This is a genomic window from Ruegeria sp. N11, from assembly GCF_056531525.1.
The window spans coordinates 113,662-171,332 of the sequence record NZ_JBQFLX010000011.1 but is presented as its reverse complement, the minus strand read 5'-3'; the positions used below and the strand labels follow the sequence as shown (position 1 = coordinate 171,332).

The following is a 57,671-nucleotide window of genomic DNA, read 5'->3' as shown; positions in this document are numbered from 1 at the left end:
GCAAAGCGGCCAGTCTGACGATCTCCAGCCCATCCAGTGACCAGCCCCTGTCGTATGTCAGAGCCAGATCAATCTCTCCGTTTCGCAGCGCATCACCAAGTTCAGCCAGACCATACTCTTGTTGAAACACCCGGACATCCGGATAGGTGCGTTGAAATTTTCGAATGAGCGTCGGAAGGAAAAAGGGTGAAAGGGTCCGAAATGCGCCCAGCCGAAGTTCGCCCGCCGTTTCCGAAAGCAGTGCCTTTGCCTGAGTGCCGACACGTTCAGCCTGCGCTTCAAGTTCCTTGACATGTTCCAGAAACAGGCGCCCCTGAAGCGTGAGCGACAAGCCCCGGGCATGGTGGCGATTGAACAGGACCAAGCCAGTGACATCTTCAAGCTTTTTTATCGCCTGCGCGACCGAAGGCTGCGAAATGTTCAACACACGCGCGGCCTGTGCAATGCCGCCGTATTCGGCGACGGTTCGAAAATAGGTGCATTGGCGCAAAGTGAAGCGAACCATATTTTACCTTCTTAAAGGCCATCTTTTTTAAGTTTTTATATTTTTCAGTTCGAGTGCAACATGAAATCGTCCGAGGATGACAGGTTGTCTTAGCCTGCAAATCGGGGTCACCGCATGATTGAGGAGCCACCTATGTCGTTAGACCAGGCAGTTACTGAATTGTTGAATGCCGCTCATCGGCCGATGGAAGACGCGGTTGCCATGCCTCCTTCTGTCTACACAAGTCAGGATTTCCTGCGCAGTGAGTTGGACAATGTTTTTGGCAAGGACTGGGTCTGCGTTGGACGTTCCAGCCGATTGGCAAATCCGGGTGACTACATCGCCCTTGAAGTCGCGGAACAACCCATCGTCGTGCTTCGGGACAAGTCCGAAGAGCTGAAAGCGTTTTCGAATGTTTGTTTGCACCGCATGTCGACGATCGTGGAAGGCGAAGGAAACGCCCGCGTGCTCGTCTGCCCGTATCATGCCTGGACCTACGATCTGGAAGGCAACCTGCGCGGCGCACCGTTCATGAAAGAGACGACGGGTTTTTGCAAGGAAAGCTACAAGCTCCCCAAAATCCGCTGCGAGGAATGGCTGGGCTGGATTTACGTGACCCTGAACCCGGATTCAGCCTCGGTGGCCCAGCAACTGTCTGAACTGGAAGAGATGGTGTCCCAGTACGGCATGGAGAACTATGTAGAATGCTTCCGCGAGACCCATGTCTGGGACACGAACTGGAAGGTTCTGGCAGAAAACTTCATGGAGAGCTACCACCTGCCTGTGTGTCACGCCCAGACAGTTGGGGGCCATTCAAAACTGGAGGAGATGGATTGTCCGCCGGGGCTGAAGCACTTCAATTATCACTGGATCACCAAAGAGGCGTCGCTGCCAATGGGCAACGCCCATCCGAACAACACGCGCCTTGAGGGCGATTGGCGCAAGACCACCGCTCTGCTGACGCTTTATCCAAGTCACCTGATCACTCTGACGCCGGGCTACTTCTGGTATCTTTCGCTGCACCCAAAAGGTACGGGTCAGGTCTCGATTGTCTATGGCGGCGGTTTGTCACCCGAATTCATGGCGGACCCGAAGGCGGATGAATACATCGCGACACTGAAGAAGCTGCTGGATGACGTGAATGACGAAGACCGCGGCTGTACGGAAAAAGTGTTCAAAGGTCTGAATTCCGGCGCGGCGCGGGCCGGACATCTCTCTTACCTCGAACGACCGATTTACGACTTCACGCAGTATCTGGCCGAGAAGACGGCCGGGTTCAACCGCGTCTTCGGACAGGAGGCCGCGCAGTAAAATGCAAATGGTTCGAAAGCAGCGGGTCGCCGAGATGGTGGGAATGCTCCATCAGGTCGCGGCCATGCCAGAGTCGCAAGCGCAGTGCTTGCCCGGATGGTTTTACACGGATCCCGAGTTCTTTGATTTCGAGGTGAGAACATTCCTGAGCAAGGAGTGGCATTGCCTTGGCCGTGCCGACGAAATCCCAAGTGCCGGGGACTACTTTACAGCGCAGCTTTTCGACGAACCCCTACTGGTCGTTCGCGGGGATGACGAGCAAGTCAGAATCTTGTCGAACCTGTGCCGCCATCGGGGCATGCCGATTGCCGAAGGGTCTGGTTCAACCCGTAAGTTTGTCTGCAGCTACCATGCCTGGAGCTATGCGCGAGACGGTGAGCTTTTGAACGCGCCGCGCATGCGAGACAAAGGCGTCAAAAAGGGCAGTTGCGCCTTACCGGAATTTCGCTGTGAGCAGTGGAACGGCTTTATCTATGTCAATCTGGACGATGATGCAGAGCCGCTGGCGCCGCGACTTGAGCAACTGGAAGTTTTGCTTGGCAACTACCAGACCGACAGGATGCGCCATGTTGCAACGTTTGAAGAAGACTGGCACACGAACTGGAAGTGCCTTGTCGAGAATTTCATGGAAGCGTACCACCTGTCGGTCGTGCATCCGGAAACGTTGCATCCCTACACGCCGACGGGTTTAAGCCGAAAGGCCTTATCCGACGACACGTTCACGGCTTATTGTGCCAACTACCCATCAAGCGCCGAATCCCGTGGCATGGGCGCGCTAGGGCTGAGCGATGACGAACGCCGCCGCTCAACCTTGTTCAATGTATTCCCCGCTCAGGTGGCCAGCCAGGCCGCGACGTTGCTAGTTTCTTTATCCATCAAACCTTTGTCCGTGGATTGCATCCGGGTGCGATGGACGATGTCGACCTATGGCGACGAGCTGACCCAGGACGAGTTGGACGAACGCATCAAGCTGTGGCACGAGGTAAACCGCGAGGACCGCGAGAAGCTGGAGAAAATGCAATCGGCGCTCAGTTCGCGCCACGCGCCGTCCGGCCACCTCGCGCCAAGCGACTATGAAGGAACGATATGGGACTTTTATCGTTACCTTTCGCGACAATTCCCTGCATGAACAGGATGATGGCAAACAAATAACGGGATCGACCAATTTGGACCGGTCCCGTTCCGGCCAGAGCCCCTGTCTATTAATCGGAGCCGAGCTGCCTCAACGCCGGTCCCAAGATCGTTCGGCTTCGCGTCATATCAAACGGCCCTCTGAGTACTCGGTGCGAAGGAAAAGCAAAAAGACGGATCCTTTCGACCAAAACCTGAAGCAGGGTCTGATCAGCGCATGACAAATGGGTTCGACATTGGCTGGTCTGACGTATTCAGCCAGACAGTTTTGGTCCGGGTATAGTCGTGAATAGCCTCGACGCCCGCCTCCCTGCCATAACCGGATTGATTATAGCCACCGAAGGGCGCGATTGGGGACACGGCGCGGTAGGTGTTGATCCAGCAGATTCCCGATTTCAATCGCGATGACACACGATGGGCACGGGCGACATTTTCGGTGAAAACGCCGGACCCAAGCCCATACTGCGAGTCGTTGGCCAGTGCGATGGCTTCATCTTCCGTTTCGAAAGGCAACAGAGACATCACGGGTCCGAACATTTCGACCTTCAGGGTCTCTGTCTCAGCACTTGTGCATTCAACCAGTGTCGGGGCCATGTAGTTTCCTGGCCGGTCCAGTGGTGTACCACCAAAACGGATGCGCGCGCCTTGTTCTGTGGCCTTTGCCAAAGTCGCCTGAATTCTGGCAATCTGGGCGTCGGTACAAAGCGGGCCGATATGGGTGGCTTGTTCCAAAGGATCCCCGATAACGACCCCCTTTATCTTCTCTTCGATCTTTTTGACCAGGGCATCCAGCACCGGACGATGTATCAGCCCGCGTGACCCAGCCACGCAGCTTTGGCCTGAGGCACCAAAGTTACCTGCAATCAGGCCGTTTGCAGCGCCATCCAGGTTGGCATCATCAAAAACTATGATCGGAGATTTACCGCCCAACTCTAATGTGGTTACCGCAAAGTTTTCAGCCGAGTTGCGCACCACGTGACGTGCTGTCTGCGGTCCGCCAGTGAACGCGATCCGGTCGACCTCGGGATGCCGGGTGAGGGGGATCGAACAATTCTCGGCATCGCCTGTAATGACGGACACAACACCGGACGGAAAGCCCGCTTCATCGATCAGCCGCGCAAACTCCAGCATCGGAGCGGGTGCAATTTCTGATGCTTTCAGCACGACAGAACAACCCGCCGCAAGAGCCGGTCCAAGCTTGGTTGCGGTCAGGAACATCTGTGCATTCCAGGGCACGATCGCGACCACCACGCCAATAGGTTCGCGCCTGGTAAAGACATGCATATCCGGTTTGTCGATCGGCAGGACCGCACCTTCGATCTTGTCTGCGAGCCCTGCATAGTATCGATAATAATCACCGACATAGGCTGTCTGGCTTGCGGTTTCGGCCAGTAGTTTTCCGCTGTCCTTTGTCTCGAGCTCGCCCAGGAGCTTGGCGTTCTGTTCGATCAGGTCCGCAAGCCTGAACAGGAGTTTGCCGCGTGCGGTTTGCGTCATGTCGCGCCACGCTGGGTCATCAAGGGACCGGCGCGCCGCAGAAATGGCGCGGTCCACGTCATCTTTAGAAGCGCAGGCGAAACTGGACCATTCTTCGCCCGTTGCGGGGTTTTGCGAACTCATCACCTGTCCGCGCGAACCTTCGGTCCATTCGCCGTCAATATAGAGCTGAAAGTGTGGTTTCTGGTTCATGATCGAGCCTCATTGAAACTTGGGCATTACGTCGTCAATGAAACGCGCCAGCGATGCGCGCTTGCGCTCGAAGCTCATGCCGCTGTCGATCCAGTACGAATACTCATCATAGCCAAGGTCTTCATAGCGTTTCAGACGATCCGTGACCCCATCCGCGGTACCGACGGTCAGATCACGAGCCAGGTTTTCCGGGGCCATCATAGCATTGGCCGCCATCTCTTCGTCCGTCAATTCCTGGATCAAGCCCTGTTGGACTGGCCGCTTGTTTTGGAACCAGGCCCCGAAGTAATTGTAGAAGCGGGATAAATCCTTTGCGGCCTGACCCAAGTCAGCATCATCGCGGCCAACATAGGTGTGGTGCAACAGCATGATTTTGGGGCGCGGGCCTTCGTAATTTGCGCAGGCGTCTTCAAAGCGACCCATCAGCGTTTCTATTTCCTCCATGCCCTGCCACAGCGGCGTAACCTGGATATTAAAGCCATTCTGTACGCCGAATTCATGGCTGTTTGGATCCCGCGCCGCGATCCAGATGGGCGGTCCGCCCGGTTGTAGGGGCTTGGGGGCCGAGGTGGTGGCCGGGAATTGAAAGAACACTCCGTCATGCGCGCAGTCACCGTCCCAAAGCTTGGGCAGCAGTGGGGCGATTTCGCGCATACGCTGACCGGCTTCCCACGCATCCATGCCGGGCATCATCCGTTCATACTCGTAGGAATAGGCGCCGCGCGCGATGCCCAGCTCGATACGGCCGCCCGTCATAAGGTCGGCCGCTGCCGCTTCGCCTGCCAGCTTGATCGGATGCCAGAATGGCGCAATCACTGTGCCGGTGCCAAGCCGCACGTTTTTGGTGTGGTGTGCAATATCCACCAGTGACATCAGCGGGTTGGGCGCGATGGTGAAGTCCATGCCATGGTGCTCGCCAGTCCAGACAGCGCGCATTCCGGCCTCATCGGCCATCTTGCACAGATCAATGAACTCTTCATACAGCTTCTCATGGGGCTGATCGGGGCTCAGCCGCTCCATGTGTGCAAATAGAGAAAACTCCATCATTCAGGTCCTTTCCGAGAGGCTGTGCGTGTCGCCCTGTTGCGCGCTGCCCAGATAAAGCGAGAAGTCGCGGGTTCGGCTTTCCAGTGCATAACGAGACATCATGGTGGCGATTGGAGGCGTCGCGAAAGAAAGGGTCGCCAAATCCTTGATTGCGACCGCCTCGAGATTGCCGTGCCGCGGAAGTTCCGCCGCATTGGCAAGTATGTAGACATGGTGCGTCGTGGCATCGTCATAGACCGAGTAGGCAACGCCCAGACGCGCGTCTATTCCACGATTGTGCAGGTCTTGCCGAAGGCCGTCTCGCAATTGGCTCCGGTCTGAAAGCGTGACCTGGGGCGGTCTGAAACCAGCATCGGTTTTCTCCAGCAACACATGCCCTTGATGTTCGATGATTGCGCCGCAGACGACCTTTTGCCCTGTGGGTTCAAGCGCACCGCGTTCCAGGCCGAGACTGAAATACCGTCCGTTCGCAAAGCCAAGCGCTGGGGTTTCGTTGTTGGAATACGCCTCGACCTGCCCGATCAAAACGCAATGGTCGCCTGCCTCGACCACCTGATGGGTCCGGCAGGAGAACGTCGCGACCGCGCCGTCAATCAGTGGAATGCCGCGCGTGTCGAGGGTGTGGCCAGCTTTGGCAAATCGATCACCTTTGAAGCCGGCGAATGTGTTGGACACTTCTTCTTGCCCCTCGGCCAGAATGTTCACTGCAAAATGGTCGCAGGCTGAGAACTCGTTGTATGAAGACAGGCTTTTGCCGGGGCAGACCAAGATTAGCGGCGGGTCAAGCGAAACCGATGTGAAGGAATTTGCCGTGAAGCCCACGGCAGCGCCAGAGGCATTTCGTGTGGTAACGACTGTCACGCCGGTCATGAAGCTGCCAAAAGCGCGCCGGAGGTCACGGGGGTCGAGTTTGGTCATGGTTGCACCTCGCTCAGAAAGCTGAAAATGGCGGCGTTGACCTGAATTGCATGTGTCATCGGCATCATATGTGCCGCCCCGTCAATGACCTGCGCCCGCCCGTTCGGAGTGGCATCTGCCATGTTGCGGGACATTTCGGGGGTGGAGTTCGGCTCCAGACTGCCGGTCAGAAAAAGCGCGGGGCAAGCGAGATTCTCCAACTCGTCGCGCCGCGGACTTTGGCTTTGGGCAAAAACCGTATAGGCCAACTTGTAGGCTGCTGGATCCATGGCCATCAGCCACTCACGACAGGCATCGCGTTCAGGTGAGGCGGCATCGCCGAACCACCGGCGCAACGTGCCCGTCGGATCGGCACGTGATTCGCCGTCCAGTTCCGAGGCCCGATCCTGTACCGCCTGCGCTGCTTTTGCACTGCGTTCAAAAATGGCGTTCAAAGCCACGACACCACGGACCTGATCCGGTGCTTTGGCGGCAAGTTCCAGCGCGATCATGGCGCCCATCGAGTGGCCCACTAAAACGACCGGCCCTTTCAGACAACCCAGAACATTCAATGCCGCATTGATGTAGTCCGACAGCTCGCCGCCTGAATCACCAAGCGGGCTTTCTCCGTGACCGGGCATATCCGGAGCGGTCAGGCGGTTCGCTGAGGCCAATGCGTCCAACTGAGCGCCCCAGGCTTCAGCCCGCAGGCCAACGCCATGCAGCAACAGAACGTCCGGTCCTGAGCCAGCTTGAATTGCGGCCAGCCCGCCGACCTCAGACCGCGGCCGGGTTGTCCACGTCATGGCCCAAGTCCTTAAGGTCCTGATAGCGGTCGCCGATGCGGTGATGCGGTCTGCCCGAGGTTGCCGCGCCCAGTACAACGACAATCTCGTCGTCGCGCGGCGCGTCCGGGATCGAGAATTGAATGGTCAGGTAGTGAGAACGCCGACCGGCATCGTTCTTGTCCATCAATGGCACCATGATCGGCGCATTCGCCGGGCCACGTGTGTTTGTAAACGCCAGATAGGATTTAGCGGCAACCGCCTGCCGGTAATGATTGCCGAACCGCAGAGTATGAATAAGGCCCGAAGCATGCTCGACCTCGCCATTCAGCCCGACGACGGCTGCCTTGCCATAAGCTTCGATTGCGTCACCACTCCCGGCCAATGCAATCATGCGGTCTGTCATCATCTTGCCAAGAACGGGGCCATAGGCCTGAATTTCAGGTTTAAGGTCTTCGACGTACCGACCGGCCCATGGATTGGTGACTATTGCGGCCACGGCAAACATGCGCCACGGGGCTTCCACGGGGCGAAACCCTTCGACAAGAACCTCCTCGTCGTAGGTTACAATCTTGCGTATCTCTGGCTGCATCTTAACCCTCCTGTCGCGCTGGCAGAAGTTAGAAATGGCCGTGGATTTTGACAAATGATTGAATTATGTGCTTTCACATTAAAAAGACTAATGGCCAGCTTGACCAATGGGAAAATCACTTCCGCCTCTGACCTGGTTCCGATCCTTTGAGGCTGCGGCTCGCACCCTGAGCTTTACGGCGGCGGCGGAAGAAATCGGGCTGACGCAATCGGCAGTTAGTCAGCAGGTAAAATCTCTTGAGATGCGATTGGGGACCGCACTTTTTGTCCGGCATCCGCGCAGTCTGGCCCTGACAGATGCCGGGCGAAAACTGTTGCCCGAAGTTGGCAGCGCGCTTGAAGTCCTGGCCGCTGCCGCCGGAAGGGCCGATGCCAGCGCACCAGGCGATGTTTTGACGGTGGCGACATCTGTCAGCATTGCACAATGGGTCATCGCCCCGCATCTTTCGGACTTCGCCAAGCGCCATCCCGAAATTAGCGTGCGGCTGTTAAGTGCAATCTGGCCTGACGATTTTCACGCGTCCCAGGCTGACGTTCAGGTCCGGTTTGGGTCAGAAAAACAAGTGGGGCAGGGGTCCGAGCGCTTAAGGCCGGACGGCCTGGTCGCGTTCAAGGCGCCGACACTTGCCGGAGACCCGTTTGACCTTCCCCTGATTGAGGCAGTCGGTACGTCAAGCGGTTGGAATACATGGTTCGAAAAGCAGGACGTGCGGCGTCAGCCATCCGTTTTTGTCGATACATTCGGCATGGCGCTTCAACTGGCCGTTCATGGCAGCGGGGTCGCTCTGGTCAGCGAATTGCTGGCGAAACACGCGATTGCGTCCGGTCTGGTCGAACGTGCGCATAGCTGCTCTGTCGAATGCAACGAAGGGTATTACCTTTCCGCCGATACCTCCAATCCCGCAGCCGTGTTGTTTCATGACTGGTTGCTTGAACAGATTTGCGATTGATCAGGCATCGACACTTAATAGCCCGTGCCGTTTTCAGGGTTTCACGAACATTTTTCGTGGTCGTTGGCACAAACACTCTGCAGGCCCGCTTTCCCTGATCAGGATCGACTCGGTAATCGCAAGACCCCAATCATCCATCCAAAGTCCCGGCATAAAATGAAACGTCATGCCAGCTTCGAGGATCGTATTGTCTTCGTCCCGCAGCGAAATCGTGCGTTCACCCCAATCCGGAGGATAGCTGAGGCCGATGGGATAGCCGCAGCGAGCACCGCGTTCGATCCCGGCGCGTTCGAGCGGTGCGGCCAGCGCCTTGGCGATATCACTTGCACGATTGCCGGGCCTTGCGGCCTCCAGACCCGCTTCCAGCCCTTCAACCAAAGCTTCCTCGGCTCTTTTGAGGTGATCAGGTGGCTGACCCAGAAATACCGATCGACAGAAAGGCGCGTGATAGCGGCGATAGCACCCTGAAAGCTCAAAGAACGTGCATTCACCCGACTTGAAAACATCACCATTCCAAGTCAGATGCGGCGCGGCGGCGTCGGACCCTGACGGCAGAAGTGGCACGATGGCGGCGTAGTCCCCCCAATCATCACCTACGCCCGTTATCGCATCATGGTATATCTGCGCGACCAGTTCATTCTTTCGCAACCCGGGTTCAACGCGTTCAAGGACGCCGTCAGTAACAAACTCCGATATTCGGGCCGCCTTGCGCATCAGGGTGATTTCTTCGTCGGATTTCACGGCTCGTTGCCAGTTTACCAAAGCCGTTGCATCAATCACTGTTGCCTCAGGCAATTCAGACGTCAGCGCAATATGGGCTTTGGCCGAGTAGTAGTAGTTGTCCAGTTCCACCCCAATTCGGCTAGCGCCATGCCCGCATCTGACAATCAGTTGCGCCAAATCCTGCATCGGATGCCGTGTGGTCGACTGCACGAAATGATCCGCGTATCCGAAAACCCGATCGTCCGCCATCCACACTGTGCGTAGCGCGCCGTTTGTGTCCTGACGGCGTCCCCACCAGATCGGGTCCGCGTCAAGAAAGATCAGGGCGCCCTGGTGAACGTAAAAAGACCAACCCTCGTACCCGGTGAGCCACCCGATGTTCGATGGGTCTTCGACAAACAGGCAGTCTATTCCCTTTGCAACCATCGCCTCTCGGGTCTTGGCAAGACGGCGATCATACTCGGCCTGACTGAAGGCTGGATCGGAATGGGTCATAGGCGTCTCCAGTTAGCAACAGACTTTGGTTGACAGAACCCTACTGATCGGCTCACGTCAACGAACCAAAATTGGGGGGGGCATGAAGACCGATATCAATCCACACCGATTAGACCGAAGAACTGCGCCAACTGTGCCGTATCGTTCCAACGTTTCGGCCTGCATGTGGGGCGCCAGCACTGAGGTCGCCGAATGAGGGGGTTCGAGCCAACAGAATTCGCGAATCGTACCAAACGCGCGCAGGCGTTGATGGATGACGCAGGATTGTCCGCGCTGTTGCTTACCACGGAAACTGACGTGCGGTACTTTACCGGATACCTGACCAGGTTCTGGGAAAGCCCGACCCGCCCCTGGTTCCTGATCTTGCCTGCAGCCGGTAAACCTGTCGCCGTTATCCCCTCAATCGGTGCTTCGCTGATGGGGCAGACCTGGATTGATGATATCCGAACGTGGAGTTCACCCGACCTGCAGGACGACGGCATTTCGCTTCTGGCCGATACCCTGATGGAGTTGACGCCAGCCGACGGTCGTATCGGAATGCCCGATGGTCACGAGACCCACGCGCGTATGCCCATGTCGGATATTGAACGTCTGCGTATCAGTCTTGGCTCGCGCCGTGTCACAGGAGACCACGGTATTTTACGCCAACTGCGCACGGTCAAATCCGAGGCAGAGATCACCAAAATCGAAACCGCATGCGGCATAGCCGGTCGGGCATTCGCTCGAGTTCCCGAGATTGCCCGGGTCGGCGTGCCTTTGGATGAGGTTTTTCGTCGTTTCCAGATACTCTGTCTGGAGGAAGGTGCCGACTGGGTGCCGTATCTCGCTGGTGGGGCAGAGCAGGGCGGTTACTCCGACGTGATTTCGCCTGCCTCTTCGTCGCCTTTGGCGATTGGCGATGTACTGATGCTTGACACCGGCCTGGTCTGGGACGGGTATTTCAGCGACTTCGACCGCAACTGGTCTGTGGGCCCTGCAAGTCCGGACGTGAAATCTGCCTACGCCAGGTTGATTGAAGCGTCGGACGCCGCGTTCGAAATCGCGCGACCCGGTGCGACCGCGGCGGACTTGTTTCATGCCATGAATACGGTGCTGACCAAGGACTCTGAAGGCACGGATGCAGGGCGACTGGGGCACGGGTTGGGGATGTCGCTGACCGAATGGCCGTCTCTTATCCCGATGGACCAAACCGTTCTTGAACCTGGTATGGTGCTGACGTTGGAGCCGGGTATTGCGGTTGGTGACAAAATTTTGGTTCACGAAGAAAACATCGTTGTAACAGCCGACGCCCCGCAGTTTATCAGCCCGCGCATCGGGCCGGAGATGATCGAACTATGACCCACGTTCCCTACACACTTGACGAAGACGACCCGCAGGCTTCGCCGCTTGGGTTGATTGTTCTGCAAGTCGACGAAACGATTGAGCCGGAATTCAGTGCGTATTTCTCAGACCGGAAGAACCCGCTTTACATAACGCGAATACCCAGTGGAATCGAGGTAACAACCGAAAGCCTCGCGGAAATGGAGAAAGCCCTGCCGGCGGCGGCGAGGTTGTTGCCAGGCGCGCGACCTTTTCGGGTGGTTGGATATGGCTGCACGTCGGCCAGTTCGGTCATTGGATCAGAGCGTGTGGCAGAGCTTGTAAAGCAGGCGTGCAATACAGACGAAGTGACAAATCCATTGCGTGCCGCCACGGCCTGCGCTGCGGACCTGGGTGTTTCGAAATTCGCGCTGCTTTCTCCTTACATCGAGGAGGTCAACGCACCGCTGCGAAACGCTTTCTCGGAAAACGGAATAACCATGGATGTATTTGGAACCTTCGGGCAGGCCGAAGAGGCAAAGGTTGCGCGGATTTCGGTCCAATCCGTGGTTGAAGCCGCAACTGAACTGGGATCTGATCCGTCGGTTGAAGCCGTCTTCCTTAGCTGCACGAACCTTCGCACCCTTGAAGCTATCCCCGAGATTCGTGAGCGGATCGGCAAGCCGGTTCTTTCGAGTAATCAAAGCCTTGCATGGCATATGCGTCGCCTCAACGGTGTTCGCTGAGCGGTAAAGTTAAATTCAAAATGCGGAAATGCGCTATATATTGTTGCCAAGTGCCTACTGCATGGTCTTAACTGCTGCTTACAGATCAATGAAATCCGAAACTCTCGGATAATCATTTGACGAAACAGGGGGTCTTGTGACCGGTACAATGAACGACGCCGCGTTTGTCGAATTCCAACGCGTTCAGAAGTCTTATGATGGCGAGAACCTCGTCGTTAAAGATCTAAATCTTGCGATGCCCAAGGGTGAGTTTCTGACAATGCTCGGGCCGTCAGGTTCGGGTAAGACGACATGTCTTATGATGCTCGCAGGGTTTGAAACCGCCACCCACGGTGAAATCCTGCTTGATGGCAAGCCCATCAACAATATTCCACCGCACAAGCGCGGAATCGGTATGGTTTTCCAGAACTATGCTCTGTTTCCGCACATGACAGTGGCCGAAAATCTTTCGTTCCCGTTGGAGGTCCGCAAACTGGGCAAGTCCGAGCGTGAGGAAAAGGTTCAGCGCGCTTTGGACATGGTCCAGATGGGCCATTTTGGAGGTCGACGTCCGGCTCAGTTGTCCGGTGGCCAACAACAGCGGATCGCGTTGGCGCGCGCCCTGGTTTTCGAACCCGAACTGGTTTTGATGGACGAACCCCTGGGCGCATTGGACAAACAGCTGCGTGAGCATATGCAGTTCGAAATCACGCGCCTTGCGCATGAACTGGGAATCACCACGGTCTACGTTACCCACGACCAGACCGAGGCCCTGACCATGTCCGATCGTGTTGCCGTGTTTGACGATGGCCGCATTCAGCAGCTTGCGCCGCCTGATCAGCTATACGAAGAACCGGAAAACAGCTTTGTTGCGCAATTCATCGGGGAAAACAACACCTTGGAAGGTGTCGTTAAATCGATTGGTGGTGGCACATGTGTTGTCCAACTGGATGATGGCTCTGAAATCGACGCGGTTCCGATCAATGTTCACAAACCGGGTGAACGGACCAAGGTGTCGATCCGGCCTGAGCGGGTAGAATTCAACAAGAATCGCCTGCACGCGGATGCGCATACGCTGAAGGCAACCGTCGAAGAGTTCATTTATATGGGCGACGTTTTCCGGTTCCGGATGTCCGTCGCAGGGAACGATGACTTCATCGTCAAAACCCGGAACGCACCAGACGCAATCCGCCTGTCCCCGGGGCAGGAGATCGAGATTGGTTGGCTGGCTCAGGATTGTCGTGCGCTCGACGCATAGACCAAGTCGCGCGGAACAAGCGCGACCTCACTGAGGGACTGGCTGGTGAATACCCGTGCATCAGCCGACCACACACATAAACGGGAAGAACTGGGAGTTATACATGAAAACAACCAAAACATTGTTGACAGCAGCGGCACTCGGGGTGGTTGCTGGCGGTGCCTTCGCACAGGAAATGACCATCGTTTCCTGGGGCGGGGCCTATTCCAAGTCGCAGCTGAAGGCCTATCACGAGCCCTATTCCGAGAAGACCGGGGTGACCATCCTGAACGATGACAGCTCGAACGAAGCTGTGGCCAAGCTGCGTGCGATGAACGAAGCGGGCAACATCACCTGGGATGTGGTTGACGTGGTCGCTGCGGATGCAATTCGTCTGTGCGATGAAGGGCTTGCGCTTGAAATCGACTTTGACACCCAACTCGCTCCGGCCCCCGATGGCACACCGGCCTCCGAGGATTTCGGCGACCTGCTGGTCAGCGACTGCTTTATCCCGCAGATCGTCTACTCCACCACCTTCGGTTACCGCACCGATCTGGTAGGCGATACGCCACCGACCGACATCTGCGCCGTGTTCGATCTGGAAACCTATCCCGGCAAGCGTTCGCTGGAAAAACGCCCGATCAACAATATGGAATGGGCGCTGCTTTGTGATGGCGTGGCCAAGGATGACGTCTATGACGTTTTGGCCACTGCCGAGGGTCAGGATCAAGCGTTGGCCAAGCTGGACACTATCAAAGACAGCGTTGTCTGGTGGTCCGCCGGTGCGGACACTCCGCAGCTGCTGGCCGATGGCGAAGTTGTCATGGGTTCGACCTATAACGGCCGTTTGTTCAGCGTGATCGAAGAGCAGAAGCAGCCCGTCGCCATGCTTTGGGACGCGCAGGTGTTCGATCTTGACGGATGGATCATCCCGGCCGGCCTGAGCGAAGAGCGTCAGCAGCGCGCGCTGGACTACATCATGTTCGCGACCGATACGCAGCGTCTGGCGGATCAGGCCAAGTACATCTCGTACGGCCCGGCACGCGCTTCGTCGGCTCCGCTGGTTGGTCAGCACGCCGATCTGGGTATCGACATGGCACCGCACATGCCGACTGATCCGGAGAACGCCAAGAACACGTTCCTTTACAACTACGAGTTCTGGGCTGACTACCGCGACGATATCGACGCCAAATTCCAGGCGTGGCTGGCGCAATAAGCAGCCGTTGAATTGGTGACACTGTCAGGGGCGGGTTTCACCGCCCCTGACCCAGAAAAAGCCAAGGGACAACAATGACTGACGCAACCCAAAACGCGGGCCCCATGCTGGCCGCTGATGGAACACCGCTTAAGCAGTCGCTGGCGCGTTCGCTACGACGGCAAAAGCTCAGGGCGTTGATGTTGGTTGCGCCTCTTCTTCTGTTTGTCCTGTTTTCATTCCTTGTTCCCATTGCGTCGATGCTGTTCCGGTCAGTGGAAAACAGCATCGTGTCCGACACTCTTCCATTGACCGTTGAGGCCCTGAACAACTGGGACGAACAATCAGGAGAGTTGCCGGGCGAGGATGTGTATGACGCATTCGTGCGCGACATGATTGTTGCGATTGACAACAAAGAGCACACAAAGCTCGGCACGCGTTTGAACTATGAAGAGACAGGTATGTCCTCGATGTTCCGCAAATCCGGGCGTCAGATCAAAAAGCTGGATCCTGAAACGGACGGGCCGTTCAAGGAGAAGTTGATCGAGATCCACGATGGCTGGGGGGATCCGCAAACCTGGCGGGTGATGAAAACCCATTCACCGACGATCACCAACGGGTACTTCCTGAATGCCGTCGATATGCGCAGAACGCCGGAAGGGGCGCAGGCCCAACCCGAAGACAAGCAGATCCTCATCAAGCTTTTCGGACGCACGTTGTTCATGTCGCTCGTCATAACAGGTGCCTGTATCTTGCTTGCGTACCCTGTCAGCTATCTGTTGGCGACGCTTCCGATGCGGGTGTCGAACCTGTTGATGATCCTGGTGCTGCTGCCATTCTGGACATCCCTTCTGGTTCGGACATCTGCCTGGAAAGTCATGTTGCAACAACAGGGGGTCATAAACGATACGCTTGTTTGGTTGGGGCTGGTAGCGGACGACTCTCGACTGATCATCATCAACAACCAGATTGGTACGATCGTCGCGATGACGCATATCCTGCTGCCGTTCATGATCCTGCCAATGTATTCAGTGATGCAAACCATTCCGGCCACTTACACACGCGCGGCCAAATCCATGGGTGCGACGAACTGGACCACTTTCTGGCGTATCTACTTCCCGCAATCCATTCCGGGGATCGGCGCCGGGTCGATCCTCGTGTTCATTCTGGCGATCGGTTACTACATCACGCCCGAGATCGTGGGCGGAACCAAAGGCGTCTTTATTTCGAACCGGATCGCCTATCACATCTCATCCTCATTGAACTGGGGGCTTGCCGCGGCCTTGGGTACGATCCTTCTGGGGGTCGTGCTGCTGCTCTACTGGGTCTACGACAAGATCGTGGGCATCGATAACGTGAAGTTGGGATAATCAAGATGGCTGCACTGACACCGATATCCCGCAAACCCATGTCCATGGTTCTGCCCAGTGTCGCACTGGCAGGGGCTTTTGCCGGCATCTTTGTCGGCGCAGGAAATGGCTCGGTTTTTCTTGGAATTCTGGGCGGAGCTGTCCTGATTACGGGGCTGGCCTGGGTCTACATAAATCTTGTTAAGAATGAAAAACTCGCACGGTGGATCAACATCGTCGGATTCGGCGTCATAGGGTTTTTGGTGGCCGGCCTGATGGGCGGCGTGTTGGGTTTACTCGGCGGCTGGTTTTTCGTCTGGTTTATCTACTGGCTGTATGAGGGGCGCTATCGGCGCAAGCTGTTGCCGTACCTGACAGCGCAACAGGTGTTTTATCACTATTTGTTTCGCGTGATCTGTGGTGCGATCTTCGTCTTCCTGATCACGCCGATTCTTGTGGTGCTGCCGCTGTCGTTCAACGCGCAGGACTTCTTCACCTTTACGCCCGAGATGCTGCGGCTGGACCCGGAAGGCTATTCGCTCAAGCACTATCGGGACTTCTTCACCAACAACGAATGGCAGCGCAGCTTCAAGAACTCGCTCATTATTGCGCCGATTGCGACAGTTATTTCGGTGTCGCTGGGAACTCTGGCCGCCATTGGTCTTAGCCAGTCCCACGTTCCCGGGCGCCGCGCGATCATGGGAATTCTGATTTCGCCGATGATTGTCCCGCTGATCATCTCGGCGACGGGCATGTTCTTTTTCTACAGCGATATCGGACGGTTCCTTGAAGGCACGCTGGGCATGAACAAGAACTTCGTGGGCTATCTGAAAGTGATTTTGGCCCACGCCGTGCTGGGTATTCCCTTTGTGATCATCACCGTGACGGCGACTCTGGTCGGTTTTGACCGGTCTCTGACACGGGCTGCGGCCAATATGGGCGCGGGGCCGGTGCGGACCTTCTTCAAGATCCAGATGCCGCTGATCCTGCCCGGCGTCATCTCGGGTGGTCTGTTTGCCTTCATCACGTCATTCGACGAAGTGGTCGTGGTGCTGTTTGTCGGTTCCGCCAGCCAGAAGACCTTGCCGTGGCAGATGTTCACCGGCCTGCGTGAGCAGATCAGCCCGACCATTCTGGCGGTTGCGACAATCCTGGTGGTCTTGTCGATTGCCCTGTTGACCACGGTCGAACTGTTGCGGCGCCGTTCCGAACGGTTGCGGGGTCTTTCGCCCGCTTGACGTAGCAAACAGTCTGATCTATCGATTCACCTGTTCATCTCCGCCGCGATGGCGTCGCGGCGTCTAAGGAGGTGATCGGCTCTCGGACCCCGAGACCGCCTGTCCTGAACGCCGGGACATGTGGCCGGGGATTGCACACCCGGCAAGGATGAGAGACCAAAGATGACTGACATTTCAAACCGCCCCGAGTTCTTCACTTGCCACAATGGTGACAAGGCCCCGTTGCCGTTCAGCAAGGCCGAGTATGACCGCCGTCTTGGCAAGCTGCGCGCGATCATGGCCAAGCGGGATATCCCCGTCGTGCTGCTGACGTCGATGCAGAACATCGCCTACTACTCGGGCTTTCTGTATTGTTCCTTCGGTCGCCCGTATGGCTGCGTTGTGACCCAAGACAACTGCACCACCGTGTCCGCCAATATCGATGCGGGGCAACCGTGGCGCCGGTCGGTTGAAGACAACGTGATCTACACCGACTGGAAGCGCGACAACTACTGGCGTGCCGTTGCAAGTCTGATCGGAAACGCCAAGCGGGTCGGGATCGAAAGCGACCACATGACCATTGCGGCGCGTGAAACTGCCCTGCGCATACTGGGTGCCCCCGAGTTGGTCGATGTCGCGCCCGATACGATGGCGGCACGTATGGTCAAATCCGCAGAGGAAATTGAGCTGATCAAGGGCGGCGCGCGCACTGCGGATGTTGGCGGTGCAGCCATTCACGCGGCCATCCGCGAAGGCGTAACCGAGATCGAAGTGGCAATGGCGGGTCGAGACGCGATGGAAGAGGAAATCGCGCGTGCCTATCCGGATGCCGAATACCGCGACACCTGGGTTTGGTTCCAGTCCGGTCTGAACACCGATGGCGCACATAACCCGGTGACAAAACGCGCGCTGCAAAAGGGCGATATCCTGTCCCTGAACACCTTCCCGATGATCTCGGGCTATTATACCGCACTGGAACGGACCCTGTTTCTGGGCGAGCCGGATGCCGACAGCCTGCGCCTTTGGAAGGCAAACGTGGCAGCGCACGAACTTGGCCTCAGCCTGATCAAGCCGGGTGCCACCTGTTCTGGCATCACTGCCGAGATCAACCGGTTCTTTGCCGACGAAGGCCTGCTTCAGTATCGCTCCTTCGGCTATGGCCACTCATTCGGCGTTCTGAGCCATTACTATGGTCGTGAGGCCGGTCTCGAATTGCGTGAGGACATCGACACTGTGCTGGAACCCGGCATGGTCGTATCGATCGAGCCGATGCTGTGGATTCCCGAAGGCCAGCCCGGTGCGGGCGGTTACCGGGAACACGATATTCTGGTGGTGGGTGAAGACGGGGCCGAAAACATCACCGGTTTCCCATACGGACCGGGTCACAACATTATCGGTGCCTGATGATCAAGGGGGTGGAGCTTTTGCTCCACCCTTTTTGGGATGCGCGCCGAGCAGGCAAACATCGGCAACAATAGTGTTCCGGTTTTCGACGTATGGAGATTTCCCGAAAGTCGAAATTCCAACGAAAGGTGGAGTTAGTCGGCCAGACGCGAGCGGGTCGGCCGTCCTTCGGGGAATGCCAAGCCTTCGGAAATCAGTTTCCACCCGCTCTCCAGTCTTCAACCCTTCGCGTGCCAGCCGTTGTCGACATAGGTGGCTGTTCCATTGACGAAACTCGCATCATCCGAGGCGAGGAAAACCACGGTTCTGGCCACTTCTTCAGGGTAGCAAATGCGCCCTTGCGTCGCGGCCATGCCGCTGTCCTCCCATTCCTGGCCTGCGGCGTCCAGTTCAGAAATTTCCTTTAGCCCATGCGCTGTTTCAACAAATCCGGGACAGATCGCGTTGCAGCGTATTCCGGCGTCCCGATACTCGGTCGAGATCGTGCGGGACAGCTGCAGGACGGCGGCTTTGGACATGCAGTAGACGGACTCCAACGCGTACCCCAACTCGGCAGCGATCGACGAGGTGATAACGATCGAACCACCGCCGTTCTCGGCCATCTCCTTCACCGCGCGTCTGCAAACAAGAAAAGCAGATTTCACGTTCAGGTCCATCAGCCAATCATATTCTTCTTCCGATGTCTCATGCAGGGATTTCACGATGATCGAGCCTGCATGATTGAACAGCACATCGTATGCCCCGAACTCTGCGACGCAGGCATCAAATGCGTTGTCGATATCACGGGCGCTGGTGACGTCGCAGTGAAAGAACTTAGCTTTGCCGCCCTGATCACGGATCATCTGAACTGTTTTCCGACCCTCGTCATCGTTGATATCGAAGATCGAAACAGTTGCGCCTTCTTGCGCGAACAACAGGGCCGTTGCACGCCCCATCCCTGTTGCTCCGCCGGTGATGACAGCCGTCTTTCCTTCCAGTCTTGACCGGTGAACCATCAATCCCTCCCTTTTGTCAGATACACTCACCCCCGTCGATCACCAACGCGTGGCCCGTCATGAAGGTGGACATGTCAGAGGCCAAAAACACGACGGCATCGGCGATTTCATCGGCCTGCGCCCAACGCCCCATGGGAATGCTGTTCGCGATATAGCTTTCCAGAGCCGCCCGCCCGCCCATCTGGGTTTCAAAGCCAGCGTTAAATGGTGTGTCGACCCAACCGGGGCACAGCGCATTGAACCTGATATTGTCCTTGGCATAGTCCGCAGCCATCTGGCGCACCATCGCCACAACTGCGTGCTTCGTGGTCGCATAGGCAATCATTTCGCGGTCGTACTGAACCCCAGAATTGGAAGAAGTGATGATGACGCTGCCGCCGCCCTGAGTACGCATCTGCCCGACCACCGCCCGTGCCGCAATGAAATGCGCCCTTACGTTTAACCTCCAGCTTTCATCCATGCCTTCGGGGCTGACCTGTTCCAACGTGCCCTCGACCTGAATACCTGCGTGCGAATGCAGTATGTCCAGTCGGCCTAGTTTTTCGATTGTCGTCCGGAGTGCGCCAACAACAGCGCTGTCATCCGTCATGTCCAGCGCAATGCTGTCGGCACTGCCGCCATTTTCCATGATTTTTTGGGCGGTCGCTTCGGCCAGTTCACCGACAAGATCGGTTACGACAACGTGCGCTCCACACTCAGCCATCGAAATGGCACTGGCCCTTCCGATGCCTGATCCTGCCCCGCTCACAAAGGCAATGCGACCGTCGAGAGAGATTTTTTCAGAACGTGTCTTCATGAGCTTAGCGGCTGTCATTTCTTCTTGTCTCCCCTCCGCAGAAGGACCTGGGCTGTGATCAATAGGACCAATGACGCGGCCAGAACCATTGTGCCTATGGCGTTGATCTCTGGCGTGACACCGCGGCGGATTGACGAAAAAACGTAAATTGGAAGCGTTGTCTCGGACCCTGCGACAAAGAATGCGATGATGAAGTCGTCAAAGCTGAAGGTAAAACTCAGAAGGAATCCGGCCAGTATCGCAGGAAAGATCAATGGCAAAGTGACCTGTCTAAACGTGCCAAATGGCGTCGCATAGAGGTCCGACGACGCCTCGGTCAGGGTGGCGTCCATGCCGGAAAGTCTTGCGCGAACAATGATCACGACCAGTGCCATCGTGAACATGGTGTGCGCTGCAATGAGAGAGCCCATACCCATGTTGAGCTTTGGGGGTTCAGCCCCTTCCGGCCAGAGCGCTGCAATACCCGGGTTCACGAAGTTGAACACAGTGACAAGTGCGATCAGGGTCGCAATTCCGATGACGATGCCGGGGATCATGATGGCCACGTAGATCAAACCGTCGAAGGCCGTGCGCATCGGCCCGCGGATACCCTGCAGACCCACAGCCGCCATTGTTCCGAACAAAGAGGCCAGAGTGGCCGATACAAGTGCCACGATAAGGCTGGTTTCCAACGCATCCATAACGAACGGGTTGTTCAGCGCCTTGCCGTACCATTGTGTGGACAAACCCTGCAGCTGGCTGGCATGGCGTCCGGCATTAAAACTGAACAGCGCTATGACCCCGATCGGGATATAGAGAAACAAATAAACGCACAGAGCATACAGTCGCATCTTATCCCCCTACATCAACGATACGTCTTCGCGCTGGGTTCCCAGTCGCGAGATCAGGCGCATGTAGATCGTGACCGAGATCAACATGATGAACACCAGCGTTGCCGCCACCGCCGACCCATAAGCCCAGTTGCGCGATTGCAAGAACAGATCGACCAGCGCGTTGCCAACAAAGAACACTTTGCCTCCGCCCAGCAGCGCCGGGATCAGGAATTCCCCCATCAGGAGGATAAACACGAGCAGACAGCCCGTGGCCACGCCGGGCACCGACAAGGGCAAAGTCACTTGCAGGAAGGTTCGCACAGGTGTGGCACCAAGGTCTGAAGAGGCTTCGAGCAGACGTTTGTCCAACCGATCAAGGCTGACGAAGATCGGAAACACCATCAGCGGAAGGTAGCCATAGATGATGCCAATCAGGACCGCGAAAGGTGTATTGATAAGACGTGGCTTTGCGAACCCGATAAAGTCGATCAGTTCTGGAATTCCGCGACCGCCCAGCAGGAATATCCACGCATAGCTGCGGATCAGGATCGAGGTCCAGAACGGAACGATCACCAGAACCAGCAGGATGGTTTTCCATTTAGGATCAGCCCTGACGGCCAGAAAATACGCCAGCGGATAGGCTATGAACAAGGCGGCAATGGTGCCGACCGGGGCCAGCACCATCGTGTTTTTGAACGCCGTCCAACGTGCCGGAAGGTTGGCGTATTGTTCCAGCGTGAAAGCCGGCACATAGCCGCCAGCCGGGCCGCGTTCCCCAAAGCTGAAGATAAGAACGACCGTCAACGGCAGCACAAGCATCACCAGGAACCAGGTCCCGGCCGGGGCCAGCAAGAGCCAATTGCGCGTTCTCGCATTCATGTCGTTCTTATCTCCGGTTTGCGGACTTTAGGCAGATTTGAACCGCGCCATAAGTTCAGCGCGGTTCGGGTCGGTCAGCGTTACCGCCGCACCGAATTCAAGCGCGTCCAGAAGTTCCTGCGCCGGATACAGGATCGGGTCGTTCTGCAACTCCTCCGGCAACATCGCGATCGATTTCGCATCTGCTGTCGGGTAGCCGTGCGCCAGCACCTCTTTGACGTTCACGGCGGGATCCAGCAGGTAGTTGATCAGCGCATAGGCTGCATCCATGTGGGGTGCCCCTTTCGGAATGGCGTAGTAATCGCTCCACAACTCGCCGCCTTCCTTGCCGAGGATGTACATGATCTCGGGCATGTCGGTGTTCAGCTGTTTGCCGTCACCAGACCAGGCCATCGCCAGTGTTGCGTCTCCGCTGCGCATGGACGGCTGAATGTCTGATGAAATTGCAAACAGGTGCGGCTTTGCGTCAATGAGCAGTTTCTCGGCGTCGGCCAGTTCCTTCTTGTCGACCGAGTTGAAGGAATAGCCAAAGTACTTCAGCGCGTTCCCGATCGTTGTTAGCTGATAGTCATGTACGATTGTACCGCCAGACAGATCTCCCATCGTCAAATCAAAGAATTCTTTCCAGCTCGACGGCGTGGGCGCACCGTTGAGTTGGCTGGTATTGGCGACAAAACCGGTAGAGCCCCAGTTTTTGGGCACGGCGTAGAGCTTGCCATCGACCGAGCCGGCCTCGGCATAACGCGGGTCATAGGCGGACGCGTCGTAGTTCGGCAGCCGCGATGTATCAAGCGGTTCGATCAGGTCTTCACTGACATAGGTGGTGATGGTGTAGTTGGTCGGGACGTACACGTCCCAGCCGGTTGCCCCGGCCTGAAGCTTGGCCAACATCTCTTCGTTCGACCCAAAGACGTTGACCTGAACATTGGCACCGGTCGCTTCGGCAAAGGCGTCGAAATTGGCGGTGTCGTGGTAGTTCGGCCAGGTGGCGAGAACCACGCGATCCCCAATATCGCCGGATGCCCATGCGGGACCTGGCCGAAGACCCGGCATGGCCGAGCCAAGCACAGCCGTCGCCGCCCCCAGACCCGTCACACCGAGAAAGTGCCGGCGTGTGACCGAACCGCGCTTGTAGCGGTACAGCTCTTCCATGAATTTCTGCTTAGAGATGTGATCCGGTGTTTTTGTCATGAGTTTTCCCCTGTTGGCTGGATCCGTTAGGTTAGTCTCCGGAAAGGATGAGCGCTCCGCTGGCGTTCCAGGACGCAAAGAGCGGCTCATCCACTTTGAACGATCCCTCGTTCAATTCTGACTGGCGTGGCGACAACACCAGGAACTCTCCCAGTGTGTCATGCCTGACCAGGTATTCTGTATGTTCCCCCAGAAAGATGCGATTGAGGATTGTGACCGCAAGGTCGGTTTCCGCCTTTGATGTCCTGCTGAGATGGATTTGTTCGGGCCGAACGCTCAGGCCGACGGCTTCTCCCACATTCAGATTGAACGGGTTCTGTCCCGTGACGGTTTGCCCGGTAACTAGCTGCACATCGGCATTTTGGTTACTTGTTTCAGTGATCGAACCGTTGAAAATGTTGGTCGTGCCAACAAAACCAGCCACATATCGGTTTGCTGGCCGGTCATACAGGTCCTGTGGGCTGCCAACCTGTTCGATCCGGCCGTCGCGCATGATGCAGATCCTGTCACTCATCGACAGCGCTTCTTCCTGATCGTGGGTTACTAGGACAAAGGTAATGCCCAGACGGCGCTGGATGTTTTGCAGTTCGATCTGCATTTCTTTGCGCAATTTCCTGTCCAGCGCGGCCAGCGGTTCATCAAGCAGCAGCAGCTTGGGTTCGTTCACGATTGCCCGGGCAAGTGCTACGCGTTGTTGCTGTCCACCGGACATCTCCCAAATTCGGCGCGCTTCGTACCCTTCGAGCCGAACAATTTCCAATGCCTTGCTGACCTTTTGCGCGATCGTCGCTTTGGGCAGCTTCGGGCGCCGCTGTTTCAGACCGTATCCAATATTCTGTGCAACGGTCAGGTGCGGGAACAGTGCGTAATGCTGAAACACCATGTTGACCGGACGCAGATGGGCATCAAGCGAGTTCACCACCTCTCCGTCCAGCAAAACATCGCCTTCCGACGGGCTCTCAAAACCTGCCAGCATTCTAAGCGCCGTTGTCTTGCCGCACCCGGACGGACCTAGAAACGACAGAAACTCTCCTTCTGCGATTTTCAGGTTTAGATCATTGGCCGCCAACACGTCCCCAAACCTTTTGGACACGCCGCGAAGCTCGGCGATTGTGCTTCCTGTCGATCTGTCCGATTGTTGGGTATATTCACCGTTTGGCATTTTTTCGGGACATATCCTCATTTTTGAAATACCACTTGTTTCAGGTAAACGGTAAAAAGTTTGTCGATTCTTGTATATATCACGAATGTGGTATTCAAATTTGAGTAGGAGGCGGTCGTGACAGATTGGTTGACCGAAGCAGGCGCAGTCATAGCTGCTGTCGGAACAGACGATTTCTCCCAGACGCTTTCGAAATCTCTGCAGGAAATCAGTGGGTTCGACTATACTGTCATATTTGGGTATCTCGGATCAGCGCGCCCGATCGACCTGTTTGACGATTTCCCAAAATCGAAGCGGAAGATCATGGTTGAGGATTATCAGGAGGGTCCATATCTTCTGGATCCGTTTTACCTGGCCAGCGCAAACTCCATTGATCCAGGTCTGTACCGGTTACGTGATCTGGCACCAGATCGGTTTTATCAGGGTGAGTACTTTCGAAATTACTATGTTCAGACCGGTTTGGCCGAAGAGATTTGCTATGTTGTTGACCTGCCTGACGAGGCAACCGTTTGTGTTTCGTTGATGCGGGCAGAAAAGGCATTTAGCGCCAAGGACTTCCGGGAACTGGGAAAGGCCTGGCCTGTGGTCAGTGAAACCTGCAGGCATCACTGGAACGGATTGGCCGGAGAGTTTGGGCAGAAACCGGCAAATACGCGGCGTCGGGGGCGGGTGCTGAACGTGGACGAGGCATTTGAAAAGTTTGACGAAGGCCTGCTTACGCCTCGCGAAAAGGAGGTTGTCGAGTTTACTCTCAAAGGCCATTCCGCTGACGCCGTTGGCCGAATACTGGGTATTTCTCCGGGAACGGTTCGTATTCACCGCCGGAACATATACTCCAAGCTTAGAATCCGGTCTCAGGGAGAGTTGTTTTCGCGGTTCATCGACGCGCTGTTGGGGCCGGAGGAAAAGTGAAGCCCTCAGCGACGTGCCGTTTGGCGCTTTCCAGAAACTGTTCCCAGCGGTGGGATGTTTGGCAGGCATAACTATTGCGCTTGCTGGGCCGGAATGGTTCCCGGTTTGTCAAAGCAACTGAGCCACCACATCTTCCGCCGCTCGCAAACCTTCCAGGTGGGCGCCACTGACAGAGCATTGTTGGTTGGGATGTGTCGCTTCGCCAGCAAAGTGAACCCATTCCGCATGGGGTTGTCGCAAAACGGCACGTTGGCCATAGCCCCCCGGCTGGGATCCTGCGTAAGACCCAAGCACGTATGGTTCATGTCGCCAGGCGGTTGCGTGTCCCTTTATGAATTTTTCTCTGATGGCCGAGCCGAAGAAGCCAACCAGCGTTTCAAGTGCATGTTCGATGGCGCTTTCAGGTCCTGCGTTCTGCAAATCTATGGAAAGGCTTCCGGAACTTTCAAAGCTGGTGAGGCCGGTGCTTGAGATGTTGCAAAGAAAGCCGCCACCGCGGGCCACTCCGGACGCGTCGGGTTCTAAGTGGTAGGTCAGCCATGTGTCGGGTTGCACGGGTAATGCACCGGGGTGAAAAAGAAGGCCTGCGTGATTGTAGTCTCCCATTGTAATGAGTTCGAGCGCCGCGCGCCGGTCGGATTCAAGGGGGGGATCAAAACGGATGACGTCTTCGGCCAGCACCCCGACGGATACTGTTACGACGACGGTGCGCGCTTTGGTTTTGCCAGTCGCCATGGTTACCTGCACACCGTCACTAAGGGCTTCGATTTCTGTGACCGGACTGGACAGTTTGATCGGAAGACCCTGCGCCGTGCACGCGATGAGGTGCCCGAAACCTTCCCGGCAAAACCAGTCGTCGCCCCCCTCCCAGGCAATGATGTCTCGCAGGGAAGTGTCCGGCAAATCCCTGGCAAGCGACAGCGCAAATGTCATGGCTGCCGTAAATGACCAAGGTCCCTTGTCTTCCCAGATGTCAGCCAAAGACCGGTCGGTTGGAACTCCGGTACTTGTTTCAATTTCTGCATCGAGGCGCGCCGCTTCAGCTATGTCTTTGTGGATGTCTTCTACTTCGTTCCAAAGAACGGCATCATTTTTCAGGCCGTATGTCATTGCGTTATCCGGGGCCTCGTAAAGGTCAAGGCCAAGCGCAAGACCCGGCGCCTTCAGAGCGTTGGCATGTTCGGCGTGCATCCAATGCGCCCCTACGTCGAAAGGGACGCCAAAGATTTCCGTATCCGTGTGGGTGCGCCCTCCGACGCGGTTCGATGCCTCGACACAGATAACTGACAGACCTGCCGACATAAGGGCCCGGGTCGCCGCGATTCCCGCTGCGCCAGCGCCCACAACGACGACGTCATAGTCAAACGCGTTCACTCTGTTTCCTCCGGTGCATTGAGTGGCTTGAATGGTGATTTCAAAGATTGCACTTCGAGTGCTCGCCGTTGCGACGCCCACCAATCATCAGAATCTTTCTGAGGTGAGATCTTAATCGCAGGCGTTATCATGCCTCAGTGCATCCATCTAAAACGCCAAGCATTTCTGGTACTGAAACCCCCTCGTAACGGGCCAGATCAAGCGGGTCTTCGGCGTCAAACTTGCTGCACCTCCGGTAAATTTCCAGCATCTCGGTAGACATTCTGCCGTTCTGATAAAAATACATTGCGGCCGCATACCTTGTGGCGCCGGAGCCTTGGATTCCGACTTCCGTCACAAGAAGTTGCTTTTGAAGTTCTGCTTCCGACATAGAACGCGCCCTTGTTCACGTCTTGGGCGCAGCCGACATGGCGGTATTGAGCGACACAACTTCATCTTCACGTGGCGCGGTTTCTGAATTGTAGACGGGCAGTATTTTGCGGAGGTGGTCGTGATGTGACCGGACACCATATTCGAGGTCCGAAAGGTAGAAACCCTCGAACGATTCCGAAGCCATGGATTCGTTCGACCAGATCGTCAGTTGAATATCTTCCTCCACGGTTTCGCGATCAATCCGGGCGGCGAGATACCGGGCTGCCCTTTGTTGGCGATCTTCGTGCGGGTTTCGATATGTTGCGCTCCGCAGTACGGACTTTTTCGTCGTGACTGGAAACTCCTGATAAAACAACATTGTTTCGGGAGTGACAGCAATCACCGCGTTAGGGAAAATGCCATAGTAGAGCCAGGTTTTGTGCAAGTGTTCGGGCAGGTGGGGTTGGGGCTTTGTGAACTTCTTGTAGTTGCGAACAGCCCATCTACGCCCTTTCGTCGGTGTGAAACTTGCATCAGAACGTGAGACACCATCGACATAAGGTTCGTCGGAATAGGTTGAACCGTACAAATCCTGCAGGGCAGGGTGCGCAAGCGGAACGTGGTATCCTTCGTTGTCCACGTCTCTGATTGATTTCCAGTTGACCGGCGTCTCCTCCGTCCAAATCCCGTCTGTCGGAACATGTTCGGCCATTTTGTAGGCTGAGATTTCCTGTTCAATCGGGGCCAGAAGTTCCGCCACTGATGGCTGGGGGCCCGGTTTGAAGCGGATAAACACAAGACCGTGCCAGATTTCCATTTCAAGTTCTTTCAGGCCAAACTTATGCTTGTCCAGGTTCGGAAAGGACTCTGGCCGGGCGGCACCACGCAGCGTTCCATCAAGATTGTAAACCCAGCCATGAAACGGGCAAACCAAGGCGTTTTCACACTTTCCTTGATCTTTGGGCACGAGCCGTGATCCGCGATGACGGCAAACATTGAGAAACGCTCGAATGTCCGAGTTGTTGTCTCGTACGATCAGCGCACGCTCGCCGCACATGTCGAAACAAAGAAAGCTGCCGGATTCCGGAACGTCCGAAACATGACATGCTATTTGCCAATGGGTTTTGAACAGATTGCTCTTTTCAAGGTCCAGAAGAGCGGTGCTGTGATAGCACCAGCCCGGCAGTCCACGTCTGTCCCAATTGGCTGGAACTTCGATGTTCCGGGGTTCGTCATGCATCTGTTCAATCCGCGCAGTTTTGACTTGATCAGTCAGTGTTTTGGTCGGTTCGGCCAATCCCAGCCTACGATCTTGGATTTCAGTTGGATCAGCCATCGTTCGATTGATTGTAGATTTTGCCCAATTTGGGCTGCTCGTCAATCATTTCTGACTGAATAGTCATTCAAAAGTAGATCCCAAATGGTTCCCTGCGACCCAATTGAGGTTGATGCGCGCGCGGAAAGTTAGAAAGTTTTCTGTCAATTAAGCGACTTGTCGGCTTTTGATCAAAATTGGATCAGCTTTGCTTGACAGCGGCGATTTCATCAGACTACCGTTTTGAATGGCCAGTCAGATAAATTCATGATGATTGGAGGGGAATGGGGTGCAAGATGAGCAAACCTGTCAAAAGGGGGGCTCATAAAAACAGTGTTCAGCAGACAAAGTAAGCAAAATTGCTGCAGCCACCGCTCAGGGAGAGGAAGCGAAATTATGAACTCAATCAGGAAAGTCGCCGGGGTTACCGTTCTCGCAGTAACGGCCACTGCAATTTCGGGGTCGGTACTTGCGCAAGAGCGCGTTTTGAAAGTCACAAACTGGGGGGAATACATCGCTGAAGACACGATCGAGAACTTCGAGAAAGAGTACGGCATCAAGGTAATTTACGATCCGTACGACTCGGCTGAAGCAATCGATGCCAAGCTGCTGGCAGGAAACAGCGGCTATGATGTGGTCAGCCATGCAGGCAGTGATACGGCGCGGCTGATTAAGGCCGGTATTGTCGCAGAGCTTGATTTATCGAAGCTGGACAACGTTCAGCACATTGATCCGGCTATTATGGAGCAACTGGCCAGTGAGTGGGACCCGGGCAACAAGCATTTCATTCCGTATATGTGGGGAACGCACGGGGTCACTTATAACGAAGAATTGGTGAAAGAGACGTATCCGGACGCGCCCATCGGTTCGATGGACATGGTGTTCGATCCCGTGCACATGAAAGAGCTGTCAAAGTGCGGTGTTTCTTTCCTGGATTCTCCGGGCGACATCATACCGATGGCTTTGGCGCACATGGGGTTGGATCCGAATTCCACGAACGCGGAAGACTACGAAAAGGTCGGAGAAATGCTGGCCGCAGTCCGCCCGTACATCAAAACCTTCGACAACTACGCGTACCAAAGAATGCCTCAAAAAGAGTTCTGCGTCTCAACCACTTGGGGACCGGATGGCCTTCTTGCGATGTCCGGGGCAGCCGAAGCCGACACTGGGGTTGTGCTGGACTTCTTCCTGCCTGAAGGCGAACGCACCGCGCAGTTGTGGATTGATGGTTGGCTGATCCCGGAAGACGCAGCCAACAAGGAAGACGCGCATCTTTTCTTGAACTACATGATGCGCCCTGAAGTTGCGGCCAATGACAGTAACTTCACCTGGTATGCGACTGCCAACCTGTCAGCCAAGCCAATGGTTGACGAAGCCGTCACATCCAGCCCGGCCGCATTCCCGACGTCTGATCAGGTTGCCAAGATGTACACAACTGCGGTTCTTCCTCCCAAGGTCGAGCGTTTGCAGACCCGTACCTGGACTGACTTCAAAGCCGGTAACTAATCCACTCACACCGGCAAGTGCAGTAGCGAACCTATTTGGATCGCTACTGCACTTCGGATCCATTCAGGCAGACCGCGAGGCCCAAATTGACCGTTTCCAAAGCTGTCAGCGCAGTACCTTGGTTAGACCAAACAGAACAACAACCATTGGTTCAGATCAGAGGTGTGACAAAGAATTACGGTGAAGTAACGGCCGTCGATAACGTCGATCTGGATATCTACAAGGGTGAGTTGTTCTGTCTGCTGGGCGGATCAGGGTGCGGAAAGTCCACTCTGCTGCGAATGCTCGCGGGATTTGAGGAGTTGAACGCCGGCTCGATCATCATTGATGGCGTCGATATGGCTGACGTTCCTGCCTACGAACGCCCAACCAATATGATGTTCCAAAGCTATGCGCTGTTTCCGCATATGACTGTCGAAAAGAACGTATCTTTCGGGTTGGAACAAGACCATGTCCCAAAATTTGACATAGCCGACAGGGTGCACGACATCCTCAAGCTTGTCGAACTGGAAGACTTCAAAAAGAGAAAACCCAAGCAATTGTCAGGCGGGCAACGCCAGCGCGTTGCGCTGGCTCGTGCGTTGGTCAAACGCCCAAAGCTGCTGCTTTTGGATGAGCCTCTGGCTGCGCTTGACAAGAAGCTGCGCAAGCAAACGCAGTTTGAGCTTGCCAATATTCAGGACAAGGTCGGTGTCACGTTTATTGTGGTGACCCACGATCAGGAAGAAGCGATGACGTTGTCGTCGCGCATGGCGGTTATGGATGCTGGGCGGTTCAAGCAGATTGGAACGCCAACAGAAATATACGAGTTTCCCGCGTCTCGCTTTGTCGCCGACTTCATCGGGTCAGCGAATATTTTTGAGGGCAGGGTAACCGAGGAAGGTGCAGATCATGTTCGGGTCGAGACTGAATTCTGCGAGGTTTTCATAGATCACGGTCACTCCGTGAAAGTTGGCAGCAAGATCTGGGTGGCTTTGAGGCCCGAAAAAATCCGTCTTTCGAAATCCGATGAAGTTGCTCCAGGCCCCAACCAGACATCAGCCATCATCGACGACGTGGGTTATTTAGGAGAGACGTCGATCTACAAGGTGAGGCTTCCCAATGGAGAGATATTTGATGTCACCAGGCCCAACCAGTCACGCCCAACGCATGCCACCCAGCGCATTACGTGGGAGGACAAGGTGAATATCAGCTGGGATCCGTCCAGTGCCATGTTGCTCCACTCATGACGGAGTTCACGGGAGATAGGCCCGAACCGTTACAGGTTGAACGACAGCCGATGCTTGGCCTATTTATGCGGCGCTTGCAAAGCAAGTGGCGACAGATCGTTACCGTCATACCGTTCTTCTGGCTTCTGGTTTTCTTCCTGGCACCGTTCTTTATTGTCGCCAAAATCAGCTTGGCTGAACTTGCCATTGCAAGCCCTCCATTCACCAGTTTGATCGAGTGGTCGGACAGCGGGATCATGACGATCCGTCTGGTGTTCGACAATTTTATCTACATCTGGGAAGACAGCCTTTATTTTGACACCTACGTCAACTCGCTCAAGATTTCGGTAACTTCGACCTTCTTGTGCCTGTTTTTTGGCTACCCCATTGCCTATGCAATCGTGCGATCAGGCCCAGTCGCCAAGCCGCTATTGCTTTTCGCAATAATCCTGCCGTTCTGGACGTCCTTCCTGCTGCGCGTCTACGCGTGGATGGGATTGCTTGCAGATCAAGGTACAATCAATAACCTGTTGATCGCAATTGGTATAATCGACGAACCGATCCGGATGCTGTACACGGAATTCGCTGTCTATATTGGCATCGTCTACACCTACATGCCCTTCATGATCCTGCCGCTCTACGCGAACATGGAAAAGCTGGATGACAGCCTGAATGAAGCTGCAGCGGACCTTGGATCCCGGCCAACGAACACGTTCTTCAAAATCACGTTGCCTTTGACGATGCCCGGCATCATCGCGGGCTCATTGCTGGTCTTCATTCCTGCGACCGGGGAGTACGTTATTCCCGATCTTTTAGGGGGTGGAAACGTACAAATGATTGGCCGGGTTCTCTATAACGAGTTCTCCAGAAACAGTGATTGGCCGGTTGCTGCCGCGGTTGCAATTGTTCTGCTGGTTATTCTGGTGCTGCCCATCATGGTGTTCCAGCACTACCAGGGCAAAGCGTCGGAGGAGCAATAGATGTACAGCAAACGCTCCCGCTTCCTGACAATCATGCTGACACTGGGTTTGGCATTTTTCTATATCCCGATGATTTTGCTGATCATTTATTCGTTCAACTACTCCAAGCTGGTTCCGGTCTGGGGGGGATGGTCCTTACGATGGTACAAGGAGCTATTTCAATCTGCAGAAGTCTGGAGCGCGGTTTCCCTTAGCCTTCAGATCGCCGTTGTAAATGCAACCTTTGCAACAGCGCTTGGTACGCTTGCAGGTCTTGCGATGGTGCGATTTGGCCGGTTCAAAGGCCGGACTTTGTTTGGTGGCATGTTGGTCGCGCCCTTGGTGATGCCCGAGGTGATAACCGGATTGTCCTTGCTGGTTTTCTTTATTTCACTGAACCAGCTAATCGGATGGCCCGCCGAGCGCGGGTTCGCGACGATTACGATCGCGCATATTACTTTTTCGATGGCCTATGTCGCTGTGACAATTCAGGCACGATTGACCGGCGTGGGGCAAACTCTGGAAGAAGCTGCCGCCGATCTCGGTGCCAAGCCTTTTAAAGTCTTGACTGCAATCACCATTCCTCAGCTGACACCGGCCCTTATTTCAGGTTGGCTGCTGGCGTTTACTTTGTCTCTCGATGACCTGGTCATAGCCAGTTTTGTTACAGGTCCGGGGGCAAATACCTTGCCAATCCTGATCTTTTCGCGCATTCGACTGGGCCTCAGGCCGGATATCAATGCGCTTGCGACTATTATGATCCTCGTGATCGCTATTTGCGTCGCTATCGCAGCTATCGTTATGTTCCGGCAACAAAGGGCGGATCTGCTGGACAGACAAATGGCTGAACGAGAGGAAGGATAAATTGGAGTCGCACGAGCTTCAGAAAAAACGACGCACCGAACCTCCGGAAGTTCGCCGCCTGCAGTTGATAATGGCGGCCATAGACTCGATTTCGAGGCGCGGGTTTTCTGACACAACGCTGAAACACGTGACCGAAGCTGCCAATCTGTCCCATGGGGTTGTGAATTACCATTTCGACAGCAAGGAAGCATTGTATGACGCCGCGCTGGGTTTTCTGGCACAAGAGCACTACGAAAACTGGCTAAGGTATTATGACGACGCGGAACCTACGGCCGCGCATCGGCTCGCGGCTATTATCCGCGCGGATTTTGACAAAAGCATCTGCACGCACAAGCGCCTAGCGGTTTGGTTTGCGTTCTGGGGGCAAGCAAAGTACCGTCCTAATTACCTGAAGATTCACAATAAATTTGACAACGAGAGATACGATCGAATTCTGCATCTATGTGGAGAGTTGATCGCCGACGGCGATTACGACGATCTTGAGGCCGAAAAAACAGCCCGAGCTGTTGAGGCAATGTCTGACGGCGCCTGGCTCAGCCTGATGTTGTATCCCAAGGTGGCTGACCGGCGAGAGTTCAGGGATGTTTGCCTGCTTTCGCTGTCACGGTTCTTTCCAAAACACTTTCCGGTTTAAGCCGCAATACCGTGTAATTGTGCTTCAGCACTTTATCTTCTTCATCCCGGGGTCGTAGAGCGGCTTTAGCGAAGCAGTGGCGTCGAATTTCTCGCCGGCAATTTCGATCTGCCAGTGTCCCTTTGCGACGATGTCTGCCGTCAGCGGTTCTTCAGTCTCGGCGAAACCAATCCCGACAGCCGCGCCAAGCGTGTGCCCATACCCGCCAACCTGAATGTACCCGACTTCCTTGCCGTTCAGATAAATCATCTCGTTACCATACATCAGGGGCTCAGCGTCCTTCAGCAGAAACTGCAGCATTCGGTTTTTGGGTGTGCCTTTTGCTTTTATCGCAGCCAGCGCTTCCCTGCCGATGAAGCCTTCGGGTTTGTCCAGTTTGATGGCAAAACCAAGCCCGGCCTCAATGGGGTTGTCCGTGTTGTCCACATCGATTCCGAAATCACGATAGGCCTTTTCGAGTCGCAGGGAGTTTAGGGTTTGCATGCCCGCGTTTCGAACCCCCAAGTCACGACCCGTTTCCATTATCAGATCGTATGTCTGAACGGCCTGAGTGGCAGGTACATGAAGCTCCCAGCCCAGTTCCCCGATAAAGGTCACGCGATAGGCCAGAACAACGGCATACCCGACGTCAATCTCTCGGGCCATCATGAATGGGAAACCTTCGTCCGACAAATCAGCGCCGGATATTCTGCTCAGAAGATCGCGTGACTTTGGGCCGTGAACGTTGATTTGGCAGCGCGCAGCAGTGATGTCTGTGATGACCACATTCTCTTCGTCCAGAATGTGCCGCCGCATGCGCATTTCGGTGTGACCCGCGGAGTTTTCGCCGACAATAACCCAGTACTTCCGCTCGGACAGTCGAGTAACCGTAAGGTCTGCCTCGAACCCACCTTGTTCATTCACCCAGGCAGTGTAGACCACGCGGCCGGGTTCAACATCAACCTCATTGCAGGAAAGGCGCGAGAGAAGGGCGCATGCATCTAGACCTTCGACGCTGAAACACGCCATTGATGTCATGTCCATGACGATGACATCCTCGCGCGCTGCCTTGTGTTCTTCGGCGTGCCATTCAAACCAGTTTTGGCGATACCAACTGTATTCTTCGACCTTGGCCTGTTCCGGTGTCGGGGCAAACCAATCAGGTTGTTCCCAACCATTTCCTTCGCCGAAAAACGCCCCAGCATCCTTCAGGCGGTCATACAGCACAGAACGCTTTACGTTTCTGGCCGTCTTGTAATTCTCATTGTGGTAATGCTGGCCAAAGAGCTTGCCCAGCAGCTCCGGCGTTCTGTCGCGCCGGAACGCCGGTGTGGCCATTTCACGCGAAAAGCGATTGACGTTGATGCCCGTGACATCGATTGGGGGCAAGCCATCCACAATCCAATGGGCCAGAACCATACCCGTACCGGCGCCATTGAGGATGCCCAAAGAGTTCATCCCGCATGCAGCCCAGAGGTTGCGAAGTTCCGGTGTCGGGCCAACAAGCGGTGCAAGATCGGGTGTAAAGCTCTCCGGTCCGCAGAACAGTTTCTTGACGCCATAATTCATCGTGTCAGGCACGCGCGAATAGGCTTTTTCAAGGTCGGGGCCAACACGTTCCCAGTCTGGCTCGATCTCTCCGAATTGCCATTCGTCGGGGATACCACCCAGCTTCCACGCCGCAGCGCCTGGTTCAAAAAGACCCAACATCATCCCCCCAACTTCTTCGCGGTAATAAGTGTACGTGGAAGGGTCTTCGAGAACGGGCAGATCGCGGGGCAAGCCCGGGATGCGCTCGGTAATCAGGTAGTAGTGCTCAGCCGCTTGAAGGGGCAGGTTGACGCCGTGCTTGGCCCCTAACTGGCGGGACCACATGCCACCGCATATCGCAATGTTTTCAGCCGTGATGGCGTGACCGTTCGCGGCGCGGACTCCAGTCGCGGTGCCGTTCTTGACCAAAATCTCGTCGACCCGAACACCTTCGAAGAAACGGGCGCCTCTGCTTCTGGCCCCCTTTGCCAGCGACATTGTCACGTCCACCGGGTTGGCGCGCCCGTCCTCGGGTATCAGGAACGCCCCAACGACGTCTGATAGGTCGCCAATAGGGAACAAATCCTGCGCTTCCTTTACTGAGACTTCGTGATTGTTTATCCCAAAACGGCGCATGAAGGCTGCGACACGGCGCATTTCATGCAGGCGTTCTTTGTTGGTCGCAATCTGCAGATATCCAACGTCCCGAAAACCAGTGGAAATACCGGTTTCTTTCTCAAGGTTGGCGTATAGATCGCGTCCATGCGTGTAAATTGCACATTCCGCTTCCGACTTGAGCAGGCCGGCCACGATAAGGCCCGCGGCGTGCCAAGTCGTTCCGGATGTCAGTTGCCCCTGCTCAAGAACCACAACATCGGTATGGCCAAGCTTGGTCAGGTGATAGGCCGTATTCGCGCCAATGGAACCTCCCCCGATGATGACGGTCCGGGCGTGCGTCGGCAGGGTGTCAGCCATGGCGAGAATGTCCTTTCTGGGCGTTCAGTTTCTCGCATATCAGTCATGGCGTTCAATGTCTACTGACTGAATGATCATTCAATAGTTGATTTTGAGCATCGCCTTCCTATCTGGAAAAAGGCTTGTCAGGGCAGCGCGATCAGGCTTCACTGTGGCGGTGAACTGTCAATCAGATGCGGGGAAGCTTATGTCAGAGGATATCCTTTACGACCGTCAGGTGATCAACTTCCTGGAAGAGCTTTGGGGGGAGGGGTTCCTATCGCCAGGAGGCCCCGAGGAAGTCACTCGGGTTGTTGAGGGGATCGATCTCAAAGGCAAGCATATCCTTGATATTGGATGTGGTTCAGGGGCAATTGCAGTGCTGATGGCGCAGAATTTCGGTGCGGGGAAAGTGACAGGCATTGATGTGGAGGCTCCCGTCTGCGCGGCGGCGAGAGAGCGAGTGAAGCGGGCCGGGTTGGAAGAAAGAGTAGAAATCCTTCAGGTCACTCCCGGCCCAATGCCTTTCGAAGATGGTACTTTTGATGTCGTTTTCTCAAAAGACTCGATCATCCACATTCCCGACAAAGCCGCGATGGCTGGCGAGGCCTTTCGGGTGCTGAAACCGGGTGGGCGGTTTGCCGCTTCTGACTGGCTGACCAATCATGACGGGGGCATGTCACCTGAGATGGCGCATTATGTGAAGATGGAGGCCTTGGAGTTTCAAATGGCGTCACCTTCCAAGTATCGCGCCGCGATGGAGGCGGCCGGCTTCGAAGGCGTGGAATTAGTCAACCGCAATCCCTGGTATGCGGAAGTTTCTGCTGGGGAACTTGCGGATTTGACCGGGCCGAACCGCGCTGGCTGGGAAGCCCGGCATGGTGCCGAGTTTATCGAACACCAAATCGAGATCTGGGACGCGATGCAGCCTGTGCTGAAATCCGGAGAGCACTGCCCGCATCACATCCGAGGCCGAAAGCCAACATGATCTGGCTGGAGCCAAGTCGTGGCTACGTCGCCGCTATTCTCCGTAGTCCTTGCTGACCCGCGCCATTCCGGCCTCCATGATGTCGAACATTTCGTCTATCTGGGAAGGGGTGATGATCAGAGGAGGAGAGAACACGGCCATGTTTCCAAATGGTCGCAATAGCAAACCCAACTCTTCGCAGGCGTCGTCCAGTTTCTGCCCAAACTTGACGTGTGCTTCATAGCTTTCGACCTTCAGCCCGGGGCGGCATTCGATACATCCCAGAAGGCCCTCGCCGCGCACGTCTCCGACGATCGGGAACTTTTCCTTGATCTGGCGCAGGCGTTCTTGAAATTGCGGTGTTACGCGTTGAACGTGCCCAAGAATATCCTCCCGCTCCATGATCTCGATGTTTTTGATTGCTGCAACACAGCTCACCGGGTGCCCTGAATAGGTATAGCCATTGTAGAAGACATCGCCGCCCGGAGCGTCAGAGATGCGTTGCATTACTGCGTCCGAGATGATGCAAGCGCCAAGTGGCAGATACCCGGAGGTCAGGCCTTTTGCGCAGGTTATTATGTCTGGAACGATGCCAAAAACGTCTTCTGATGCGAACCAATGTCCCAGCCTGCCAAAGCCGGTTACGACCTCATCCGAGATGTACAGAATGTCGTTTGCACGGCATATTTCGAGTGTGCGCTTGTGGTAGCCCGGAGGCGGGACAATCACGCCGCCAGAACAGAGGATCGGTTCGGCGATAAAGGCGGCAATACGGTCAGCACCGACCTCGGCAATCAGGTTTTCAAGGTCCGCGACCTTGGCGTCGCACCAGGCATCGATACTCATTCCCTCGGGCCGGTGGTAAGGGTTCACGTCGGGTAGGAAACGCACCAAATCCTGCGCCTTTTCAAAGCTTGTTTCGAAGCGTTCTTTCCCGGTGACCGTTGCAGCCAGAAAAGTCGATCCGTGATAGCCTTTCTCCCGGCCGATCACGATTTTCTTTTCTGGTCGGCCAAGCCGTTTGTTCATGAAAAGTGCGGTTCTAAGCGCGGTATCGACAGCCGTGGAGCCGCCGGTTGTGAAGTGCACGGTATTCAGATCGCCCGGAGTGCGCTCGGCAATCATACGGGCCAAAACGGCCGCGGGTTCGGTCGTAAATGACCAGGGCGACGCGTAGGGCATCGTCATGACCTGCTGCGAAATGGCGTCGGCCATCTCCCGGCGGCCGTAACCGATCTGTGTGCACCACATACCGCCCGGGCCATCGATATAGCGCTTTCCGGCAGCATCCCAAAGGTAGATACCATCCGCTGTGTTGACCCGCATGTACTCATCGGACCCAAAGCCTTCGGTCCCTGCCCAGGGGTGTAGGTGATGGTCGCGATCCCAGGTGACAAGATCGCCATCGGTTGGAGTGTTGCCAAGTGTGTTCACGTCTTCTTCTCCTTCAGGTGCGGGCGGGCGGCGTCACACGTGCGCGCGGCGGTGCGAAAAAGGCTTTGGTGACGGGCGTGAGACGCGCCATTCTGGTATCCCATTTGCCTTCCTGCAGTGTGTAGATTTCCGCCATCAAACTGGATGAGCGGCTTGCATCCGGCATACGAACATGTGCCAGTGCGATGTTACGTTTGGCGGTGGGGGACCAAATTCCGGAGGTCACGTGCCCAACTTCTTTTTTGCGTCGGTTGTAGATCAATGACCCTTCCGAGGGTTTGAAGCCTTCGACATCGAAACGTATGAGGAGGCTTCTGGGAGCATCGCGTTTCGACAGCAACGCACGGCGACCATTGAAGTGGTCTTTCTCGAAGTCGACCAGCCGTCCTAGGCCGAGTTCGAATGGCGTTTGGCCCCGGTGCAACCGCTCGGTCGCATGAACGGGCTGAAAGTCCACCCCTGCGGTCAGAAATCCCGCCTCGATGCGTGCGATATTGACAGCTTCGTACCCAATGGCGCGCAGTCCCTGATGCAAGCCACCTTTCCAAATTCTGTCCCAAAGATCTTCGGCCTTGTTCCAGTCGCACCAAAGCTCATAGCCGAGGTCACCGGTAAAGCCCGTCCGTGAAATCATGAGGTCAGGTTCGATCTGGACCAGATCGAATGGTTTAAGCGCGCCAACATCTAATCCCGCAGCCTCCAACACCGCATAGGATGTCGGACCTTGCAACGAAAGGCCGGCAACGCTGCGAGTTTCATCCCGAACCGCAACATCGAAACCCCATCCCGCGTCCAGCAACCACGTCAGCATCGGTTCCTGACAGCATAAGCGCCAATCGTTGTCGCCGAGATGGAAAAGAGTCCCGTCATCGATGACCATGCCCTCTTCATCGCACCAGATTGCGTATCCAACGCGGCCCGCTGCGATCTTGCTGACGTCACGCGTGACCAGGCGATTGAGCATTGCGGTCGTGTCAGGACCTGTCAGCCTGTATTTGTGCATCGGTGAGATATCGAACACAGAGGCCTGATTGCGCAGCGCGAAATACTCGAACTCGACACTGTCCAGAACTCCGGGGGCAGCGTAACCCACCCAATCATACCAGTTTTGTGCGCGATTCTGCTCTTCGAGCTTCTTGTGAAAGGCAGCGGGGATTAAGCCAAGTTTCGGGTCGGTGAAGATGCTCATGGCTGTTCCTCCAGCGCCGCCAGGGCCGCATTGCGACCGGCGAGGCCCATGACATCGCCTCCGGGGTGGGTTCCAGCGCCGCACAGGTACAGCCCCTTGGGACCCATGGAATAGCGGCACATTCCGTTTGCGGGGCGAAGTGTCAGAAGCTGGTCCAGGGACATTTCCGCGTGGTGCCAGTGGCCCCCGGGCGCTCCGGTTGCGCTTTCGATTTGATCCGGTGTTATGACTTGTCTGCCTGCGATGTGATCCTTCAGGCCGGGCAGGGCGCGGCCCAGTGTATCTACGGTGATTTGCGCAAGTTGATCTTTCGCGGCTTCAGTCCAGCCGCCTTCTAGGTCGGATGGCGCGTATTGCACTATGGTCGACAACCAGATTGACCCATCGGCTGTCTGCATCTTGAAGGCTTCGATCACCGGGGCCTTGGACATTTGTCGATATTTTGCTGGATTGAACGCAGCTTCCACGTACTCTGCAGAGCGGGCATAGATCAGACGGCTATTTTCCAACCCATCAGGCAAGCCGGGCAGCGGCATCTTGTCCTTTAATTTTAGGTTGACCTTGGCTGCTGTTCCTCGTGCCCGGATATTCCGAATGCGCCGCATCGTTTCGATGTCAAAAACAGATGGCCCGGTCATACGGCTTGTTGGTTTAGGTGCGAGGTTGCTCAGCACGAGAGTTGCGGTCAAAGTTTGCCCATCAGTGGTTATGACGCCAGAGACGGCATCCTTGTCCACGAGAACGCGGGAAACCTCGGTTCCCGGCATCAGGACGCACCCCGCCTTTTGCGCTGCTTCAACGATTAAATCTGTCAGCGCAGACACTCCGCCCGCAGGTTGGGTGATGGTGCCCCCGTGACCCATCCGGTAGATCAGGTTGAACACGGTTCCCGGAGATCTTGGACCGGCGGCTGCCCCCCAGATTGCATCAGCTGCAAGCATCCCAGCCACCGGTCCGTCCGGCAAGTCATCAAGGACAATGTCATAGACATTGGACAGAACGACCTGCAGGAAGCGTCGCATTTCCGATTTACCCAGCCTTTTCAGTCCGATGCCCAGTTTTGCCAGGCGCAGAACCTCAGCCATTCCGCCCCGCGAAAGCACAGCTTTGTGACCGCCGGGTGGTGGGGCTTCGGCGAGTTGGCGTAGCAAGCCCCCATACGTAATCAACTGTTGCGTCAGATCAGACCAGGCTTTGGAGTCCGGGTGCGCCGTCCCGTCACTCCAGCAGACGCCTTCGTCACTGAAGACGATGTGCCGACCATCTTCAGCCAATGAGACCGTGGAGGTCGGTTTCCCGGCCAAAACAGGGTGTTGCAGGTCCAAACCGACGTCACTCAGGGCGCGTGGGCTGAGGTTGTAAAGCGAGTGGGCCAGTGTTGGCCCCCCGTCCACGGAATAGGACGCCATTCCACCAAAACTGTCAGATTTTTCAACGATGCAGACATTCTTGCCGCGCCGACCGAGAAGCGTTCCGGCAATCAACCCGTTGACACCGCCACCCACGACTATTGCATCAAAATGGTTCATGCGGCATACCCCTTCATTCGGCCATGCCGTGTTTCGTTCCTCAGGATTGCGCGGGCCGCGTTGGCGCCGGGCGCGCCCATAACTCCACCGCCCGGATGTGCGGACGAGCCGCACAGATACAGCCCCTTGATTGGCAGGCTGTACTGAGACCACCCCGGGACCGGACGATTGAAGAAAAGCTGGTCAAAGGTCAGTTCGCCTTGGAAAATGTTGCCTTCGGTCAGACCGACCTCGCGTTCGATTTCCAGCGGTGAACGGACTTCCATGTGCACAACGCGCTCGCGAATGTCAGGGCAAGCCACAGCCATCTGGTCCAGTACAGTTTCAGACATTGCCTTGCGCTGTTGGTCGTCCCAGTTTTCAGCCGACCGGACGCCGCCGACGTCCAGATCATACGGGGCATATTGAACAAACACCGTCATCATATGCGCACCTGTCGGAGCCATCGTTGGGTCGATCTGGCTGGGGATCAGCATGTCAATGTACGGCTTTTCCGACCAGCGCCCCAGCTTCCAGTCGTCATAAGCCTTTTCCAGTTCAAAGAGGCTCTGCGACACATGCAGATCGCCCCTCAGGAAACTGGTGTGCAGTGGTGCAGCAGGGAAGTTTGGAAATCGGTCAAGGGCGATGTTGAGTTTCGCCGAAGACCCGCGGATTTTGAAATTTCGCACCGCTTTGGTGAAGTCATCCGGCAGATCGGCGGCATCAACGTGGTGTAAAATGGTGCGCTTGATATCCATGTTGGATGCGACGACGGGGGCATGGAAAATCTTGCCGTCTTCCAGCGCCACGCCTTCCACGCGTCCATCTTTGCTCAGGATTCTCTCAACCCCTGCACCCGTATGGATCGTACCGCCGTGATCTTTGAAAGAGGCCGCAATGGCATTCGAAATCGCGCCCATGCCGCCGCGGGCGAAACCCCAGGCTCCGATGCCGCCATCGATATCGCCCATGTAGTGGTGCAGCAGAACATAGGCGGTTCCGGGCGAATATACCCCAAGACCAGTGCCGATAATACCGGAACCAGCCAAATGCGCCTTGATCAGGTCGTTCTCGAAATGCTCATCCAGAAAGTCGCCAATGGACATCGTCCAGAATTTCAGCGTTTCTCCAAGTTCGCGACTTCCCAGTCCGTGGGCCTTTTTGACCAGGTACGCCATTTCGCCCATGTCACGTGGGCGGAGCGAAGCAGGGTCCGGTGCGTCTCGAAGCAGAAACGGGCGGATAAAACGGCATTGCCGCATGATGGCTTGTGAATAGCCGCGATAGGCGTCTGCATCACGTGCAGAATGGCGCGCCATCTCGCGCTTCAGGGCGTTGTGATCGGAGTAATAGGCGAAGTAATCTCCGTCGCGTGTGAAGCTCGCACCACCTTCGTAGGGGATAACCTGAAGCCCGTATTTCGGGAGTTCGAGGTCTCTGGCGATTTCGCGCCGCAAAAGAGAGCAGACATAAGAGCAGTTCGAGTAAGTCCAGCCTTCGTGCAGCGAACGGCTGACTGCTGCGCCACCAATCCAGTCATTCTTTTCGACGACCAAAACACGCATGCCCGCACGGGACAAATAAGCGGCGGCTGTCAATCCGTTATGACCGGCACCGGCCACAATCACGTCGTATCTGTTCTCAGTCGTCAAATTTTTCATCCCTTTCCTCTCCGTTTACAGACCGGACATGATTCCGTAAAGTTTATTTGAGCGCTCAAATAAATTTTAGACCATTGACGCGTGTTTTTCGCGCACTGTAGATGGCGGTAATTGTAGGAGGAGCGGCAATTGGTCGACGCAGAGCGGAAACGCCCCCGCAAAGAGCGGAAGGAAAACGCAGATCGCCGCCGCCGGCAGCTGCTGGACGCGGCGTGCCGTTCCATACTGGCGCATGGATTGGCGAAAACGACACTTGCGACGGTCGCGTCCGAAGCCGAGCTGTCTCAGGGCGTTGCAGCCTTTTATTTCAAATCAAAGGGAGGCCTTCTGACCGAAGCGCTTCGCGACTTGTACCGACGCTATGAGGAGCACTGGACGACCTCTCTGGAACAGGCAGGGGATAAGCCAGCGGAAAAGATAAGGGCACTCATCAAAGCGGACTTCCACCCTGATGCATGTGGTCCGAACGTCCTGCCTTTGTGGTATGCGTTTTGGGGGGAACTCAGATTCCAGCAGCACTATGATGAGGTTGCGGAACACTTTGAAGCGCGGCGGCGCGAAACTTTGTATGCGATCTGGCAAGAATTGCTGGCCGAGGATGATGTTGCTTCCCCGGATCAAATGACGGAATGGATGGAGACGTTGACGGATGGTTATTGGCAGCGCCTGCATCTTGCGCCGGAAAACCTGAGCCGAGAACAGGCGGAACAAGCTGCGTGGGGATGCCTCGTGCGCTTGGTTCCGGGCCTGCTGACTGAAACGCCATAGCCACTTTCGGCTGAGAGGCCCCAATGTCATGACGCGAGTGCGGATCTCACAACAGCCGCTGCCGCCCAGGGCTGCGATAGTGCAGGAAGCGCGTGATGTTGCGCGACTTGCCCTGCCAATTGTCATTTCCCTTGCCGCCGCTGCTTTGATCGGCGTTGTGGATACCGTGATGGTGGCCCCATTGGGAACGCTTCCTCTGGCAGCAGTGTCGATCACGGCCTCGGTGCTGATCATCTTTTATTCTGCGCTTTATGGCTTTGTGTCCGCAATTGGCGTGCGAATGGCGGAAGCCTTCGGCAAGTCCAGCGAGGAAGGGCTTGCTTCGGCCACAACTGCCGGGCTTTTGGTTTCTCTTCTCGTCGGGGTTGTCGGTGCGAGCGTAATGATCTGCCTGAAACCGGCTCTTTCCTGGATCGGACAGCCCCCAGAAGTAGTAGGCCTGCTTGGCGGCTACTGGAACGCGATGAGCCTTCTTCTAGTCCCATTCACTGTTTTTTATGCGTTGAAAGCCCTGTTTGACGCCATGAACCAACCTTGGATTGGCGTTGGGCTTGCGTTTCTTGCGGTCGGTTTCAATATTCCTTCGAATTATGTGTTGATCCACGGTGTTGCTGGCTGGCCTGGCCTGGGTCTTGTTGGGGCAGGGATCGCAAGTCTGTTGTCTCAGACGGTGCCGTTGATTGCGGCATTTGTGATTTTGGGCGCAAGGAAACGGAAATGGGACCTTCTGAGGACCGCAGGTTTTGACTGGTCTGAGTTCAAGGCGCAGATCAAAGAAGGGATCGTCATCTCCGTCGGTTACCTGGGAGAGGGGGCCGCTTACGCCGTTGCAGGCCTGATGCTTGGGTGGTTCAGCGCCGCCGCGCTTGCCGCACATCAAATCGTTTCTGCGGTCAGCGACGTTATTTACATGGTGCCGTTGGGCGTCTCGATTGCAATCTCAATACGCGTGGCTCAGGCAATCGGTGCCGATGATAAGGACAGGCTGAAGCCAATTGTATTAGCGTCGCTTCTGGTCGTTGTGAGTTGGATGACAGTCGTTATCCTGGGTATTTTGGTTGGCCGTATTCCTTTGGCGAACAGCTTGTCAGATGATCCGAATGTCGTTTCCCTCGCGATTTCGATGTTCCTTGTGATCGCCGCGATGCAGATCGCAGATGGCGTTCAAGGGACAATGCTGGGCGCTTTTCGGGGCATGATGGACAATCATGTTCCGGTTGCCATTACCTTGTTTGCCTATTGGATCGTTGCTTTGCCGCTTGGTTACGTATTGGGCTTTTGGCTCGGGTTCGGACCCAACGGTGTTTGGGTTGGCTACGGCACAGGCCTCTCACTGGCCGCGATCGCATTGACCTATCGCTTCTTCTCCAAAAATCGTTAGTCGACGTGACTTTCTGTCTCAAAGACCCAACTTGTCCAGGAGTTTCAGGCGCAGGATTTCTGCTTCGACAAGGGTCTCTCGGGCAAACGAAAAAGGTAAAGGTTTGAGGGGGGTAACCGGAAACTCAAGCTCATCGACTTTGGTCCCGGCCGCCCACCGGGCCAGGACCCGCCCCATTGCGGTGGCGATGGCAACGCCGCGACCGTTGTAACCCAGACCTGTCATTACGCCTGGGGTGAGTTCATGCAGGTGGGGATAGTGATCCCTTGTCAGCGCCACATACCCGCCCCACTCATATTCCCACTGAACTCCGGACAATTGAGGGAAAAGTTCAACAGAAATGCGTTTTAGTCGCTCAATTTGTTTGAGGGTGGAATTGTCGTGGTAGGTGCCGCGACCGCCCATCAGGAACCGGCCGCCTGCATCTTGCCTGAAGTACAAAAGAAGGCGTCTTGCGTCGGACAAGGCGTTGCCTTCTGGCAGAATTGTTTGGCGGATATTGTCGGACAATGGCGCCGTCGCCACCTGAACTGACCGAACGGGCAGGACGGATTGCGCCAGGCGCGGATGCAGATCACCAGAATAGGCGTTTGTGCAAATCAGAACCTTGTCTGAAAAGACAGCTCCGTTAGGTGTCTCAACCCGAAAGCGGCGGCCCTCTGTCGCGAGCCGGTTGGCGGGCGTTTCTCCGAAGATTTCCACGCCATTGCGACGGGCCGCTTCGGCCAGTCCAAGTGCATAGTTCAGTGGGTGCAAAACTCCGCTGCGTCGGTCCAGAACTCCACCCAGATAGGCTTCTGTCCCGGTCAGACGCTGCATTCCGCCTTGATCAAGCTGAACCATACCGCCGCCGTGATTGTCCCAATCCTCAGCAAGTTTGTGCAATTCGTTGAGTGTTTTGGTCGTATGCGCCGCGCGCAGCCATCCCGGGCGGTTTGCATCGCACATAATACCGTGCCGAGCGATCAAATCGAAAACAAGATCGGCCGCGTCACCGGCCATTCGGATCATTCTGTTTCCCCAGAAATCTCCAAACCTTGCCTTGATGCCGGTTGGCCCGTCCTTGAGGCCTACATTGATCTGCCCACCGTTGCGGCCAGATGCTCCCCAGCCCGGGTGTTGAGCGTCGATCAGAACAATTTTGATGCCTTCCTCGGCCAGGTGAAGCGCTGCCGAAAGGCCAGTGAATCCGGCACCAATCACTGTCACGTCTGATTGTCGCTCGCCAGTGAGTGGCGGGTATTCGGTTGAATAGGCTGCCGTTGCTGACCACAGGCTGTTTGCAATGACGGGGTTTTCGTTGCGGATCATCTATTGGCCTCGCGCGCTTGCCTTGCGGGGGTAATTGCATAGGTTTGGCTGGTGACGCCTTTCCGGACAGTATGTGAAGAATGCCTAGACTTTTGAACCAATTCGAACTGAAACCGACCGCCGACTTCGACGCGTTCGAACAGGCCTGGAACGCGTTTGTCGGACATTTGGTCGCGACGGGTCTGGCAACGAACGGGACCCCATTGTGTAAACGCATTCCTACAAGTGGTTACGATACAGACGAACAGCGTGACCATTCGCTTATGGCTGTGATCGAGTTCAGGGATCAAATGCAGGCCGACGCGGCTTGGTCCGCCATCGAGGATCGCATTGAGCCACTGGGAGAATTGCATCGCAGTGTCATTTCTATGGTGCACGACCCGGTTTTCACCTTTTGGTCGGACCTGTAGATCCATGATTGCGAACATTCGTATTGTTTTCACATCATTTATCTTCGTCATTGAATGATTATTCAATCAATGGCATAAACTTTGCGAATGTCAATCAGCCTCTCGCCGGCACGGCTTGGCAGTGAGTGCGGGCAAGATTGAAGTACTTGAGAAGATGGGAGGTGTGCGAGTGAGTCAGACGCCAAGCGATAACACAAATCCGACAGGGCGCCGGCGTACCGAGTCCAAGGAGGTGCGGCGCCAACAGCTGATCAACGCCACAATCGACTCGATCGCACAAAACGGAATTGGTGGAACGACCATGTCCACCGTGACCGAGATAGCCGGTTTGTCGCTGGGCATCGTCAACTTCCACTTCAAGAGCAAACAGAACTTGCTGGAAGAAACGCTGTTGTTTCTTGCGAAGGAACACCATGAACAGTGGTTGGACGCTTTTGACAATGCAGGTTTGTCGGCGCCTGAAAAGCTGTTGGCCATCGTCGATGCGCATTTTCACCCGCGGATTTGCTCGCCGAAGAAACTGGCCGTCTGGTTTGCGTTTTTCGGAGAGGCGGGGCGGCGCAAAGTTTACCGCAAACTGATCAATGACATTGATCTGGAGCGTTACAGCATCGCGCTGCGCCTGTGTTCGGAAATTGCTGAGGATGGCGGGTATGACGACATGCCGCCAAGGCAGGTCGCCAATATCCTGGAGGCTCTGTACGACGGAATCTGGTTGGAGCTTTTGACCTACCCGGAGAACTTTCGGCGTTCCGAAGCCCGGGATCACATCGCCGCCTTCCTGTCCAAGGTTTACCCGGATCATTTTCGAATGCCAGAGTTCAAGAGCGGCAGTTGAGACAGTGCGGGTCAAATTTCCGGTTTTACAGAAAAAACGGGCCTGCGCACTGCGCAGCAAACAAAAGGCACACGAATGAGTAGGGATTCTCGCTACGACATCCTTTTCGAACCAGTACAAATCGGACCAGTCACTGCGCCAAACCGGTTCTATCAGGTTCCGCACTGCACAGGCATGGGCTGGCAATACCCTCGTACCCTTGCGGCCATGCGCAAGGTGAAAGCGCAAGGTGGATGGGGGGTCATATGTACGGAATACAACTCGATCCATCCATCATCTGACGACCTGCCGCATCCTTACGCGTCCCTTTGGGACGACAGCGATGTTCGGGCGCACGCTTTGATGACGGACGCGGTGCACGAATATGGCAGCCTTGCGGGTGCTGAGCTATGGTACGGAGGCGCCAACTCGAACAACCTGTTTTCCCGATTACCGAGCATGGACGTCGACAGCCGGCCCAACGTTAAAGGGCATCCCTATCAAACCCGCGCGATGGACAAGCAGGACATCCGGGATTTGCGCCGGTGGCACCGCAAGGCCGCCTTGCGGGCCCGAGACGCGGGCTTTGACATTGTCTATGTCTACGCGACGCACGGATACCTTATCTCGAACTTTCTGCATCCACGGGTGAACACGCGCAGCGACGAATATGGCGGCAGCCTGGAAAACAGGGTGCGCCTGACCCGTGAACTGATTCAGGAAACCAAGGACGCCGTTGGGGACCGGTGCGCTGTGGGGGTCCGTTTCTCAGCAGACGAAGAGATCGGTGAGGATGGCCAGCCCATCTATGGTGAGCGTCGCGAGATGTTCGAGATGCTCGCTGATCTTCCGGATTTGTGGGATATCAACATCGCAGATTACTCGGTCGAGATGGGCGTTTCCCGTTTTACCAAAGAGGCAGCTCTTGAACCCTACATGCATTGGGTCAAGTCCGTGACGGATAAGCCCGTGGTGACTGTGGGTCGCTTCACGTCACCCGATACAATGGTCTCGCAGGTCAGGCGTGGAATTACGGATTTTATCGGTGCCGCGCGCCCGTCGATTGCTGACCCTTACCTTCCCAAGAAAATCGAAGAAGGGCGCCTGTCTGCGATCCGTGAATGCATCGGGTGCAATGTCTGCTATGCCAGCGACACGATTGGCGTGCCAATTCGTTGCACGCAAAACCCGACAATGGGAGAGGAATGGCGCAAGGACTGGCATCCCGAAATCATTCGAAAGAAAGCTTCAGATGCACGCGTTCTGATTGTCGGGGCAGGGGCTGCCGGGCTTGAAGCCGCGCGGGCGCTTGGGGCGCGTGGGTATGATGTCCTGCTGGCAGAGGCTTCTCGTGAAATAGGCGGTCGGGTTGTGCGCGAAGCGGCACTTCCGGGCATGAGCGAGTACATTCGCGTCAGGGACTATCGCGAGCAGCAATTGATCGAAATGCCCAATGTTGAAATCTACCGGGAAAGCCCGCTGACGGCTGACGACATCTTCGCAGTTGAGGCTGACCACGTTGCAATCGCCACCGGCGCGACCTGGCGAAATGATTACCATGATGAGGAACGTTTCGTCCCGGTCGCGGAAGGAGCCGCCTTGAACCGCGTATACACCCCCGATGACATCATGGATGGAAAGATTCCCGACGGGCCTACTCTCGTTTTTGACAGTGATGGCTACTACATGGCCAGCGTCATTGCCGAAAAAATTAAGGCGCAAGGTCACGCCGTAACGTTTGTCACACCGTCCGACAGTGTGGCTGATTGGGCTGGAAAAACGTCCGAGCGTTGGCGCATCCGAACGCATTTGCTTCGCCTGGGGATCGAGATCATGCCGTCAAAGACGCTGAGACAATTCGATGGCGAAATGGCGCATTTGGATTGTCTCTACGGCGGATCAGGTAAGACCTTGCCCGTTGCCAACATTGTGATGGTGACAGCCCGGAAACCAAATGATGGCTTGTATCGGGAACTGAGCAGTCTGACGAAAGCTGCGGAATTGCCATTCAGCCTCCGCCGTATTGGCGATTGCGATGCACCAGCTATTATCGCGGCGGCAGTCTATGCCGGGCATAGATACGCCCAGGAATTGGATAGTTACGTGGATGTGGACGTCCCGCTAAAACACGATCGTGTCGATGTCGGGCAACAACTCATTTGATCGCTCGGTGCGGTCACCTCGATAAACATCTTAGAATGCAGGAGAAGTCTGTCATGCCGAAAGGTCTGGTTACCCGTCCACTGGAGGCGAAAGACAAGGAAGAGTGGCGCCGCTTGTGGACTGCCTATCTGGAGTTCTACGAGACCTCGGTCCCGGAAGATGTCTACGAGATTTCTTTCAGCAGGCTGTTGTCGACAGATACAGGTGAATACAACTGCCTCATTGCTGAACTGGACGGACAACCGGTTGGATTGGCACATTACCTGTTTCACAGGTTTATGTGGTCGGTCGAGGATACCTGCTATCTGATGGATCTGTTTGCAGACCCCGAGGTCCGTGGAAAGGGTGTCGGCCGTGCTCTGATCGAGGCCGTTTTTCAAACCGCAAAGCAGCATGGTGTTCCAACAACTTATTGGACCACTCAGGAGTTCAACTACAAGGGCCGAATGCTATACGACAAAGTGGCAAAACGAACGCCATTCATTGTCTACGAAAAAGACGGATAGTCAGCAGGGCCTTTTCTGAAGGCCTTGATCTGCGGAGGGCGGGTGTCTTTCACAGCTTCTATTTGTGTTCAAACCCAGCGCATTTGCGTACCGCAAGTCCAGTGCCGAGATCATTCGCCCAATATTCGGCACGTTTTCTTTGCGTTACACGGCGTTCTTGCTACTGTCGGCTGACAACAAGGTCGATAGGGGGAATATGTCATGAAACGCGCCGAACTGCTTTACTCTGGAATTGATCGTCGGAGCCTGCTTTTGGGCGCGAGCGCCGCAGCCAGCCTCGCGACATTTCCCAAACGCCTCATTGCGCAAGAGCCTTTGAGCGTTGCGGGCATTTACACCGTTCCAGTTGAACAGCAATGGGTCAGCCGCATCCACATTGCGGCGGAAGCGGCGAAAGATGCGGGCCAGATAACTTATGCCTTTACCGAGAACACGGCCAATACCGACTATACCCGGGTCATGCGGGAATACGCCGAAGGCGGCGCCAAGCTGATCGTGGGCGAGATTTTCGGGGTCGAGGCAGAAGCACGGGAGGTGGTTCTGGATTACCCCGATACCGCGTTCCTGTTGGGTTCGTCTTTCCTTGAAGATCCGGCCCATCCCAATCTGGCCGTTTTCGACAACTATATTCAGGACGCTGCCTATCTTACCGGTATCATCGCCGGCGCCATGAGCGAGTCTGGCAATATCGGAATGGTTGGCGGTTTCCCGATACCAGAGGTCAATCGGCTCATGCACGCGTTCATGGCTGGCGTGCGCGAAATGAAACCCGACGCGACCTTCCAGGTTTCGTTCATTGGCTCGTGGTTCGATCCGCCCAAAGCGAAAGAGACGGCTTTTGCGATGATCGAAAACGGTGCAGACGTTATGTATGCCGAACGCTTCGGTGTTTCCGACGCGGCGCAGGAGCGCGGCGTTCTGGCAATCGGCAATGTCATCGACACTCAGGCGGACTATCCGGATACGGTGGTTGCCTCGGCGCTCTGGCATTTTGAGCCTACGATGCAAGCGGCTCTTGCGGCGGTCGCCGACGGCAGCTTTACGGCGGCCAATTACGGGCTTTATTCCTACATGAAGGAAGGCGGCTGCTCGCTCGCGCCTCTGGGCACATTCGAAGGCAAGGTGCCTGCCGATGCGATGGCGCTTGTTGCTGAACGAGAGGCTGCAATTCGGGCGGGTACTTATGTTGTGGAAGTGGACGATTCAGAGCCTGTGTCCTCCTGATGTCCAACGATAGTTCGGCGCAGGAGGTTGTCCTGCGCCTCAATGGCATCACCAAGCGATTTGGCAATTTAACGGCCAATGACTCGGTTGACGTGACGCTTCACCGGGGCGAGGTCATCGCGCTTCTTGGTGAGAACGGCGCTGGCAAGACAACGCTTATGAACATCCTGTTCGGGCACTATACTGCGGACGAAGGAACCGTAGAGGTGTTTGGTCAAGTCTTGCCTGCCGGTGCAACCGGTGCAGCGCTGCGGGCCGGTGTCGGCATGGTGCACCAGCATTTCACGCTTGCCAATAACCTTACTGTTCTCGAAAATATCCTTCTGGGCACTTCTTCCCTTTGGTCGTTGGGCCGTGGCCGCCATAAGGCGCAGTCACGCGTGATGAAACTGGCCGAAGAATTCGGGCTGGCCGTCGACCCATCGGCCAAGACAGGGCAGTTGTCGGTCGGCGAGCGGCAGCGCGTGGAAATCCTGAAGGCACTGTATCGCGATGCCCGCATCTTGATTTTGGATGAGCCGACAGCGGTGCTGACACCACAGGAAGCTGACGCGCTGTTCGAGACGCTGCGCCGCGCCGTCGATCAGGGCCTTTCCGTCATCTTTATTTCCCATAAGCTGCACGAGGTTATGGCAATCTCGGACCGGGTTCTTGTGCTGCGCCATGGCAAGCTGGTCGGGGAAACGCGTACAGACGAAACGACACCTCATGCCCTTGCTGAGCTTATGGTCGGGGAAGAGATTACCCAACCCGTTCCATCCGAGGCCAAGCCCGGTGCCGTTCTTCTAAGCTTGCGCGGTGTCTCTGCGCATCCGCCTGGGCACCGAACCGGCCTTCGAAACATCGATCTGGATCTGCGTGCAGGCCAGATAATGGGCCTTGCCGGTGTGTCCGGAAACGGGCAGGGCGCACTGGCCGATTTGCTGTCGGGCGAGGCCAGGCCAGAGAGCGGAGAGATGTGGCTTGGTCAGGAAAAGGCGCCTGCTTGGTCACCTCGCGCGTCCCTTGCGGCCCGGATCGGGCGCATTCCCGAGGACCGCCACAGCACTGGCAGCATTGCAGATTTCTCGTTGACCGAAAATGCCATCCTTGAAAGCTACAGGAACCCGGGGATCAGCCGAGCAGGTTGGATGCGCTGGGCCGCGGCACAAGCCTTCGCGCAGAAGGTGATCGCGCGATACGATGTGCGTTGTCCCGGTCCGGATACGCGAATTCGTCTGCTTTCGGGCGGCAATATGCAGAAACTCATCCTCGGGCGGGTTCTTGAATCCGATCCGGAAATCATCCTCGCCAACCAGCCCGTGAGAGGGCTTGATATTGGGGCCGTAACCTACGTTCAGGAGCGTCTGATAGCAGCCAGAGATGCGGGCGCGTCGATCCTGCTGATCTCGGAAGACTTGGACGAAATCATGGGGCTTGCGGATGTGATCCGGGTGATGTCCGACGGCCGGCTCTCGCCTGAGTTCCCCCGTGGAACGATAACCCCCGCCGAGCTTGGGCGGTGGATGGCCGGGGAGGGGTTTGAACGTGCGGCTTGAACCGATTGCCAAACCGTCCCTCGCCCGATCCGTGGGATTTCCAGCGGTGGCACTGGGGCTTTCGATCGTTGTGGTATCTTTTCTCGTTCTACTTGCAGGGGCCAATCCTTTCGCCACGTTGGGACTGATACTGAAAGGAGCCGCAGGTTCGAAGTTCGCCGCGCTTGAGACCCTGAACCGGGCAACACCTTTGATCTTCACAGGTCTGGCGGTAGCCGTCGCCTTTCGCGCAAAGCTGTGGAACATCGGGGCGGAAGCACAGCTTTACATTGGCGCGCTTGTTACAGTCCTCTTCGGGACGTCGGCGTTGGGCCTGCCGGGGCCGCAACCACTGATATTGGTCGGTCTCGCCTCGATGCTGGGAGGGGCGCTGATGCTGCTGGGCCCGGTCATTCTCAAGACGCGTTTCGGCGTTGATGAAGTGGTGACGACTCTGCTGCTCAACTTCATCGTGCTTCTTTTCATCTCGCTTCTGCTGGAGGGACCGCTCAAGGATCCCATGGGGATGGGGTGGCCGAAATCGCCCAGGCTGGATGCAGAAGCGCGCCTTCCTCGGATTGTCGAAGGACTTCGTCTGCACTGGGGCTTTGCGCTTGCTCTGATCTGTGCCGTGGTCGTCTGGGTGATTGAGACCCGCACCACGCTTGGCTACGAAATCCGGGCTGTGGGTCAGAACCCGACGGCTGCCCGTTTCGCGGGTATCCCAGTAAATCTTGTGCTCTTGAAGACCGCGTTTCTTTCGGGCGGACTCGCGGCTTTGGCGGGGTTTTCGGAAGTCGCGGGGCTCAAGGGGTCCCTTACGCTGGATCTGAGTCCGGGCTTTGGCTACACAGGCATTATCGTCGCCATGCTTGCGCTACTTCACCCTCTTGGCGTCGTTCTTTCGGCGATTTTCGTAGCGGGCGTATTCGTCGGTGCCGACGGTATGAGCCGCGCCGCGAGCGTTCCCACCTATATCGCAGACCTTCTATTGGCGACCGCACTTTTGTTCATGGTCCTCGCCATCTTGCTGACGCGGTTCAGGATCGTGAGGGGCTGATGGAGATCTTCGATATCCTCCTCTCTGCCAGTTTTTGGGCAGCTGCTGTGCGCATTGCTTCTCCGTTGATCTTTGCGACGATGGGAGAGTTGATCTGCGAACGCGCGGGGGTTCTGAACCTCGGGATCGAAGGAAACATGGTGGCCGGCGCCTTTGCCGGTTGGATGGCGGTCTATGCCGGTACCGGACTGTGGACCGGTGTTTTCATTGCGATGCTGGCAGGTATGCTTTTCGGGCTTTTGCATGCGACGCTCACAGTGCCCTTTGGGTTGTCGCAGCATGTCGTGGGGCTTGGGATTACGCTTCTGGCGACATCAGCCGCCTATTATGCGTATCGCCTGGCCCTGCCGGAAGTCTCAAGCCCCCCGCGGATAACACCCTTTCAACCATTTGAGGTTCCGGTACTGTCGAAGATACCCGTTCTGGGGCAGGCGCTGTTCAACCAAACCCCGTTAACCTATCTGGCCTTTGTTATCGTTGGCGTAACTGCCTTCGTACTGTACCGGACGCCGCTGGGGCTGGCCCTGCGGGCAGCCGGAGAAAACCCGTCTGCAGTAGAGGCTCAGGGCCTTTCCGTTACCGCGCTTAGAATGGGGGCGGTCATCATGGGGTCTGGTCTGATGGCTGTCGGGGGGGCGTTCCTCACCATGTCGGCTTTTGACAGCTTTTTCTTCGAGATGGTCAACGGGCGCGGCTGGATCTGTATCGCATTGGTGGTTTTCGGTGCTTGGCGGCCAGGCAAGGCATTGTTGGGTGCGCTACTTTTCGCTGCCTTCGATGCCCTGCAAATCCGCCTGCAGCAGACGGGGCTGGGGGCCCTCGTTCCCTACCAGATCTTCTTGATGATCCCTTACATCCTGTCGATCCTGGCATTGATCCTGATGTCGCGTCGTGCCGAAGTGCCAGCGGCGCTGATGATACCCTACAACCGCGGAGAACGCTGATGGCAAGCTTCGATATTCTTGTGAAGGGCGGGAACCTGCCCGACGGAAACGTCGCCGATATCGGAATAACAGGCGACCGTATCACGGCAATGGGGCAGTTGGACGGTGCCGAGGCTGGTACAATCATCGACGCGACCGGCGACCTGGTCTCGCCGCCCTTTGTCGACCCCCATTTTCATTTGGATGCAACGCTTAGCTATGGCATCCCTCGAATAAACGCATCGGGCACGCTGCTGGAGGGGATCGGCCTTTGGGGCGAACTCAAGCAGGTGACTACGGCCGATGAAATGGTCGACCGTGCGCTTTCATACTGCGACTGGGCGGTCTCTATGGGCCTGCTTGCGATCCGGAGCCATGTGGACACCTGCGATGACAGCCTGAAGGGCGTCGAGGCGATGTTGCATGTGCGCGAAGTCGTTCGGCCTTACCTGGATCTTCAGCTTGTCGCCTTTCCGCAAGACGGTCTGCTGCGTGACCCCACTGCCCATGCCAATACATTGCGGGCGCTCGACATGGGGGTCGATGTCGTCGGCGGTATCCCACATTTTGAGAGGACCATGGCGGATGGTGCTGACTCGGTCCGTATCCTGTGCGAAATCGCCGCTGAACGGGACCTGCCGGTCGACATGCATTGTGACGAAACCGACGATCCTAATTCTCGGCATATCGAAACATTGGCTTATGAAACGACGCGACTGGGATTGCAGGGGCGGGTGGCAGGGTCTCACCTGACCTCAATGCATTCCATGGACAACTACTATGTCTCAAAGCTGCTTCCTCTGATCGCCGAGGCCGAAATCAGCGCCATTCCGAACCCACTGATCAACATTATGCTTCAGGGTCGGCACGACACTTTCCCGAAACGGCGCGGGCTGACCCGGGTGAAGGAAATGCAGGCTAAAGGTATCCGAGTTGGCTGGGGACAGGATTGTGTGCGCGACCCCTGGTATTCGCTGGGAACCGCAGACATGCTTGACGTTGCTTTCATGGGGTTGCACGTCGCTCAGATGTCGTCTCCAGAAGATATGAGGCGGTGTTTTGACATGGTTACGGTTGAAAATGCTGCAATCCTCGGACTTGAAGACTATGGCCTTTACGAGGGCGCCATGGCCTCGCTGTTGGTTCTGGACGCCGGGGACCCCATTGAAGCTGTCCGCCTGAGACCTGATCGGTTGGTGGTGATCTCAAAGGGAAATGTGGTTTCCAGAAAGCAACGCAACGATAGCCATCTCGCCCTTCCTGATCGGCCGAAAAGCGTGCGTAGGCGGCACTAGGGTTTATGTGACGGTCTCGTCATGATTTTTCTTTGAAGGGTCGGGGGCTTTCGTAGCCTCACTCAATGGTTTTACGATTGGACTGGACGAACTATAGCCCGGTCTAGTCTGCGTTCTGTTTTGCGTACAAGCTACTGTTAATAAATAAAAAGTGGAAACGCGACATTTGCGTGAATCCCGTTTTGAAACCACTATCTGGATCGATGAACCGTAGCTGAAAATCATGAAATAGCTGGGTGTGCCTTGACCCGTTTACCAAGGCGGACCGCAGGAAATGCTGGCGAGTCGGGTCTCTGACCTCATTGATCTTTGTCAATATTGGCAAGGGTCAGAAGTGATACAATCGGCGATAACAAAGGGGGTTCCCATGGAAGACTTAGTCCAAATTGGAAGAGCATTTGTTCAGGCCATGCGTGATCGCAGGGGGCTTGTGAGTGTTGACGAAATGTACGCCGAAAACGCCCAGTCAATTGAGGCGGTTGTGCCGCCGGTTCGACAGTTTCGTATCACAAAAGGTCGGGACGCCATCAAGGGAAAGAGAGAGGACTGGCTGGCAGCGCATGAATTCCACGAACTCGATGTAGACGGACCCTATGTGCATCCACCCAACCGCTTTGCAGTGCGATTTAGTGCCGAAGTAACCCAGAAGGCCACAGGAAAACGTATGACCCTGAGCGAGATCGCCGTCTATTCGGTGGCAGAAGGCAAGATCGTAATGGAAGAGTTCTTCATGTTGCCGAAGTAGGAAGAACTACCATCATCTAAGTGGCTGCTTTTGTTGGGTTTGTGCGCTCGGCGAGTTTCCTGCCCGCAGTGACATCCTGGAGGGAGATCCGGTATGCAACGCAGAACTTCGACGTATTTCATTGGCGCGGATACTAGCGATGTATCGTTACTTGAATGCGCCGATGCTGCCCAACGTCAGCGCGGCCATTTGACTTGCCTTCTGATCGCGGCGCTACCGAACCTGCCTTACTTGAAGTACGGATCCAGCAAATTTGTCGAGGCTGGACTGCCCGCGAACTGGTTGGATCAATTGGAAAAGAAAAAGGAGACCTTAAAGGCCCGGGCCGCTGAAGTTGAAGCACTGCTTGCGCGTTCGAGCGTATCGGCAAGCGTCACGGTTTTCATGGGTTCCGGTGCGGACTTTAAGACTCTGGCGGCACGCCAATCGTACTGCTGTGATGTAGCATACCTGGACCCGAAACTGCGCAATGACCCCGAAGTGTTTCACGAGGTTAGCCATGGCGTGTTGTTCCATTCGCCAGTCGCCATGATGGTCAACGGAGACCCACATACCCAACGCGAGCGCATTTTTCTGGCGTGGAACGATAGTCTTGCTGCATCCAGAGCGGCCCATTTGGCTTTACCCTATTTTCTGGAAGCTAAGGAAGTTGTGATTGGTTGTTTCGATCAGCCGTTAGTACATGATCCGGAAAGTCAGGACCCCGGTACGGACATCGCTGCATGGCTCAGACACCACGGCTGTAGCGTGACCGTAGCGCAATTCCCGAGCGGCGGTCTGCCGATCGAACAGTGCATACAGGAACGTGCTAAGGAGGCCGGCTCTGACCTTATCGTCAT

52 protein-coding genes (2 of these 52 only partly in view) are annotated in these 57,671 nt (G+C 56.0%); 30 read left to right on the top strand and 22 right to left on the bottom strand.

Translation table 11 applies throughout. The features are described from left to right. Window positions 1-505, bottom strand: partial view of a LysR substrate-binding domain-containing protein gene (locus ACR0J8_RS13655; RefSeq protein WP_480525290.1) — the 5' portion only. Its footprint begins 416 nt before the window's first position; only the first 505 of its 921 coding nucleotides appear in the window; the start codon lies at window positions 503-505; its stop codon lies beyond the left edge, outside the window. Between the two features lie 132 nt (window positions 506-637). On the opposite strand from ACR0J8_RS13655, the gene ACR0J8_RS13650 reads away from it, so the two are divergent. Together ACR0J8_RS13650 and ACR0J8_RS13645 are read left to right on the top strand one after the other, a co-directional pair. Continuing rightward, window positions 638-1,795: an aromatic ring-hydroxylating oxygenase subunit alpha gene (locus tag ACR0J8_RS13650; protein WP_480525292.1), complete on the top strand. Its 1,158-nt coding sequence runs from the start codon at window positions 638-640 to the stop codon at window positions 1,793-1,795. A 7-nt stretch (window positions 1,796-1,802) separates the two neighbouring features. Further along, on the top strand, window positions 1,803-2,924 hold the full coding sequence (locus ACR0J8_RS13645; protein WP_480890687.1) for an aromatic ring-hydroxylating oxygenase subunit alpha: 1,122 nt from the start codon (window positions 1,803-1,805) through the stop codon (window positions 2,922-2,924). A 212-nt stretch (window positions 2,925-3,136) separates the two neighbouring features. Here ACR0J8_RS13645 and ACR0J8_RS13640 read toward each other — a convergent pair whose 3' ends face one another. The 5 genes from ACR0J8_RS13640 to ACR0J8_RS13620 are packed head-to-tail and all read right to left on the bottom strand — an operon-like array spanning window position 3,137 to window position 7,936. Beyond that, window positions 3,137-4,615, bottom strand: a complete 1,479-nt coding sequence (locus tag ACR0J8_RS13640; protein WP_480525296.1) for an aldehyde dehydrogenase — start codon at window positions 4,613-4,615, stop codon at window positions 3,137-3,139. Between the two features lie 9 nt (window positions 4,616-4,624). Continuing rightward, on the bottom strand, window positions 4,625-5,659 hold the full coding sequence (locus ACR0J8_RS13635; protein WP_480525498.1) for an LLM class flavin-dependent oxidoreductase: 1,035 nt from the start codon (window positions 5,657-5,659) through the stop codon (window positions 4,625-4,627). Window positions 5,660-5,662: 3 nt separating this feature from the next. Then, window positions 5,663-6,580, bottom strand: a complete 918-nt coding sequence (locus ACR0J8_RS13630) for a flavin reductase family protein (protein WP_480890684.1) — start codon at window positions 6,578-6,580, stop codon at window positions 5,663-5,665. After that, on the bottom strand, window positions 6,577-7,365 hold the full coding sequence (locus ACR0J8_RS13625; RefSeq protein ID WP_480525298.1) for an alpha/beta fold hydrolase: 789 nt from the start codon (window positions 7,363-7,365) through the stop codon (window positions 6,577-6,579). The genes ACR0J8_RS13630 and ACR0J8_RS13625 overlap by 4 nt, the downstream gene beginning before the upstream one ends. Beyond that, window positions 7,337-7,936: an amino acid synthesis family protein gene (locus tag ACR0J8_RS13620; RefSeq protein WP_480525299.1), complete on the bottom strand. Its 600-nt coding sequence runs from the start codon at window positions 7,934-7,936 to the stop codon at window positions 7,337-7,339. Before ACR0J8_RS13620 ends, ACR0J8_RS13625 begins: the two co-directional genes overlap by 29 nt. 106 nt (window positions 7,937-8,042) lie before the next feature. On the opposite strand from ACR0J8_RS13620, the gene ACR0J8_RS13615 reads away from it, so the two are divergent. Next, a complete protein-coding gene (locus tag ACR0J8_RS13615) occupies window positions 8,043-8,885 on the top strand; it encodes a LysR family transcriptional regulator (RefSeq protein ID WP_480525301.1) in 843 nt (280 codons plus the stop codon). A 33-nt stretch (window positions 8,886-8,918) separates the two neighbouring features. On the opposite strand, the gene ACR0J8_RS13610 is transcribed toward ACR0J8_RS13615, so the two are convergent. Beyond that, on the bottom strand, window positions 8,919-10,103 hold the full coding sequence (locus tag ACR0J8_RS13610; RefSeq protein WP_480890681.1) for a M24 family metallopeptidase: 1,185 nt from the start codon (window positions 10,101-10,103) through the stop codon (window positions 8,919-8,921). Window positions 10,104-10,295: 192 nt separating this feature from the next. On the opposite strand from ACR0J8_RS13610, the gene ACR0J8_RS13605 reads away from it, so the two are divergent. The 7 genes from ACR0J8_RS13605 (at window position 10,296) to ACR0J8_RS13575 (ending at window position 18,529) form a co-directional block, all read left to right on the top strand. Beyond that, window positions 10,296-11,441, top strand: coding sequence for a M24 family metallopeptidase (locus ACR0J8_RS13605; protein WP_480525305.1), 1,146 nt, complete (start codon window positions 10,296-10,298; stop codon window positions 11,439-11,441). Further along, window positions 11,438-12,148 carry a maleate cis-trans isomerase family protein gene (locus ACR0J8_RS13600; RefSeq protein WP_480525306.1) on the top strand — a complete coding sequence of 237 codons (711 nt, stop codon included), beginning with the start codon at window positions 11,438-11,440 and terminating at the stop codon, window positions 12,146-12,148. Before ACR0J8_RS13605 ends, ACR0J8_RS13600 begins: the two co-directional genes overlap by 4 nt. A 148-nt stretch (window positions 12,149-12,296) precedes the next feature. Then, window positions 12,297-13,385 (top strand): ABC transporter ATP-binding protein, encoded by a 1,089-nt coding sequence (locus tag ACR0J8_RS13595; RefSeq protein WP_170806700.1) that lies wholly within the window; start codon window positions 12,297-12,299, stop codon window positions 13,383-13,385. Window positions 13,386-13,488: 103 nt separating this feature from the next. Then, complete coding sequence (locus tag ACR0J8_RS13590) at window positions 13,489-14,580, top strand: extracellular solute-binding protein (RefSeq protein ID WP_321253967.1); 1,092 nt, start codon at window positions 13,489-13,491, stop codon at window positions 14,578-14,580. Between the two features lie 74 nt (window positions 14,581-14,654). Then, complete coding sequence (locus tag ACR0J8_RS13585) at window positions 14,655-15,929, top strand: ABC transporter permease (protein WP_170614524.1); 1,275 nt, start codon at window positions 14,655-14,657, stop codon at window positions 15,927-15,929. A gap of 5 nt (window positions 15,930-15,934) precedes the next feature. Then, complete coding sequence (locus tag ACR0J8_RS13580) at window positions 15,935-17,146, top strand: ABC transporter permease (RefSeq protein ID WP_170614525.1); 1,212 nt, start codon at window positions 15,935-15,937, stop codon at window positions 17,144-17,146. Window positions 17,147-17,308: 162 nt separating this feature from the next. After that, window positions 17,309-18,529 carry an aminopeptidase P family protein gene (locus ACR0J8_RS13575; protein WP_480525308.1) on the top strand — a complete coding sequence of 407 codons (1,221 nt, stop codon included), beginning with the start codon at window positions 17,309-17,311 and terminating at the stop codon, window positions 18,527-18,529. Between the two features lie 218 nt (window positions 18,530-18,747). Here the strand turns inward: ACR0J8_RS13575 and ACR0J8_RS13570 are convergent, their stop codons facing one another. From ACR0J8_RS13570 to ACR0J8_RS13545, 6 genes are read right to left on the bottom strand one after another with little or no spacing between them, the layout of a single operon-like run. After that, entirely contained in the window at window positions 18,748-19,524 is a 777-nt protein-coding gene (locus ACR0J8_RS13570) for an SDR family NAD(P)-dependent oxidoreductase (RefSeq protein ID WP_480525310.1), read from the bottom strand. Between the two features lie 16 nt (window positions 19,525-19,540). Next, window positions 19,541-20,299 carry an SDR family NAD(P)-dependent oxidoreductase gene (locus ACR0J8_RS13565; RefSeq protein WP_480525500.1) on the bottom strand — a complete coding sequence of 253 codons (759 nt, stop codon included), beginning with the start codon at window positions 20,297-20,299 and terminating at the stop codon, window positions 19,541-19,543. A 35-nt stretch (window positions 20,300-20,334) separates the two neighbouring features. Beyond that, window positions 20,335-21,150 carry an ABC transporter permease gene (locus tag ACR0J8_RS13560; protein ID WP_170614528.1) on the bottom strand — a complete coding sequence of 272 codons (816 nt, stop codon included), beginning with the start codon at window positions 21,148-21,150 and terminating at the stop codon, window positions 20,335-20,337. Window positions 21,151-21,159: 9 nt separating this feature from the next. Beyond that, window positions 21,160-22,011, bottom strand: a complete 852-nt coding sequence (locus ACR0J8_RS13555; RefSeq protein ID WP_480525313.1) for an ABC transporter permease — start codon at window positions 22,009-22,011, stop codon at window positions 21,160-21,162. A 27-nt stretch (window positions 22,012-22,038) separates the two neighbouring features. Further along, complete coding sequence (locus ACR0J8_RS13550; RefSeq protein ID WP_480525315.1) at window positions 22,039-23,202, bottom strand: ABC transporter substrate-binding protein; 1,164 nt, start codon at window positions 23,200-23,202, stop codon at window positions 22,039-22,041. A gap of 31 nt (window positions 23,203-23,233) precedes the next feature. Further along, the gene (locus ACR0J8_RS13545) at window positions 23,234-24,364 is read right to left on the bottom strand and encodes an ABC transporter ATP-binding protein (protein WP_480525316.1); all 1,131 of its coding nucleotides are present in this window, start codon (window positions 24,362-24,364) and stop codon (window positions 23,234-23,236) included. A gap of 117 nt (window positions 24,365-24,481) precedes the next feature. On the opposite strand from ACR0J8_RS13545, the gene ACR0J8_RS13540 reads away from it, so the two are divergent. After that, window positions 24,482-25,276 carry a helix-turn-helix transcriptional regulator gene (locus ACR0J8_RS13540; RefSeq protein ID WP_480525317.1) on the top strand — a complete coding sequence of 265 codons (795 nt, stop codon included), beginning with the start codon at window positions 24,482-24,484 and terminating at the stop codon, window positions 25,274-25,276. A gap of 108 nt (window positions 25,277-25,384) precedes the next feature. Here ACR0J8_RS13540 and ACR0J8_RS13535 read toward each other — a convergent pair whose 3' ends face one another. The 3 genes from ACR0J8_RS13535 to ACR0J8_RS13525 form a co-directional block, all read right to left on the bottom strand. Further along, a complete protein-coding gene (locus tag ACR0J8_RS13535) occupies window positions 25,385-26,650 on the bottom strand; it encodes a flavin monoamine oxidase family protein (RefSeq protein WP_480525319.1) in 1,266 nt (421 codons plus the stop codon). Window positions 26,651-26,777: 127 nt separating this feature from the next. Then, window positions 26,778-27,020 carry a hypothetical protein gene (locus ACR0J8_RS13530; RefSeq protein WP_480525321.1) on the bottom strand — a complete coding sequence of 81 codons (243 nt, stop codon included), beginning with the start codon at window positions 27,018-27,020 and terminating at the stop codon, window positions 26,778-26,780. Window positions 27,021-27,035: 15 nt separating this feature from the next. Continuing rightward, entirely contained in the window at window positions 27,036-28,337 is a 1,302-nt protein-coding gene (locus ACR0J8_RS13525; RefSeq protein WP_480525322.1) for an aromatic ring-hydroxylating oxygenase subunit alpha, read from the bottom strand. A gap of 375 nt (window positions 28,338-28,712) precedes the next feature. Between ACR0J8_RS13525 and ACR0J8_RS13520 the strand changes: the two genes are divergently transcribed. The 5 genes from ACR0J8_RS13520 (at window position 28,713) to ACR0J8_RS13500 (ending at window position 33,487) form a co-directional block, all read left to right on the top strand. Beyond that, window positions 28,713-29,822: an extracellular solute-binding protein gene (locus tag ACR0J8_RS13520; protein ID WP_170680759.1), complete on the top strand. Its 1,110-nt coding sequence runs from the start codon at window positions 28,713-28,715 to the stop codon at window positions 29,820-29,822. A 164-nt stretch (window positions 29,823-29,986) separates the two neighbouring features. Next, complete coding sequence (locus tag ACR0J8_RS13515; RefSeq protein ID WP_480525324.1) at window positions 29,987-31,051, top strand: ABC transporter ATP-binding protein; 1,065 nt, start codon at window positions 29,987-29,989, stop codon at window positions 31,049-31,051. 50 nt (window positions 31,052-31,101) lie between these two features. Next, a complete protein-coding gene (locus ACR0J8_RS13510; protein ID WP_480441272.1) occupies window positions 31,102-32,010 on the top strand; it encodes an ABC transporter permease subunit in 909 nt (302 codons plus the stop codon). Further along, window positions 32,011-32,853: an ABC transporter permease subunit gene (locus tag ACR0J8_RS13505; protein WP_170614538.1), complete on the top strand. Its 843-nt coding sequence runs from the start codon at window positions 32,011-32,013 to the stop codon at window positions 32,851-32,853. A 70-nt stretch (window positions 32,854-32,923) separates the two neighbouring features. Then, window positions 32,924-33,487, top strand: coding sequence for a TetR/AcrR family transcriptional regulator (locus ACR0J8_RS13500; RefSeq protein ID WP_480525327.1), 564 nt, complete (start codon window positions 32,924-32,926; stop codon window positions 33,485-33,487). 24 nt (window positions 33,488-33,511) lie between these two features. Here the strand turns inward: ACR0J8_RS13500 and ACR0J8_RS13495 are convergent, their stop codons facing one another. Next, window positions 33,512-35,971, bottom strand: coding sequence for a GcvT family protein (locus ACR0J8_RS13495; RefSeq protein WP_480525328.1), 2,460 nt, complete (start codon window positions 35,969-35,971; stop codon window positions 33,512-33,514). 187 nt (window positions 35,972-36,158) lie between these two features. Between ACR0J8_RS13495 and ACR0J8_RS13490 the strand changes: the two genes are divergently transcribed. After that, a complete protein-coding gene (locus tag ACR0J8_RS13490; protein WP_480525330.1) occupies window positions 36,159-36,938 on the top strand; it encodes a class I SAM-dependent methyltransferase in 780 nt (259 codons plus the stop codon). Window positions 36,939-36,971: 33 nt separating this feature from the next. On the opposite strand, the gene ACR0J8_RS13485 is transcribed toward ACR0J8_RS13490, so the two are convergent. The 4 genes from ACR0J8_RS13485 to ACR0J8_RS13470 are packed head-to-tail and all read right to left on the bottom strand — an operon-like array spanning window position 36,972 to window position 42,712. Continuing rightward, window positions 36,972-38,351: an aminotransferase gene (locus ACR0J8_RS13485; RefSeq protein WP_480525332.1), complete on the bottom strand. Its 1,380-nt coding sequence runs from the start codon at window positions 38,349-38,351 to the stop codon at window positions 36,972-36,974. Between the two features lie 13 nt (window positions 38,352-38,364). Next, window positions 38,365-39,540 (bottom strand): aminomethyl transferase family protein, encoded by a 1,176-nt coding sequence (locus ACR0J8_RS13480; protein ID WP_480525334.1) that lies wholly within the window; start codon window positions 39,538-39,540, stop codon window positions 38,365-38,367. Further along, window positions 39,537-41,069 carry a phytoene desaturase family protein gene (locus ACR0J8_RS13475; RefSeq protein ID WP_480890665.1) on the bottom strand — a complete coding sequence of 511 codons (1,533 nt, stop codon included), beginning with the start codon at window positions 41,067-41,069 and terminating at the stop codon, window positions 39,537-39,539. The genes ACR0J8_RS13480 and ACR0J8_RS13475 overlap by 4 nt, the downstream gene beginning before the upstream one ends. Beyond that, window positions 41,066-42,712 carry a phytoene desaturase family protein gene (locus ACR0J8_RS13470; protein ID WP_480525337.1) on the bottom strand — a complete coding sequence of 549 codons (1,647 nt, stop codon included), beginning with the start codon at window positions 42,710-42,712 and terminating at the stop codon, window positions 41,066-41,068. Before ACR0J8_RS13470 ends, ACR0J8_RS13475 begins: the two co-directional genes overlap by 4 nt. 129 nt (window positions 42,713-42,841) lie before the next feature. Here ACR0J8_RS13470 and ACR0J8_RS13465 point away from each other — a divergent pair, with 129 nt between their 5' ends. Beyond that, window positions 42,842-43,480 (top strand): TetR family transcriptional regulator C-terminal domain-containing protein, encoded by a 639-nt coding sequence (locus ACR0J8_RS13465; protein WP_321253937.1) that lies wholly within the window; start codon window positions 42,842-42,844, stop codon window positions 43,478-43,480. A 79-nt stretch (window positions 43,481-43,559) separates the two neighbouring features. Continuing rightward, window positions 43,560-44,861: an MATE family efflux transporter gene (locus ACR0J8_RS13460; protein ID WP_480890662.1), complete on the top strand. Its 1,302-nt coding sequence runs from the start codon at window positions 43,560-43,562 to the stop codon at window positions 44,859-44,861. Between the two features lie 18 nt (window positions 44,862-44,879). Here the strand turns inward: ACR0J8_RS13460 and ACR0J8_RS13455 are convergent, their stop codons facing one another. Further along, window positions 44,880-46,172, bottom strand: coding sequence for an NAD(P)/FAD-dependent oxidoreductase (locus tag ACR0J8_RS13455; protein WP_480890659.1), 1,293 nt, complete (start codon window positions 46,170-46,172; stop codon window positions 44,880-44,882). Window positions 46,173-46,252: 80 nt separating this feature from the next. On the opposite strand from ACR0J8_RS13455, the gene ACR0J8_RS13450 reads away from it, so the two are divergent. From ACR0J8_RS13450 to ACR0J8_RS13400, 11 genes are all read left to right on the top strand, one after another. Beyond that, window positions 46,253-46,582 (top strand): DUF6614 family protein, encoded by a 330-nt coding sequence (locus ACR0J8_RS13450; protein WP_480525345.1) that lies wholly within the window; start codon window positions 46,253-46,255, stop codon window positions 46,580-46,582. 169 nt (window positions 46,583-46,751) lie between these two features. Further along, window positions 46,752-47,420 carry a TetR family transcriptional regulator C-terminal domain-containing protein gene (locus ACR0J8_RS13445; protein ID WP_480525347.1) on the top strand — a complete coding sequence of 223 codons (669 nt, stop codon included), beginning with the start codon at window positions 46,752-46,754 and terminating at the stop codon, window positions 47,418-47,420. A gap of 75 nt (window positions 47,421-47,495) precedes the next feature. Beyond that, window positions 47,496-49,562 carry an oxidoreductase gene (locus ACR0J8_RS13440; RefSeq protein ID WP_480525349.1) on the top strand — a complete coding sequence of 689 codons (2,067 nt, stop codon included), beginning with the start codon at window positions 47,496-47,498 and terminating at the stop codon, window positions 49,560-49,562. 53 nt (window positions 49,563-49,615) lie between these two features. Then, window positions 49,616-50,068 carry an N-acetyltransferase family protein gene (locus tag ACR0J8_RS13435; protein ID WP_480525351.1) on the top strand — a complete coding sequence of 151 codons (453 nt, stop codon included), beginning with the start codon at window positions 49,616-49,618 and terminating at the stop codon, window positions 50,066-50,068. Window positions 50,069-50,269: 201 nt separating this feature from the next. Further along, the gene (locus tag ACR0J8_RS13430; RefSeq protein WP_480441254.1) at window positions 50,270-51,292 is read left to right on the top strand and encodes a BMP family protein; all 1,023 of its coding nucleotides are present in this window, start codon (window positions 50,270-50,272) and stop codon (window positions 51,290-51,292) included. Then, window positions 51,292-52,830, top strand: a complete 1,539-nt coding sequence (locus ACR0J8_RS13425; RefSeq protein WP_480525354.1) for an ABC transporter ATP-binding protein — start codon at window positions 51,292-51,294, stop codon at window positions 52,828-52,830. Before ACR0J8_RS13430 ends, ACR0J8_RS13425 begins: the two co-directional genes overlap by 1 nt. After that, window positions 52,820-53,869: an ABC transporter permease gene (locus ACR0J8_RS13420; protein WP_480525356.1), complete on the top strand. Its 1,050-nt coding sequence runs from the start codon at window positions 52,820-52,822 to the stop codon at window positions 53,867-53,869. The genes ACR0J8_RS13425 and ACR0J8_RS13420 overlap by 11 nt, the downstream gene beginning before the upstream one ends. Further along, window positions 53,869-54,813 (top strand): ABC transporter permease, encoded by a 945-nt coding sequence (locus ACR0J8_RS13415; protein ID WP_480890653.1) that lies wholly within the window; start codon window positions 53,869-53,871, stop codon window positions 54,811-54,813. The genes ACR0J8_RS13420 and ACR0J8_RS13415 overlap by 1 nt, the downstream gene beginning before the upstream one ends. Then, the gene (locus ACR0J8_RS13410; RefSeq protein ID WP_480525360.1) at window positions 54,813-56,087 is read left to right on the top strand and encodes an amidohydrolase family protein; all 1,275 of its coding nucleotides are present in this window, start codon (window positions 54,813-54,815) and stop codon (window positions 56,085-56,087) included. The genes ACR0J8_RS13415 and ACR0J8_RS13410 overlap by 1 nt, the downstream gene beginning before the upstream one ends. Window positions 56,088-56,454: 367 nt before the next feature. Continuing rightward, the gene (locus ACR0J8_RS13405; protein WP_480525362.1) at window positions 56,455-56,832 is read left to right on the top strand and encodes a SnoaL-like domain-containing protein; all 378 of its coding nucleotides are present in this window, start codon (window positions 56,455-56,457) and stop codon (window positions 56,830-56,832) included. Window positions 56,833-56,925: 93 nt separating this feature from the next. Continuing rightward, window positions 56,926-57,671, top strand: partial view of a universal stress protein gene (locus ACR0J8_RS13400; RefSeq protein WP_480525364.1) — the 5' portion only. It continues 100 nt past the right edge of the window; only the first 746 of its 846 coding nucleotides appear in the window; the start codon lies at window positions 56,926-56,928; its stop codon lies beyond the right edge, outside the window.

Bases quoted from the DNA above. Each gene is read 5' to 3' on its own strand.
- ACR0J8_RS13450 (WP_480525345.1), top strand. From the start codon at position 46,253: ATGCCTAGACTTTTGAACCAATTCGAACTGAAACCGACCGCCGACTTC.
- ACR0J8_RS13410 (WP_480525360.1), top strand. From the start codon at position 54,813: ATGGCAAGCTTCGATATTCTTGTGAAGGGCGGGAACCTGCCCGACGGA.
- ACR0J8_RS13595 (WP_170806700.1), top strand. From the start codon at position 12,297: ATGAACGACGCCGCGTTTGTCGAATTCCAACGCGTTCAGAAGTCTTAT.
- ACR0J8_RS13605 (WP_480525305.1), top strand. From the start codon at position 10,296: ATGAGGGGGTTCGAGCCAACAGAATTCGCGAATCGTACCAAACGCGCG.
- ACR0J8_RS13505 (WP_170614538.1), top strand. From the start codon at position 32,011: ATGTACAGCAAACGCTCCCGCTTCCTGACAATCATGCTGACACTGGGT.
- ACR0J8_RS13490 (WP_480525330.1), top strand. From the start codon at position 36,159: ATGTCAGAGGATATCCTTTACGACCGTCAGGTGATCAACTTCCTGGAA.
- ACR0J8_RS13470 (WP_480525337.1), bottom strand. From the start codon at position 42,712: ATGAAAAATTTGACGACTGAGAACAGATACGACGTGATTGTGGCCGGT.
- ACR0J8_RS13590 (WP_321253967.1), top strand. From the start codon at position 13,489: ATGAAAACAACCAAAACATTGTTGACAGCAGCGGCACTCGGGGTGGTT.
- ACR0J8_RS13430 (WP_480441254.1), top strand. From the start codon at position 50,270: ATGAAACGCGCCGAACTGCTTTACTCTGGAATTGATCGTCGGAGCCTG.
- ACR0J8_RS13585 (WP_170614524.1), top strand. From the start codon at position 14,655: ATGACTGACGCAACCCAAAACGCGGGCCCCATGCTGGCCGCTGATGGA.
- ACR0J8_RS13625 (WP_480525298.1), bottom strand. From the start codon at position 7,365: ATGACGTGGACAACCCGGCCGCGGTCTGAGGTCGGCGGGCTGGCCGCA.
- ACR0J8_RS13495 (WP_480525328.1), bottom strand. From the start codon at position 35,971: ATGGCTGACACCCTGCCGACGCACGCCCGGACCGTCATCATCGGGGGA.
- ACR0J8_RS13570 (WP_480525310.1), bottom strand. From the start codon at position 19,524: ATGGTTCACCGGTCAAGACTGGAAGGAAAGACGGCTGTCATCACCGGC.
- ACR0J8_RS13525 (WP_480525322.1), bottom strand. From the start codon at position 28,337: ATGGCTGATCCAACTGAAATCCAAGATCGTAGGCTGGGATTGGCCGAA.
- ACR0J8_RS13610 (WP_480890681.1), bottom strand. From the start codon at position 10,103: ATGACCCATTCCGATCCAGCCTTCAGTCAGGCCGAGTATGATCGCCGT.
- ACR0J8_RS13455 (WP_480890659.1), bottom strand. From the start codon at position 46,172: ATGATCCGCAACGAAAACCCCGTCATTGCAAACAGCCTGTGGTCAGCA.
- ACR0J8_RS13425 (WP_480525354.1), top strand. From the start codon at position 51,292: ATGTCCAACGATAGTTCGGCGCAGGAGGTTGTCCTGCGCCTCAATGGC.
- ACR0J8_RS13475 (WP_480890665.1), bottom strand. From the start codon at position 41,069: ATGAACCATTTTGATGCAATAGTCGTGGGTGGCGGTGTCAACGGGTTG.
- ACR0J8_RS13555 (WP_480525313.1), bottom strand. From the start codon at position 22,011: ATGAATGCGAGAACGCGCAATTGGCTCTTGCTGGCCCCGGCCGGGACC.
- ACR0J8_RS13405 (WP_480525362.1), top strand. From the start codon at position 56,455: ATGGAAGACTTAGTCCAAATTGGAAGAGCATTTGTTCAGGCCATGCGT.
- ACR0J8_RS13580 (WP_170614525.1), top strand. From the start codon at position 15,935: ATGGCTGCACTGACACCGATATCCCGCAAACCCATGTCCATGGTTCTG.
- ACR0J8_RS13480 (WP_480525334.1), bottom strand. From the start codon at position 39,540: ATGAGCATCTTCACCGACCCGAAACTTGGCTTAATCCCCGCTGCCTTT.
- ACR0J8_RS13560 (WP_170614528.1), bottom strand. From the start codon at position 21,150: ATGCGACTGTATGCTCTGTGCGTTTATTTGTTTCTCTATATCCCGATC.
- ACR0J8_RS13640 (WP_480525296.1), bottom strand. From the start codon at position 4,615: ATGAACCAGAAACCACACTTTCAGCTCTATATTGACGGCGAATGGACC.
- ACR0J8_RS13435 (WP_480525351.1), top strand. From the start codon at position 49,616: ATGCCGAAAGGTCTGGTTACCCGTCCACTGGAGGCGAAAGACAAGGAA.
- ACR0J8_RS13530 (WP_480525321.1), bottom strand. From the start codon at position 27,020: ATGTCGGAAGCAGAACTTCAAAAGCAACTTCTTGTGACGGAAGTCGGA.
- ACR0J8_RS13630 (WP_480890684.1), bottom strand. From the start codon at position 6,580: ATGACCAAACTCGACCCCCGTGACCTCCGGCGCGCTTTTGGCAGCTTC.
- ACR0J8_RS13620 (WP_480525299.1), bottom strand. From the start codon at position 7,936: ATGCAGCCAGAGATACGCAAGATTGTAACCTACGACGAGGAGGTTCTT.
- ACR0J8_RS13520 (WP_170680759.1), top strand. From the start codon at position 28,713: ATGAACTCAATCAGGAAAGTCGCCGGGGTTACCGTTCTCGCAGTAACG.
- ACR0J8_RS13545 (WP_480525316.1), bottom strand. From the start codon at position 24,364: ATGCCAAACGGTGAATATACCCAACAATCGGACAGATCGACAGGAAGC.
- ACR0J8_RS13575 (WP_480525308.1), top strand. From the start codon at position 17,309: ATGACTGACATTTCAAACCGCCCCGAGTTCTTCACTTGCCACAATGGT.
- ACR0J8_RS13550 (WP_480525315.1), bottom strand. From the start codon at position 23,202: ATGACAAAAACACCGGATCACATCTCTAAGCAGAAATTCATGGAAGAG.
- ACR0J8_RS13510 (WP_480441272.1), top strand. From the start codon at position 31,102: ATGCTTGGCCTATTTATGCGGCGCTTGCAAAGCAAGTGGCGACAGATC.
- ACR0J8_RS13440 (WP_480525349.1), top strand. From the start codon at position 47,496: ATGAGTAGGGATTCTCGCTACGACATCCTTTTCGAACCAGTACAAATC.
- ACR0J8_RS13650 (WP_480525292.1), top strand. From the start codon at position 638: ATGTCGTTAGACCAGGCAGTTACTGAATTGTTGAATGCCGCTCATCGG.
- ACR0J8_RS13500 (WP_480525327.1), top strand. From the start codon at position 32,924: ATGGCGGCCATAGACTCGATTTCGAGGCGCGGGTTTTCTGACACAACG.
- ACR0J8_RS13415 (WP_480890653.1), top strand. From the start codon at position 53,869: ATGGAGATCTTCGATATCCTCCTCTCTGCCAGTTTTTGGGCAGCTGCT.
- ACR0J8_RS13615 (WP_480525301.1), top strand. From the start codon at position 8,043: ATGGGAAAATCACTTCCGCCTCTGACCTGGTTCCGATCCTTTGAGGCT.
- ACR0J8_RS13600 (WP_480525306.1), top strand. From the start codon at position 11,438: ATGACCCACGTTCCCTACACACTTGACGAAGACGACCCGCAGGCTTCG.
- ACR0J8_RS13645 (WP_480890687.1), top strand. From the start codon at position 1,803: ATGGTTCGAAAGCAGCGGGTCGCCGAGATGGTGGGAATGCTCCATCAG.
- ACR0J8_RS13635 (WP_480525498.1), bottom strand. From the start codon at position 5,659: ATGGAGTTTTCTCTATTTGCACACATGGAGCGGCTGAGCCCCGATCAG.